Origin of the sequence: Streptomyces sp. AC550_RSS872, assembly GCF_019049285.1 — a bacterium.
Taxonomy (GTDB): Bacteria; Actinomycetota; Actinomycetes; order Streptomycetales; family Streptomycetaceae; genus Streptomyces.
This window is the reverse complement of the sequence record NZ_JAGMUL010000149.1, coordinates 1-43,842: the sequence shown is the minus strand read 5'-3', so window position 1 is coordinate 43,842 and position 43,842 is coordinate 1. Positions and strand designations below refer to the sequence as shown.

Genomic DNA, 43,842 nt, shown 5'->3' with positions numbered 1-43,842 from the left:
TGGTTGTAGGACTGGAAGGAGGACCAGGTGGAGTCGGCGAGGCCGGCGACCTGGCGGAAGGTGGCGTCCGCGGCGAACTGGGCGGTGCCGTCGTTGCGCACCAGCTGGAAGTCGTTGTTGGCGTGCCGCAGGAAGTAGCCGGGGTAGTTCACCGACTCGAAGGAGACGGTGCCGCTGCCGGCCAGGCCGGGCCGCAGCCGGAACTGGGCGTCCGGGCCGGTGATGTTCTGGTCGATGCGCACGTCGAAGTTGGCGTGCCGCACGTACCGGTCCTGGAAGTTGAACGACTGGAGCCGCTTGGCCGGGGTGCCGGCCCAGCGGGCGAGCACACGGGTCTCCTCGGCGGCCGTCAGGGGCAGGATCGAACCGTGGCGCTTCTTGTTGACGCCCAGGTTGTAGCTTCCCGATGCCGGGAGCTTGTAGCTGCCGGGGTTGGACGGGTTGGTCGTGGCGACCGGCATGTACCCGCCGCGGGAGGCGTACTGGTCGAGGTACAGGATCCACTCGTTGCGGTCGCGGAACTTCATCCACATCGGGCCCTCGACCTGGGCGCCGGTCAGGCCGATGCCGGAGAGGTTGCCGAGGTTGGTCCACGTCCCGAGGATCGAGTTGCTGCCTTCGAGGGTGATCTGGCCGTCGCCGGAGGCGCGTACGTAGCGGTAGTTACCTACTCCGGCCGGCACTTCGACGATCTGGGTGTCGATGAGTTCCTGGGTGCCGGGGCGGTCGATGTAGATCTGCGGGGTGGTGATGGAGCGGAAGTCCTTGGTCCGGGCGTAGAAGATGCGGTGCTTCGTCTTGCCGTCCTGGGGCACGTTCGTCGCCCAGTACAGGACGTAGTCGTTTGTCTCGGGGTTGAAGATCGCCTCCGGCGCCCAGGCGTTGCGTCCGTCGGGGATCTTGCCGGCGACGTTGAGCAGCCACGGCTCCGACCAGTTGACCAGGTCCGTCGACTCCCACACCACGATGCTGCGGCTGCCGTTGTTGATGGACCCGTCCACGGTCGACCCGCAGCCCCAGCACAGGTCGGTCGCGATGATCCAGTACTTGCTGCCGTCGGGGGATCTCACCAGTGCGGGGTCTCGCACCCCCTTCGTGCCGAGGTTGGAGCGCAGGATCGGCGCCCCGCCGTTGAGGTCGTTCCAGTGCAGGCCGTCCGCGCTGTGCGAGAGGTACATCTGCTGACCGGTAGACCCCTCCCCGGTGAAGTGCAGCATCAGGTAGCCCGGGTCGGCGGCGGCCGCCCGGTCCGGTGTGATCAAGGCTTGTGATGTGAGGAGCAGGCATACGGCGAGCAATACCGCCGACAGCCGGGCGCGAAGCGCGGACATATACGTCTCCTGTCGTTCTGCAAAGGCCATCACCGGGCGAAGAGTGCCCAAATCGGGGTGGCGCGGGGGGAAGTTCGGTCTCGGTGTTGGCGGGACAGGACCGGCTGCCGCACGACGCGGAAGGGGCCGGCTGGATCCGGGTAGCGGTGTGTCTCCTGTGTGCGGGTGCACTTCGCCGTGGTGGGCGCGCGTGGGCGCGCGGCGAGAGGTCTGGTGCTTCTTTCGGCTCCTGCGAGGCGGCTCCTCGCATGTGCCGCTGCGGCGTCCCGTTCTCGTGCGGCTCCTGTTTGCCTCCTGTGTTTCTCTCTTGCCCAAGCCCAACGGCCTTCGGGTACGGCGAAGTCAGCGGCGGTCGACCCGGTCTCCGCCTCCAGGTCCTGACCGCTGACGCGCCGTGCGGTGTGCCTCCCAGTGCCCGGTGGAAGGAAGCCTCCGTAGCCGACTCCCTGTCCGCCGAAGTGAGACGTTCGATAAATCGAACGATGTTCGTACGGTCGGGCAGACGTTAGGCGTGGGAGCCGGAACGCGTCAATACCTCCGACAGCAGTAGTCCGTGGGGTCTTCAAGGACACGCCAGACATGCGATGTATAGCGACGTGCCAATCGCAACATCACTGCCATTAACGGGCAGAACGACTTCCCGTAGACGGCAGTTCATCCCTGCACGCCCGTTGACATGGACGGGCTGCATGACCGAGCTTCATGCATAACACCGGTACCTGACACCCAGGAGTACCGCGCCACTCGTGTGTTCTCTCCGCCAAGGGATGCCCTCGTGCCCGCATCGTCGGGGCTTACGGCCTCCCTCCCGCGAACGGACGGGCGGTTTCCCGTAGATGCATACGCCGAATCCCCCTGGACGTAGGAGTAAGCCCCATGTCGTCAGGAAGACTGTCCCGACGCACGCTGCTGGGCGCCGCGGGCGCCGCTGTGGCCGCGACCGCGCTGCCCGTGACCCCCGCGTTGTCACGCCTGCTGGCGGAGGCGGCCGCCGCGGACCCCCAGACCAACCTGGAAAAGCTGGTGAACATGCGGTTCGGCATGTTCAACCACTTCAGCCTGGGCACGTTCACCAACGAGGAGTGGGCCGCCCCGAACCAGAACCCCGCTCGGTTCGCCCCCACGGCCGTGGACTGTGCCCAGTGGGCGGCCGCCGCCGCGGCGGCGAAGATGAGTTACGGCCTCCTGACGACCAAGCATCATGACGGCTTCGCCCTGTGGCCGAGCGCCTATGGAACCCAGAACGTCGCGAACAGCTCCTACAAGCAGGACGTGGTGAAGGCGTACTGCGACGCCTTCCGGGCGAAGGGGCTGAGGGTTGGTTTCTACTACTCGATATGGGACCGCACCTTCGGCGTCGAGGCGTGGGAGACCCGGCACGCGAAGGCAGGGCTCGAGCCCACCGATGCCATCCAGCCCAGCGACATGACCTTCATCCTCGGCCAGATCACCGAGCTGCTCACCAACTACGGCACCATCGACATGTTCGTCACCGACGGTTACGCGTGGCAGATGGGCCAGCAGGCGGTGTCCTACCAGCGGATCCGTGAGCACGTGAAGTCGCTCCAGCCGGACATCGTCATGATCGACCATGGTGCGCTGTCGGTGCCGTTCCTCGGCGACGCGATCTACTTCGAGGAGCCGATGGGCATCACCGCGCCGGCCGGGAACACCTACGCTGCCACGCAGGGACAGACGATCAGCAGGGGCTGGTTCTGGCATCCGCACACGGCGACCGAGGACCCGATGAGCAAGGACGCGATCCTGTCCCACCTGGCGGACCTGGAACCGAAGTACACGTCGTTCATCCTCAACTGCCCGCCCAACCGCAACGGCAAGCTGGACACCAACATCGTCAACCGACTCGCCGAAGTCGGGGCGGCCTGGAGCCCGAACACCTCCCGCCCGCGACTGCCCGCCCAGATGCCCCGCGCCGAACACCCCGTGACCCCCGTCAGCGCCTACGCCACCGGATTCCGCACCGGCGAGGGGCCGCTCAACGCCATCGACGGGCTGAGCGACAGGGGCTACGAGACCTGCTGGTCGACGTGGGGACTGTCCCCGGCCCTGCCCCACTCGATCACGATCGACCTGGGCGGGGTGTGGAGCAACGTCTCCACCCTTGAGTACCTGCCCAAGCAGTGGAACCGCAACAACTCGACCGACGGCGACATCACCTCGTACACCATCTCCACCAGCACCGACGGCACGAACTTCACCCAGGTCGCCACCGGCACCTGGGCCGGCGACCGCGCCACCAAGGTGGCCGAATGGCCCGCCCGGAACGTGGGCTTCGTACGGATCCAGGCCAAAGCGGCCACCGGCGGCTACGCCAACATCGGCGGCGTCAATATCGGCGGTCGGACGGCCAAGCCGGCCCTGGTGTCGAGAGTCCTGCCGGGCAACGGCACGGTCTACCGCATCGTCAACCGCAAGAGCGGCAAAGTCGCCGACGTGTTCAACTTCGGCACTGCCAACGGCACCAACATCCAGCAGTGGCCGTGGCTGAACAACACCGCCCAGAAGTGGACCTTCGCCTCCACGGGAGACGGCTACTACGAGATCAAGAACGTGAACAGCGGCAAGCTGATGGAGGTGGCCGGACTCTCGCGGGCGGAGGGCGGGAACGTCGCCATCTACAGCGACGACAACGTTCCCCAGCAGCACTGGGCGGTCACGCCGACCGGCGACGGCTACTACTACCTCACCAACCGGTTCAGCGGACTGTCGCTGAACGTCGACGGCGGCTCGACCGCCGACGGGGCCAACATCAACCAGTCCACGTACAACCGTGCGCCTGAGGAGCAGTGGCGGATCATCGCTGTCTGACGATCCCGGCGACGGGCGACGCCTTCGATGGTCCGGGTGCTTCGACGACCACGTCGCACCACGGGCGGCGCCGCCCGTCACTGCCGCGCTGTCGTCCCGGAGGGGAGAGGTTCGCTCGAACGCAGGTGTTCCCTCAGCCACTGCTCGGTGTTGCTCACATGGAGCAGCGCGGCGGCCTGGCTGAGGGCGGCATCCCGGGTGGACAGCGCGTTGAAGATCGCCTCGTGCTCGGCGAGGGTGCGGCCCGCGGCCTTGTCGTCGACCAGACCGCGCCAGATGCGGGCGCGCAGGGTGCGGCCGGAGATCCCTTCCAGGAGGGTGAGGAGGGTCTCGTTGCCTGTGGCCGAGACGACGGCGCGGTGGAAGGCGGCGTCGTGGATGTTGAGCTGTTCCACGTTGTCTCGGGCCTCGCGCATGGCGTCCAAGTGCCGCTTCACTTCGGCCAGTTGGGCATCGGAGATCCGCGTGGCGGCAAGAGCCGTGGCCATCGGTTCGAGGAGCCGCCGTACCTCCATGAGGTCCCGCAGGGCGACCGAGTCGCCCTGGAGCAGCTCCACCGCGCCGCCGAGACCCTCCAGGAGCAGGCTCGGCTGGAGGCTGGTCACATAGGTGCCGTCGCCGCGCCGGACCTCCAGAACCCGCGCGACGGCCAGTGCTTTGACCGCTTCCCGGGCGAGGTTGCGGGACAGGCCCAGCTGGGCGGCCAGGTCCGGCTCCGGCGGCAGCTTCGACCCCGGAGGCAGCGCACCGGTCCGGATCAACTCACGGATCTGATCGATTGCCTTGTCCGTCAGAGACATCGCTCATCCCTCCCCCCACCGTGCCCCGGGAGCACGTCCGACCTGATCAGCCCCTGAGTGCGGAGATCGTCCCAGAGGCTGTGGGGGACGCGCTGATCATGGAGTTCCACGTTTCGTCCGACCTGTTCGGAAGTCCGCATACCGAGGGTAACGTTGATGATACTGGGATGCGTGTACGGGAACGCGATCGCGGCGGCGGGCAGGGTGGTCCCGTGCGCCGCGCAGACCTCGGCGATCTCCCGGGCGCGGGCGACCAGAGCCGGCGGGGCGTCCTGGTAGTCGTACTTCATGCCCTCGGTGGGCCGGTCGCGGGAGAGCAGTCCCGAGTTGAACACGCCTACCGCCACCACGCTCTTGCCGAGTTCCCGCGCGGCGGGCAGGACGTCGTCCAGCGCCGACTGGTCCAGGAGCGTGTAGCGACCGGCCAGCATCACCACGTCGGCGGCCGTCTCGCGCAGGAAGCGGGTGAGCATCGCCGACTGGTTCATGCCGGCGCCGATCGCGCCGATCACGCCCTGGCCGCGCAACTCCGCGAGTGTCGGCATGGCCTCCTCGGCCGCCTGCCGCCAGTGTTCGTCCGGATCGTGCAGGTAGACGATGTCGAGGCGGTCCAGGCCGGTGCGCTCCAGCGTGTCCTCGATGGAGCGGAGCACGCCGTCCCGGCTGAAGTCCCACTGTCTGCGCAGGTCGTCCCGTACGACGAAACCCCAGGTGTCGACGCCGCGTGGCTCCTCGTTGGGCACCAGCAGCCTGCCCACCTTGGAGGAGATGACGTACTCGTCGCGCGGGCGGCCTCGTAGGGCGGCGCCCAGGCGGCGTTCGGAGAGGCCGAGGCCGTAGTGCGGTGCGGTGTCGAAATACCGTAGACCGGCCTCCCAGGCCGCATTGACGGCGGCTGTCGCGTCGTCGACCGGCGTGACTCGGTAGAGGTTGCCGATCACGGACGCCCCGAAGCCGAGCTCGGTGAGGGAGACGGACGTGTTCTGGATCTTCCGGTGGTGCAAGACGTGCTCCTGGGATACGGGCGATGGGGTGCCGGTCAGCGTCTGACGTGGGCCGAGCCGCCCGCGATGAGCGCCTCGACCTCGGCGAGCGAGGCCATGGAGACGTCTCCGGGCGTGGTCATGGTGAGCGCGCCGTGGGCGGTGCCGTAGGCCAGGGCGCGCTCCAGGCCGGCGTCGCCGATCAGTCCGTGGATCAGGCCGGCGGCGAATCCGTCGCCGGAGCCGATGCGGTCGAGCACCTGCAGACCGGGCATCCGTGGGCCGGTGACGAAGCCGGTTTCGGCGGACCAGGCGGCCGAGGACCAGTCGTTGACCCCGGCCGAGGGGACCTCGCGCAGGGTCGTCGCCAGTACCTTCGCGTCGGGCAGGAGGACAGCGACGGAGGCGAGTGCGTCGGGCACCTCGTCGGCACTGACCCGCACGTCGCCCGGGTACGTCCCGGCCAGACCCAGGGCGCCCACCACGACGTCGGCATGCCGCGCGAGCCGCAGGTCGACCTCGCGGGCGCGGTCGGCCCCACCCCGGCCGGCCCACAGGCTGGGGCGGTAGTTGGGGTCGTAGGAGACGGTGACACCGTGACGGCGGGCCGCAGCCATGGCCTCGTCCGCGACGTCGACCGTGGTGTCGGACAGGCCCGCGAAGATGCCGCCCGTGTGGAACCAGCGCACGCCGGCCTGGAACACGGTGTCCCACTCGACGTCCCCTTTGCGCAGCTGGGAGACGGCGGTGTGCGCGCGGTCGCTGACACCCAGCGCGCCGCGGATGCCGTAGCCGCGTTCGACGAAGTTGAGGCCGTTGCGGGCGGTGCGGCCGATGCCGTCGTCCGGCACCCAGCGGATCAGCGAGGTGTCGACGCCGCCCTGGAGGACCAGGTCCTCGACCAGCCGGCCCACCGCGTTGTCGGCGAGCGCGGTCACGACGGCTGTCCGCAGGCCGAAGCAGCGCCGCAGTCCGCGTACGACGTTGTACTCACCGCCGCCCTCCCAGACCTGGAAGGAGCGGGCGGTGCGGATCCGACCCTCGCCCGGGTCGAAGCGCAGCATCACCTCGCCGAGGGCCACCACGTCGATCACGTCACGCTCCTCTCCACCGCATCTGCGGTCAGCCTGCGGATCTCCTCGTACTCGCCCCGCCGAAGATGGTCGGTGGTGGCCATCCAGCTGCCGCCGACGGCGAGGACCGCCGGGTGGGCGAGGTAGGCCGCCAGCTGGTCGGCGCCGATCCCGCCGGTCGGCACGAACCGCATCCCAGGAAAGGGGGCCGCGAGCGCTCGCAGCATCCCCACACCGCCGAGCGGCTCGGCGGGGAAGAGCTTGACGGTGTCGAGGCCTGCCTTCAGGGCGCGCATCAGCTCGGTGGCGGTGGCGATGCCGGGCATCACGGGCACCCCCAGCTCGCGGCACTTCTCGACGACCTCCCCGTCGAAGCCGGGCGAGACCACGAAGCGGGCCCCGGCCGCCACGGCCCGCTCCGCCTGCTGGGGCGTGAGGACCGTGCCGGCGCCGACGGCCAGGCCACCATGGGCGGCCATCTCCTTGAGCACCAGCTCGGCGTCCGGTGTACGGAAGGTGACCTCGGCGCACCGGGCACCGCCCGCCGCAAGCGCGTCGGCCAGCGGGCCGGCGGTCGAGACGCGCCGCACCGTCAGCACCGGCAACACACGGGCTCCGGCCAGCACGGAGGCCAGGTCGGTGCCGGTCATCGGCCGAGCCATCCGCCGTCGACAGGCAGGACGACGCCGTGGACGTAGGCGGCGGCGTCCGAGGCCAGGAACACCGTGGCACCCGCCAGGTCGTCGGCGTCGCCCCAGCGGCCGGCCGGGATGCGGTCCAGGATCGCCTTGCTGCGCACCGGGTCGTCCCGCAGCGCCTGGGTGTTGTCGGTGGCGATGTAGCCGGGCGCGATGGCGTTGACGTTCACCCCACGTGGGGCCCACTCGTTGGCCAGCGCCTTGGTGAGTCCGGCGATGCCGTGCTTGGCGGCCGTGTAGCCGGGGACGGTGATGCCGCCCTGGAAGCTGAGCAGCGATGCCGTGAAGATGACCTTCCCCTGGCCACGGGCCACCATCGACGCGCCGACCGCCCGGGTCAGCGCGAACTGCGCGTTGAGGTTGACCTGGAGCACCAACTCCCAGTCAGAGTCGGTGTGTTCGGCCGCCGGAGCGCGGCGGATCGTGCCCGCGTTGTTGACCAGGATGTCCACCGGCCGCGCGCGCCCGGCAAGGTCTGCGCCCAGGGCCCGTACGGCGGCGGGGTCGGCGAAGTCGGTGCGGATCGCCTCGAAGGTACGGCCCGCTGCGAGAACGTCCTTCTCGACCGCGCTGCCGGACTCCTCCAGCGAGGCGCTGACGCCGATGACGTCCGCGCCGGCCTCGGCGAGCGCGCGGGCCATGGCCCGGCCGATGCCGCGCCGGGCTCCGGTGACGACGGCGAGCTTTCCGGTGAGGTCGAAGGCGGTCATACGGCGGCTCCCTGGGCGTCATCGGTGCAGTCCACGAGGATCTTCATCACGTCGCCGCCGCCCTCCAGGGCCTCGAAGGCGGCGGGTGCCTGTGTGAGCGGCACGACCTTGCTGATCAGCCGGTCCGCCGGGATGGTGCCGTCGCCGACCAGGGTCACCGCCTTCTCGAAGTCGGAGCGGTCGTACAACCGGGCGCCGATGAGGGTGAGTTCGCGCCAGAAGAAGCGGTGCAGGTTGACCTCGCGGGGGCGGGGGTGGATGGCGACGAGGCACAGACGGCCGCGTACACCCAGCACGTCGACCGCCGTGTTCACGCCGCCCGCGGCGCCGGACACCTCGAAGGCGACGTCCGCGCCCGCGTCCCCGGTCCACTGCCACGCCAGAGCCGGCACGTCGACCTCGGCCGGGTTCCACGCCGTCAGTCCCAACTCCTCGGCGAGCAGCCGACGGTGGGCGCTCAGCTCGACCACCCGGACCTCGGCGCCCGCGGCTCGCGCGACCAGCGCGATCAGGATGCCGACCGGGCCGCCACCGACCACAACCACCTTCTCGCCCTCGGCTACCTCGGCGCGGCCCACGTCGTGCACGGCGACCGCCGTCGGCTCGACGAGCGCGGCCCGGTCCAGGGGCAGCGAGTCGGGCAGCCGGATGAGGGTCGAGGCGGGCACGATCCAGCGCTGCTGCATCGCGCCCGGAGAGTCGATGCCGATGAAGTCGAGATGCTGGCAGATGTGTTGGTGGCCGGTGAGACAGGCCGGGCAGGTGTCGTCCCAGCGCAGCGGCATCACGGTGACCGCGTCGCCGGGTTGCCAGCCCTCCACGTCGGGGCCGACGCGTACGACGCGGCCGGACATCTCGTGTCCCAGGACGGCGGGCGTGGACACCCGGGCGTCCATGTCGCCGTGGAAGATGTGCAGGTCGGTGCCGCAGATGCCGACGTATGCGGGGGCCAGCTCCACCTCGCCGGGACCGGGAGGCGCACTGAGTGCGGGAGCCGTGTCCAGGGTGCGGGCGGCTGTGTAACGGACGGCGAGTGTCATCGTGTCGTCAGGGTCCCTTCATCGCGGACGCCGATGGTCAGCAGCAGGTTGGCGTAGGTACGGGTGTCGGCGGTGACGATCGCCAGCGCCAGGTCGGGCGAGCGGGCGGCGTCGTAGAACTCGAAGCGGCCGAGCGTGTCGACCGGGACGGGCGACAGCATCGAGCGGTACTCGGCGATGGCCGGCGGCTCCGGTTCGCCCTCGGGCGGCACCATCACCTGGGCCGCCTCGACGGGCAGGGCACGCAGCAGGACGTCCAGCACGGTGGTGACGTCCAGCAGGCCGGGGGCCAGGTTGAGGTGGACGGTCCTGGCGCGTTCGCCGGTGGCGGTGCTCGCCGGGTAGTGGCCGTCGGCGAGCAGCACGCGGGCGCCGTGGCCGGCTCCCGCCAGGGATTCGAGGATCCCGGGGTGCAGCAGTTCGGTCAGGAGCACGGCGTCCCCTCCTTCGTCGGGGCGGGGGTCAGGTGGTAGAAGGCGGTCGCGGTGCCGGCGAGCACCGCGTGGATCTCGGTGCCGGAGCAGCCGTCCAGGAGTTCCTCGACGGTGGCGGCCCAGCGGTTCCAGCCGCCGGCGAGGACGCAGACCGGCCAGTCGGAGCCGAACATCAGCCGGTCGGGACCGAAGGCGGAGAGCAGGACGTCCCACACCGGGCGGATGTCGTCGACGGTCCACTTCTCGTGGTCGGCCTCCGTGACCAGACCCGACACCTTGCAGCGGACCTGGGGATGCCGGGCCAGTGTCCGCAACTGCCGTGCCCAGTCGGCCAGGTCCCGCCGAGCGATGGGGGGCTTGCCGGCATGGTCCAGGACGAGCGGCAGCTCGGGGAGCCGTTCCGCGAGACGGATCGCCTGCGGGAGCTGGTGGCTGCGGACCAGCACGTCGTATCCGAGCCCGCGCTCCCCGACCGCTCGCAACCCGCGCTCCACGTCGGGCCGCCCGAGCCAGTGCGGTTCCGACTCGCCCTGCACGACGTGCCGTACGGCCCGCAGGTACCGGCCCCCGTGCCCGGTCCGCAGGTCGTCGAGTACGTCGCCGATCGCGGGGGACTTCAGATCCGCCCAGCCGACAACGGCGCCGATCAGCGGGTCGTTGTCGGCCAGGGCGAGGAGGTCCCGGGTCTCGGGCACGGAGGCGATGCACTGGACGACCACCGTGCTCGTCAGTCGCCGCCCGGCGATCCGCCGGGTCGCGGCCGAGCGCAGGGCGTGCGAGCTGAAGCTGCGGCGGATCGGCTCGTGGCCCGGCTCGTCCAGCCAGGGCTGCGGCCGGATGTCCAGGTCCCACACATGGTGGTGGGCGTCGACGAGGGGCTGGGCGTCAGACACGAGCGGTCCAGACGGGGCCGTCGGGGTAGGCGTACTCCTTGAGGGACTCGGGGTGCATCTGCGCGCTCAGCCCCGGCAATGTCGGCGCCAGGTAGTTGCCGTCGACGATGCGCACCGGGTCGACGAAGTGCTCGTGCAGGTGGTCGACGTACTCGATGACGCGGTCCTCGGTCGTGCCGGACACGGCGACGTAGTCGAACATCGACAGGTGCTGCACCATCTCGCACAGGCCGACGCCGCCCGCGTGCGGGCAGACCGGGACGCCGAACTTCGCGGCGAGCAGCAGGATCGCGATGTTCTCGCCCACGCCACCGACCCGCGCGGAGTCGATCTGCACGATGTCCACCGCGCCGGCCTGGAGGAGCTGCTTGAAGACGACCCGGTTGGCGATGTGTTCGCCGGTGGCGACCTTGATGGGGCTGACGGCCCGGCGGACGGCGGCGTGGCCGAGGATGTCGTCGGGTGAGGTGGGCTCCTCGATCCAGTACGGCTGGTAGGGGGCCAGGGCGCTCATCCAGTCGATCGCGGGCTGGACGTCCCATCTCTGGTTGGCGTCCACCGCGATGCGGATCCCGTCGCCGACGGTCTGGCGTGCGGTGCGCATGCGCCGTACGTCGTCCTCCAGATCCGCGCCGACCTTGAGCTTGATCTGGGTGAAGCCGTCGGCAACGGCCTCGCGGGCGAGGCGGGCCAGCTTCTCGTCGGAGTAGCCGAGCCAGCCGGGGGTGGTGGTGTAGGCGGGGTAGCCGTTGTCGAGCAGGTGGCCGATGCGCTGTTCGCGGCCGGGTTCGGCGCGGCGCAGGATCTCCAGGGCCTCCTCGGGGGTGAGGGCGTCGGACAGCCAGCGGAAGTCGACCTGGGCGACCAGGTCCTCCGGAGACATCTCGCCGAGAAAGCGCCACACGGGCTTTCCGGCCCGCTTGGCGGCGAGGTCCCAGGCGGCGTTGACGACCGCGCCCGTGGCCATGTGGATGGCGCCCTTCTCCGGTCCCAGCCAGCGCAGTTGGGGGTCGTGGACGAGGGAGCGGGAGAACGCGCCGAGGTCGGCGCAGACCTCGTCGACCGAGAGGCCCACCACGTACGGGGCGAGGGCCGCGATGGCGGCGGCCTGGACGTCGTTGCCGCGGCCGGTGGTGAAGGCCAGGGCGTGGCCTTCCAGACCGTCGCCGGCGTCGGTGCGCAGGACGACGTAGGCGGCGGAGTAGTCGGGTTCGGGGTTCATCGCGTCCGACCCGTCCAGGTGCTCGGACGTCGGGAAACGCACGTCCAGGACGTCCAGGGCGGTGATGCGGGCGGAGGCCGGGGAAGCGGACAGGGCGGATGACATGGCGGCAACTCCTGTGAGTGCAGGGGCGATACGGCCCCTTGCGACGAGATGTGGCGTGCGGCGGAGGGTGTCGGGCGGCCTGGACGGCCGCCCGCATCACTCCTGGACCTTGCCGCCCGTGATGCGTGAGATGGTCAGCGCGACCAGGATGATCAGGCCGTTGAGGGCGCCGATCCACTGGGCGGGGATGCCGGCGAGGGTGAGCACGTTCTGGATCATGAACAGCAGCAGGATGCCGCTGAACGCGCCGAACATGGTGCCCTTGCCGCCGTTGAGGCTGATCCCGCCGATGACGGCGGCGGCGAAGACGGTGAAGATGTAGCCGTTGCCCTGCGCCGAGGCGACCGAGGCCAGGCGTCCGGAGAGCATCAGTCCGGCGAGGGCGGCGAGCACGCTGCCGGTGACGATGACGATCCACAGCACCCGGTCGGTGCGGATGCCGGCCGCCTTCGCGGCGTCGACGTTGCCGCCGATGGCGTACAGCGAGCGGCCGAAGCTCGTCCAGCCGAGCACCACGATCGCGACGGCGAACAGCACCAGGCAGATCCAGATGGACGCGGGCATCCCGAACCACTGTGCGGTGCCGAGGTAGAGCATCGACGGCGGCAGCTGGAAGAAGGTCTGGCCGCCGGAGATACCGGTGAGGACACCACGCAGCACGATCAGCATGCCGAGGGTGACGATGAAGCCGTTGAGGCCGAAGCGGATGATCAGCAGGGCGTTGATCACGCCGACGAGGGCGCCCACGGCGAGGGTGACGGGGATGGCCCAGGCGCCGGAGAGCAGTCCGAGTCCGTGGCCCGCGCCGACCGGCACCACCAGCCAGGCGGCGACGCCGGGCGCGAGGCCCATGGTGGACTCCAGCGACAGGTCCATCTTCTTGACGATCAGGACCATCGTCTGGGCGAGGACCAGCAGGGCGATCTCGGACATGGTCTGCAGGACGTTGATGAGGTTGTCGGCCTGAAGGAAGACCGGGTTGACGATCTGTCCGACGATGGCGATGACCACGATGGCCGGGACGAGCGCCAGGTCGCGCAGCCGAGCCAGGGGTATCCGGCCGCCGAGCAGTGCGGTCCGCTTCGGCTGCCCAGGCTCGGGGGCCTTGGCGGCGGCGGTGTCCGCGAGGGCGGTTTCAGGCATTGAGGGCCACTCCTTCCATCGCGGCCACGAGGTCGTGGTCGTGCCAGCCGCGGGCGATCTCTGAGGTCACACGGCCCTGGAACATCACCAGGACCCGGTCGCACATGCGCAGGTCGTCGAGTTCGTCGGAGGCGATGAGCACTCCGGTGCCGGATTCCGCGGTCTCCTCGACCTTGCCGAGGAGGAACTCCTTGGAGCGCACGTCCACGCCCGCGGTCGGATTGATCAGAACCAGCAGCTTCGGATCGTCGGCCAGGGCACGGGCCATGACGACCTTCTGCTGGTTGCCGCCGGACAGGGCGGACACGGGCAGTTCGGGGCCGGGAGTCTTGATCGCGAGGTTGTCGATCAGGCCCTCCGCCAGCCGGTCCCGGCGGCTGCGGTTCAGGAACCCCTTGGGGCCCAGCCGCTTCGGGATGGACAGTGTGGCGTTGTCCGCGATCGACATGTCGGGAACGAAGCCCTGGTGGTGCCGGTCCTGGGGGACGAACCCGGCGCCGGCGGCGAGAGCGGCGGGCACGCTGCCCGGCCTGGGCCGTGTCCCGGCGATCTCCACGTCGCCGCCGCCCGCCGCCCGCAGCCCCACGACGGTCTCGGCGACTTCGGTGCGCCCGCTGCCGGCGGCGCCCGCGAGGCCGACGATCTCGCCGGCCCCGATCCGGAAGCTGACATCGTGATAGGCGTCGCCGCGCAGGGCGTGGACGTTCAGTGCGGCAGTGGCGTTGGCGTCGAGGGTGCTCGTCCGGTCCTCGCGCCGGTCGGCCGCCGCCTCGCCGGTCATGGCGGCGACGAGGTCGGCGCGGCCCAGTTCCGCGACCGGCGCGGTCACGATGTGCCGGGCGTCGCGGAACACCGTCACCATGTCGCAGATCTCGTAGACCTCCTGGAGATGGTGGCTGATGAACAGGAAGGTGACGCCCTGGCGTTGCAGGTCGCGGATGCGGTCGAAGAGACGGTTGATGGCAGCCGCGTCGAGCTGGGCGGTCGGCTCGTCGAGGATGATGAACCGCGCGCCGAAGGACAGCGCCCGGGCGATCTCGACGAACTGCCGCTGCTCGACGTTCAGATCACCGGCCTGGGTCTGCGGGTCGACGTCCACCGACCAGGTCGACAGCAGCTCTTGTGCGCGGCGACGGGTGGCCTGCCAGCTGATGAGCCGGCCTCGTCCGTGGTCGTGCCGGTTCAGGAAGAGGTTCTCGGCGACGGTCAGCGTGGGGATGATCGTCGACTTCTGGTAGACGCAGGCCACACGTTGCCGCCAGGCGTCGCGGTCGCTGGGCCGGGGGGCCGGCTCGCCACCGAAGGTCACCGTTCCCTCGTCGGGGGCATGCAGACCGGTGAGGACCGACACCAGGGTCGACTTGCCGGCTCCGTTGCGGCCGACGAGCGCGTGGGTCTCGCCTGGCCTGATGGTGATCCGGGCGCCGTTCAGGGCCACCGTCGGACCGAATCGTTTGACTATGCCCGTCGCCTCGACGACGGGCGGGTCCGAGGGGACCCGTCCGTCGTCCGCCGGGGCGGGCGCGGGGGTGACAGCTCGCTCCCCGTCGCTCATCTCAACCGCCTTGTTCTCGTGAGCTGTTGGATTCCGAGTGATCGGGTCAGGGGTCAGCCGAGGTTGTTGCCCCACAGCGACTTGTCGTCGCTCTTGACGCTGGGCACGCCGCCGTAGGTGCCGCCGTCGGCGGTGACGAGCGGGGCGGAGAGCTGGTCCTCGAGCAGGCCGTCGCGGACCTGGATGATGGTGCTGTCGTGGTCGGTCTTGCCCGGCTTGAACGTCTTTCCGTCGATCGCGGCCTTGAGGTAGTACAGGGCGTACTTGGCGTAGAGGTCGGCCGGCTGGGAGACGGTGGCGTCGATCCTGCCGTCGGCGATGGACTTGAGCTCCTCGGGGATGCCGTCGTTGGAGACGACGAACACGTGCTTCTTGTCCTCCGGGCCCACCAGCAGGCCCTTCTGCTTGAGCACTTGGAGGGTCCCGGACAGGGCGAAGCTGGACTGCATGTAGACGCCCTTGATGTCCGGGTGCTGGGTCAGCCGCGTCTGGAGCTTCTGCGCGGCGACCGCGCCGTCCCAGTTCGTGGCCTCGCCGAACACCTTGACGTCCGGGTAGTTCTTCTTCATGCACGCGTTGAACGCCTCGGTGCGGTCACGGCCGTTGATGGAGTCCAGACCGCCCTGGAGCATGACGACCTTGCCCTTGCCGCCGAGCTTGGTGCCCAGGTACTGGCAGGCCTTCTCGCCGTAGGCACGGTTGTCGGCGCGCACGACCATGAACACCTTGCCGGTGTCGGGGCGGGTGTCGACGGTGACGACGGGGATCTTCTTCGCCTCCATCTGCGCGAGGGTCGGGGCGATTGCGGCGGTGTCCTGCGGGGCCATCGCGAGGCCCTTGACGCCCTGGCTGATGAACGTCTGCGCGTTGGCGGTGAGTTTGGCGACGTCGTTCTGCGAGTTGGTGGTCTTCAGGTCAAGGCCCAGCTCCTTGGCGTACTGGGGCGTGTACTTGATGTAGGAGTTCCAGAAGTCGGTGTCGGAGCGCGGGTAGTCGACGCCGACCAGCGGCTTGCCGCCCGACGACGCAGCGGTGGTGGAGCCGCTGCCGCACGCACTGAGCAGCGCCAGTGCGGACAGGGCAGAGACGGCTGAACAGAGGGCGGTTCTGAGCCTCATCGATGCTTCCTCGCGCCAGTCCCGTAGCGGGAGATGTTCCGCCTCGACGACATCTGTTGATCGCCGTGCGGTAGAGATGGGATGTTTATAGGTGCCCTTCTGATGGGCTGTCCACCCCCTTGCGTGACTCGCTGCTAAATTCCAGCTCACAGCCCACCCTGCGGTAAGCGAGTGACGCCACACGGGCCAAGATCCATCCCATCAATTCTCGCCACTGGATGAGGTCGATCGGCCATGAGATCCTGGCAGACATGCCATGTTTGGCCAGTGTCAAATCGTACGAAACATGACGCAAAGCGGGTCAATAGCCTGGCCCAGCAGTGCTTTTCATCCCTGCACACCCGTTGACATCCCACGGTGACATGACGGACCTTCATGCGTAACAAGCGACGCCCTGCATTCCCCTGTCCCCTTCCGCACCAGGGATGTCTCCATGTCGAGTTCGATCAACAGACGCCACTTCCTGGCCGGCGCCACCAGTGTGGCCGCGGCGGCCATGGCCGGAGGTTTGTTCAGCGCCGGTTTCGCCCACGCGGCGCCCAGCACGTACACGCCCGACTGGAACTCGCTCGACCAGCACCCACCGGCCCCGGAGTGGTTCCAGGACGCGAAGTTCGGGATCTACTTCCACTGGGGCGTCTTCAGCGTCCCCGCCTTCGGCAACGAGTGGTACCCGCGCAACATGTACCGGGCCGACGACTCCGCCAACCAGCACCACATCGCGACCTACGGCCAGCCATCGGCCTGGCCTTACCACAACTTCATCAACGGGGCTCAGGACCTGGCGGGCAACTTCGTGAAGTTCGCGCCGAAGCTGAAGTCGGCCGGCGGGAAGTTCGACCCCGACGAGTGGGTGCAGCTGTTCGTCGACGCCGGCGCCAGGTTCGCCGGCCCGGTCGCCGAGCACCATGACGGCTTCTCCATGTGGGACAGCCAGGTCAACGAGTGGAACTCGGTGAAGAAGGGCCCGGGTCTCGACCTGCTGCGGCTCTTCTCCACGGCCGTCCGCGCCAAGGGCCTGAAGCTGCTGGTGGCCATGCACCACGCGTACAACTTCACCGGCTTCTACGAGTTCGCCCCCGCCCAGACGGACCCCAGCCTCAAGAAGCTCTACGGCCAACTGGGCCCGGCGGCGCAGAACCAGCTGTGGTTCGACAAGCTGAAGGAGGTCGTCGACCGCGCCCAGCCCGACATCCTGTGGCAGGACTTCAACCTGGACGCCGTCGACGAGCAACAGCGCCTGAACTTCCTGGCGTACTACTACAACCAGGCCAACAGCTGGGGCCGTGAGGTCGTCGCCACGTACAAGGACGGCATGAACGGCAAGGGCGAGGTCTTCGACTACGAGCGCGGCGGCCCGGCCGACCTCACCACCCCGTACTGGCTGACCGACGACAGCATCTCCAGCAGCAGCTGGTGCTACACGCAGGGCATCGGCTACTACACGTTCCAGCAGATGCTCCACTCGTTCATCGACCGGGTCAGCAAGAACGGCAATGTGCTGCTGAACATCGCGCCGATGGCCGACGGCACCATCCCCCAGGCGCAGAAGGACATCCTCCTCGGCATCGGGGACCACCTGAAGCGCTTCGGCGAGGCGATCTACGCGACGCGCGCTTGGACCGCGTACGGCGAGGGCCCGACGAAGATGGGCGGCGGATCGTTCACCACCCCGCACGCCGGCACACCGCAGGACATCCGGTTCACCCGCAACAAGGCGGGCACCGTCCTGTACGCCACCGTCCTGGGGTGGCCCGGCAGTTCGCTGACGATCAAGACCCTCGCCTCGGACCGGATCAACCTCTCCTCGCTGTCCTCGGTGAAGCTCCTCGGCACCACCGCCGGCACCTACATCGACCTGCCCACACCGACCCAGAACTCCTCCGGCCTCACCGTCACCCTGCCCTCCTCGGCGCCGTACAGCGCCGGCGCCTACGTGCTGAAGCTGACCTTCTCCGGCACGATCCCGGGCCTGCGGCCGCTCGCCGGCGCCGTCGCCTTCACGGACGTCAACTACACGGGCAACGCCGCCGTGTTCACCGTCGGCGACCACACCGCTGCCGACCTGGCCGCGGCCGGACTCGGCGCCGGCACGCTCTCCTCCCTGCGGCCGGCCCCCGGTTACCGTGTGATCGGCTACTCCGGCGACAACTTCACCGGCACCTCCTGGACGTTCAGCGCCGAGAACCCCGATCTGCGGGTCACCGGCAACAACGATCGGATCACCTCGCTGAGGGTCCAGTTCAACCCGGCGACGTACTTCCGGATCACCAACGCCACCAACGGCCTCGCCCTGGACAGCGGCGGCAACGTGGCCTCCGGGTCCAACCTCAAGCAGTGGACCTGGGACGGCAGTTCCAACCTCCAGTGGCAGGCGGAGGCGGTCGGAGGCGGCTACTACAGGCTGGTCAACCGCACCAACGGCATGGTCGCCGACGGCTGGGGCGCCACCGCCGACGGCTCTCCAGCCAGACAGGCCCCCTGGAACGGCGGCACCAACCAGCAGTGGACCATCACCCACCGGGGCGGCGACCGCTACACGATCGCCAACCGCACCACCGGCCTGGTCCTCGACGGCGGCGGCAGCGTCGACTCGGGCTCCGTCACCAAGCAGTGGACGTACGGCAGCAGCACCAACCTGCTGTGGACCTTCACGGCCGTCTGATTCGGAGCCCAGCGGGAGGGCCGCGCCTGAAGGGGGGCTCTCCCGCGCCGACGGCGGCAACGTCGAGCAGCAGCCGTACGCGTCGCTGACACGCCGGCAGTGGCAGATCATCGCCGGCTGAGATCCCGACGACGGGTGACGCCTTCACCGACGCCACGTCGGTCGGTTTTCGTATGGACCGTGTCGAATGACGCGGCTGAGCGTCCGGACACGCCTCGGAAAGGTGACCGCTGCCTTCTCCATCGGCGTGCGCTCACGCACCGGGACCGTGTCCGGGGAAGGCGGCACCTGTGCCGAGGCCGGAGAAGATCACGCCCGGATCGGAAGGTGCCTGGTTCAGCACCCACAGACCGATCAGCGTGGCCAGGGCGAACACGACGGCGATGAGCACGGCGAGGACGAGCCGGCGACGGCGTTCGCGGCGCAGCCACTCGCCGCGTGCCGTGCGGTAGGCGTCCGGTGCGGCCTGCACCCCCTGGGCGAGGGCGGCCAGGGCCTCGGTCAACTCCCGCTCCGTGCGGTCCGGGTCGGTGTGGTTCATCGCCGGGCCTCCATCGCCTGGGTCAGCGCGGCGAGGCCGCGTGCCGTGTGCGTCTTCACCGAACCGGAGGAGATGCCCATCGCGGAGGCGATCTCGCCCTCCTTCAGTCCGAGCCAGTGCCGCAGCACGAGCGCCTCGCGCTGCCGGGCCGGCAGTTGCTGCAACGCGTCGATCAGGACGCGCTGGTCGTCGCGGAGCAGGGCCGCGCTCTCCGCGGAGACGACGGTCTCCTCGGGTGGGTTCTCCACGTGTTTGCGGGCGACCTGGAGGTGCCGGATCCGCATCCGGGTCAGATTGCACACTGTGGAGCGCAGATACGCCTCCGCCGCCTCGGTGTCCCTCAGACGCCGCCACTTCCGGTAGATCTGGTAGTACGCCTCGGCCACCACGTTCTCCGGGTCGTCCGCGCCCAGCAGCACGGCCAGGCGCAGCATCGAGGCGTAGTGCAGCTCGAAGAGCCGGGCGAGTCCGGCCTCGCGCTCCAGGTCCTCCGGGTCGGGCGGCGCGGGCGTCAGCTCCTCGAGGGGCGGTTCCTGCACCGGTATCGGGTGTCTGCGTCTCACGGCTGGTTCGCTCCCGTCTCCGGGCGCCGCCTGAGGGTCAGGCGGGACGGCAGGTCGGTCAGATCAGCACCGCGCGGGACGCCGATACGTTCGAGTACGGCGGTGCCGGCCACCGCGACGGTCAGGTTGAGCAGCAGAGCGGCGAGGCCGGCGTAGACGTCGAGCGGACCGAAGCCGACGGTCACGATGGAGGAGAACCCCTCGTGGACGACGAGGTAGGTCCCGGCCAGCATGCCCACGCCCCACCCGGCGAGCAGCGCCCTCGGATGCAGCCGCCCGGTGTACAGACCGACGGCGACGGCCGGGAAGATCTGGAGGATCCAGACCCCGCCGAGCAGCTGGAGGTTGATCGCGTCCTGGTCGCGCAGCCCGAAGACGAACGCGACCGCCCCGGCCTTCGCGGTCAGCGAGACGGCCTTGGCGATACGGACCTGCCGCTTGGGCGTGGCCGTCGGGTGCACGTACTCGACGTACACATTGCGTACGAAGCTGGTCGCGGCAGCGATCGACATCACGGCCGCCGGGACCAGCGCCCCGACGATGATCGCGCCGAACACCAGCCCGGCCAGCGGCCCGGGCATCAGCCGGTCGACCAGCATCGGCACGGCCGCCTCGGCCCCGCCTTCCGGCGCCCGCACCCCGGCCGCGAGCGCCGCGACGCCGAGGAACCCGAAGAGGGCGAGCAGCCCGGTCCAGGCGGGCAGCGCCACCGAGACCTTGCGCAGGGTCCGTGGCCCGTCGGCGGCGAACCCGGCGGTCAGCACATGCGGATACATCAGCAGGGCGAGCGCGGAGCCGAGCGCGAGGGTGGCGTACGCGGGCTGTTGGGCCGGAGTCAGCAGCAGGGCGGGACTGCCGAGCCGTCGGGCCGCTCCGTCGAAGACGGCACCGGGGCCGCCGAGCCGCGCCAGCACCAGCCAGGTCACCGCGGTGAGCGACACGAAGACGGCCGCCGCCTTGAGCGCCGAGATGACGGCGGGTGCCCGCAGCCCGTGCCGGTACGTGGCCACCGCGAGCCCCGCGAACAGCGCCACCATCACCAGGTCCCCGGCAGCTCCGCGCGGATACACCCCGCCGGCCGTCAACACGGCTCGTATGCCGAGCAGTTGGAGGGCCAGATACGGCATCGTCGCCAGGATCCCGGTGAGCGCGACGACCAGCGCCAGCGACGGCGACCCGTACCGTCCGCGCACGAAGTCGGCGACGGTGACATAGCCGTGGGTGCGGGCCACGGCCCACAGGCGGCCGAGCAGCACGAAGGCCAGCGGACAGATGATCACCGTGTACGGCACGGCGAAGAAGGCGGCCGCGCCGTTGCCGTACGCCAGACCCGGTACGGCGGTGAAGGTGTACGCGGTGAAGATCGTGCCGCCCAGCAGGAACCAGGTCCACACCGGACCCAGGCCGCGGTCGGCCAGCGCCCAGCCCTCCAGGGACGGCAGCCGGTCGCTCGGACGCAGTCGCCGTGCGGTGACGGCGAGCAGCGAGGCTCCGCCGATCACGACGAGGAACGTCGCGGTCATGGTGCCGTCGGCCATGGGTCACCGTCCTTGGTGTGCCTGATCCCTCGCGCAAGAGTTGCGCGGGTGGCCGGAACGGAGGACACGGAACCGGCGGGAAAACTTCTGGAAACTCGGTGTCAACCGGTTCCGGGCGTCCGGCAACTCTTGCACAGACCGACAGTGAGCGGGAGAGGAGCGCAGGTCATGGCACGAACCGGGCATGACCGGCTACGGCGTGTCGCCGTCGCCGCACCGCTTCTCGCACCCGCGTCGGGACATCGCTGATCACGGTCCACGTTTCGCCGATTCACGATCCACGTTCATGTACACACCCGTAGAGGTGAGGAGCCGCCATGCCGGAAACCATCCCTGACGCGCCCGAAAAGCCACGAAAGTCCGCGAAGTCCATTCTGCTGTGGACCGCTGTCTCCCTGCTCGGCGCGGTCGCCTGGGGCGTGCTCGCGCTGGCCCGGGGCGAGCGGATCTCCGCGGTCTGGCTGGTGATCGCCGCGCTCGGCTCGTACGCCATCGCCTACCGCTTCTACGCGCGGTTCGTCGCCCGCCGGGTGCTCGAACCGGACGACCGCCGGGCCACCCCGGCCGAACGGCTGGAGGACGGCGTCGACTTCCAGCCGACCGACCGCCGGGTGCTGCTCGGCCATCACTTCGCCGCCATCGCCGGCGCCGGCCCGCTGGTCGGACCGGTCCTGGCCGCCCAGATGGGCTATCTGCCCGGCACGCTGTGGATCGTGGCCGGGGTGATCTTCGCCGGGGCGGTGCAGGACATGGTGGTGCTGTTCCTGTCGATGCGCCGGGACGGCAAGTCGCTGGGGCAGATGGCCCGGGAGGAGATCGGCCGGGCGGGCGGGGCTGCCGCCCTGGTCGCGGTGTTCGCCATCATGATCATCCTGCTCGGAGTGCTGGCCCTGGTCGTGGTCAACGCGCTCGCACACTCCCCGTGGGGCACTTTCTCGGTCGCCATGACCATCCCGATCGCCCTGTTCATGGGGTTCTGGATGCACCGCATCCGTCCCGGCCGGGTCGTCGAGGCCAGCGTCATCGGGGTGGCACTGCTGCTCCTCGCCATCGTCGGCGGGCGCTGGATCCAGGAGTCCTCGCTGGCCGACGCCTTCACGCTCAGCCCGACCGCACTCGTCTTCTGCCTGATCGGCTACGGCTTCGTCGCCTCCGTACTGCCCGTGTGGATGCTGCTGGCCCCGCGCGACTACCTCTCCACCTTCATGAAGATCGGCACCATCGCGATGCTCGCGATCGGCGTCGTGGTCGCCGCACCGGAGCTGAGGGCGGACGCGGTCACCGGGTTCGCGACCTCGGGCACCGGCCCGGTCTTCGCCGGCTCCCTCTTCCCCTTCCTGTTCATCACCATCGCCTGCGGCGCGCTGTCCGGCTTCCACGCCCTGGTCGCCTCCGGTACGACACCGAAGCTGATCCAGAAGGAGTCCCAGGTCCGGATGATCGGCTACGGCGCCATGCTGATGGAGTCGTTCGTCGCGATCATGGCCCTGATCGCCGCCGCCACCCTCGAACCCGGCCTCTACTACGCCATGAACGCACCCGCCGGCCTCCTCGGCACGACGGCCCAGTCGGCGTCCCAGGCCGTTGCCGGTCTCGGCTTCACCATCACCCCCGACCAACTGGCCCACGCCGCGCACGCCGTACAGGAACAGACCCTGATCGCCCGCTCCGGTGGCGCCCCGACCCTCGCGGTCGGCATGTCGGAGATCTTCTCCGACGTTCTCGGCGGCACCGCGATGAAGGCCTTCTGGTACCACTTCGCGATCATGTTCGAGGCACTGTTCATCCTGACCACGGTGGACGCCGGCACCCGGGTCGGCCGCTTCATGCTCCAGGACATGCTCGGCAACGTGTGGAAGCCGCTCGGCCGGGTCAACTGGACGCCCGGGATCTGGCTGTGCAGCGGCCTGGTCGTCGCCGCCTGGGGCTACTTCCTCCACACCGGGGCCACCGACCCGCTCGGTGGAATCAACCAGCTCTTTCCGCTCTTCGGCATCGCCAACCAACTGCTCGCCGCCATCGCCCTCACCGTCTGCACCACCGTCCTCGTCAAGTCCGGACGGCTGCGCTGGGCCTGGGTCACCGGCGTCCCCCTGGCCTGGGTCACCGCGATCACCTTCACCGCCGGCTGGCAGAAGATCTTCTCCGCCGACCCCAAGATCGGCTTCTTCGCCCAACGGGACCACTACGCCGACGCCCTGGAAGCCGGCCGCATCCTCGCCCCCGCCAAGACAGCCGCCGACATGCACACAGTGGTCACCAACTCCACCGTCGACGGCGTCCTCATCGCCCTCTTCCTGCTGCTGGTCGCCGTCGTGATCGGCAACGCGGCGGTGGTCTGCGTACGCGCCGTACGGTCCCCCGTTCCGCTGCCGACGACCGAGGCCCCGTACGTCGAGTCCCGCATCGACGCACCCGGCCACCCCGCCGAACCACTGGTCGGAGCCCGCTCGTGAACACCCGGCGCTGGATGCGCGCCGTGCGCTGGTATCTGCGCGAGCTGACCGGAGAGTCCGCGTACGACCGCTACTGCGAGCGGCACCGACGCCACCACCCCCTCGCCCCGGTACCGACCCGCCGGGAATTCCAGGTGCTGCGCACCTTCCACCAGGAGACCCGCTCGCACAGCCGCTGCTGTTGAGCGGACAGGACTGTCAGCGGCACCCCGGGGTGGCGGCCCCTGGTCCAGTAACCGGCGCGCCCGAACCGGACGGGGGAGCGGCGCCTGGGCTCCCATGCCCATGGATACGGGGGAGTCGGACCGCGGGAGTGGGGCACGGCGCGCGTGGGCGGCCGTGCGTCGCGCCCTCGCGGTCGTGCTGGCCGGAACAGTGGGGCCGGCCGCTCTGGGGGCGGTGCTGGTCGTCGTGCCGGGGGTGGCGGTCGACCATGATCTCGGTGGGGCGAGCGTGGCCGCTCAGGACCGGCTGAAAGCGGTCGCCGATGTCCGTACGGCCCTTCTCCGGTCGTGGGCGGCATGGTCGTGCTGTTCAACCTCGACCGGTCCTGCACGGAAGGAGCCGGCCTGTACCACGCCAACCTCGTACGGGGATCCGGCACCGAGGCCTGTGGCAGTATCGGCCTTGGAGGCAGGGCCACGTGCTGGGGTCGAGGGCAGAGGGACGAGTGAGATGAACCGGCCACCGGGAATGATGGACGTGGCGCGGGAGGCCGGCGTCTCGCACATCACCGTCTCCAGGGTGGTCAACGGACACCCGTCGGTGCGGCCGGAGACCCGGGCCCGCGTCGAGGCCGCTATCCAGAAGCTCGGCTACCGTCGCAACAGCGTGGCCAGGGCACTCAAGAGCCGTCGCTCCTCGACGATCGGTGTGGTGATCGTCGGGTCGGAGCTGTTCGAGCTGCCCCGCATCCTCCTCGGCGTGGAGACGGCCGCCAAGCAGGCCGGTTACTGGGTGAGTCTGGCGAGTCGGCAGGGTGAGAGCACCACCGGTGACCTCGTGGAGACGCTGCAACGGCTCACCGATCAGTCGGTCGAGGCGATCGCGGTCGTCGCCGACAATCCCGTCGCCGTGGAGGCGCTGTCCGGCCTCGTCCTCGAAGTGCCGGTGGCCGTGGTGATGTCCGGCAGCGTGCCCCACCCCGAGCTGAGCTTCGTCGAGGTCGACCAGGAACTCGGCGCCCGGCTCGCGGTCCGGCACCTCCTCGGCCTCGGGCACCGGCACATCGCCCATCTGACCGGTGCCTTGCGCACCTTCGACGCCCGGGCCCGCGTCGACGGCTGGCAGGCCGAACTCGCCACCGCGGGAGCGCAGGGCCCCTTGCTCGAAGGGAACTTCAGCGCGGAGAGCGGATTCCGCCTCGCCCACCAGCTCTGCACGGCCGACACCGGCTTGCCGACCGCCGTCTTCGCGGGCAACGACCAGATGGCGATGGGCGTACTGGCCGCCTTCGCGGAGCGAGGCGTGAAGGTGCCGCGGGACGTGTCCCTCGTCGGGTTCGACGACATGAAGGGCGCGGGCTACCTCGTGCCCGCCCTGACCACCGTCCGCCAGGACTTCGCCCACGTGGGCAGCAGCGCCATCGAGCTGCTCGTGCGGATGCTGGGCGGAGACGCCGCTGAACGCCAGAAGATCACACCGGAACTCGTCGTACGACGCAGCACCGCCGCGCCCCGCTTGGAGCCCTGAGGCGCGGCGCCGCTTCAAAGGCGCAGGAAGGTCAGCAGGCGGGGGCCGTGCGGCCCAGAGGCCGTCCGGACGTCCAGCCGCTCGATGACACCTGCGACGGCCGGTGCACCACGAGCCCCAGCGTCCGCCAGTTCACCAGGTCGCGGCAGTGGCGGACAGGGAGCCCGGGTCGGTACGCGAACGACGGGTGACCGAACGGGGTTGACGAACCTCGGCACGGGCGCACTCCGGGGCGGGGAGCGGGCGAGCGGACGGGCGAGGGCGAGGACGGTCGGGGAAGAGGTTCGTCCGGCGAGGACCTTGACAGTTGTTAACGTTAACATCACCGTAGTTCTGGGTGGGAGGGCCGACAAAGGGTTGAGCGACGGTCCCACGGCCGCCGACCCGTCCGGTCCGTCAGGACCCGGCCCGTCAGTCGAGACCTTCAGAGAGTCAGAGAGACCCGTATGCCGACTTTCCCGAACGACCCCGCCCAGCCCCTGTCGTTCCCCGCCCACTTCGTCCTGGGCTCCGCGACCGCCTCCTACCAGATCGAAGGCGCCGCCACCGAAGACGGGCGCGGCCCTTCGATCTGGGACACCTTCTCCCGGACCCCCGGCAAGACTTGGAACGGCGACACCGGCGACGTCGCCGCCGACCACTACCACCGGCTCGAAGACGACCTCGACCTCATGGCGTCCCTGGGCCTGCGGGCGTACCGCTTCTCCATCGCCTGGCCGCGCATCCAGCCGACCGGCCGTGGCCCGGCCAACCCCAAGGGGCTGGACTTCTACAGTCGCCTGGTCGACGGCCTACTCGACCGGGGCATCGCGCCGGTGGCGACCCTTTACCACTGGGACCTGCCCCAGGCCCTCGAAGACGCCGGCGGCTGGACGAACCGCGCCACCGCCCACGCCTTCGCCGACTACGCCCGTATCGTCGGCGAGGCGCTCGGCGACCGCGTCACGGTCTGGACGACCCTGAACGAACCGTGGTGCTCCGCCTACCTCGGCTACGGAGCCGGAGCACACGCCCCCGGCCGCACCGACGGCGCCGCGGCGCTGACCGCGGTCCACCACCTCAACCTCGCCCACGGCCTTGCGGTGCAGCAGCTCAGGGCGGTCACCAGCAACGATCCGCAGTACTCCATCACGCTCAACTTCCACGTCCTGCGGGGCCAGGGTGAGGGTGGGAAGGAGGCCGTGCGTCGCATCGACGCGCTGGCCAACCGCTCCTTCACCGACCCCTTGCTGCGCGGCCGCTATCCGGCGGACCTCATCGAGGACACCGCCGCGGTCACCGACTGGGCGTTCGTCCAGGACGGCGACCTCGCCCAGATCCACCAGCCCCTGGATCTGCTCGGTGTCAACTACTACGCCACCACCGCCGTCCGCCTCTGGGACGGTGCGACAGCGCGTCAGAACAACGACGGCCACAAGGACATGGGCGGCTCCCCCTGGCCCGGCTCGCCCCAGGTCGAGTTCGTCGAGCAGCCGGGCCCGCACACCGCCATGGGCTGGAACATCGACCCCGACGGTCTCGAGGAGCTCCTCCTGGACCTGCACACCCGGTTCCCGGGCCAGCCCCTGGTCATCACCGAGAACGGAGCGGCCTTCGACGACCATGTCACCGCCCGCGCCGACGGGACGTACGCCGTCCACGACCCCGAGCGGGTCGACTACCTCCGCCGCCACCTCGTCGCCGCCCACCGCGCCCTGACCTCCGGCGTCGATCTGCGCGGCTACTTCGTGTGGTCGCTGATGGACAACTTCGAGTGGGGTTACGGGTATTCGAAGCGCTTCGGCATCGTCCACGTCGACTACGAGACCCAGCGCCGTACGTTGAAGGACAGCGCCCTGTGGTACCGGGACCTCGCGGTGACGGGCACCATCCCGCCGTTGCCGGCACGGCACGTGGCCGATTCCGCGCGATAGAAGTTGTCACGTCAACTACCCTGTGTTTCAGTTGATGTGTCAACAGCCGTTGGCGTGTCTCACCCGGCACGGGAGCAGCTGTCATGAGTGACAAGCAGGTCATCGCGGTCGCCGGAGCCACGGGTGCGCAGGGCGGCGGTGCCGCACGGGCGATCCTGGCCGATCCGGAATCGGGCTTCACGGTGCGTGCGCTGACCCGGAATCCCGACTCCCCGGCGGCCAAGGAGCTGGCCGAGCTCGGTGCTGAGGTCGTGCGGGCGGACTTCTGCGACGAGCCGTCCGTGCGCGAGGCGTTCGGGGGCGCGTACGGCGCGTTCCTCGTCACCAACTTCTGGGCGCACGGCTCGGCAGCCAAGGAGACGCAGGAGATCGAGGTCCTGGTCCGGATCGCCAAGGCCGCCGGGTTGCGGCACGTCGTTTGGTCGACGCTGGAGGACCCCCGCGAGCTGCTGCCGCTGGAGGACGAGCGGATGCCCGTCCTTCAGGACAAGTGCAACGTGCCGCACTTCGATGCCAAGGGCGAGGCCAACGAGCTTTTCCGGCAGGCCGGAGTGCCGACCACCTTCCTGAACACCACGTTCTTCTTCCAGGGCTTTTTGTCCATGATGGGCCCCAAGCGCGCCGAGGGCGGCGTGCTCACGCTGACCCTGCCGCTGGAGGACGGCAAGCTACTGGCCGGCGTCGACGTCGACGACATCGGCCGCACGGCCCGCGCCATCCTCGAGAACGGAGAGCGGTTCATCGGTCACACCGTCAGCCTGGCGGCGACCACCTGACCGGCGCCCAGTACGCGGAGAAGCTCGGTGCGGCGATCGGCGAGCCGGTGCGCTTCCAGTCGGTGCCCTACGGCGTCTTCCGCGGCCTCGGCGTACCCGCGGGCGACGAGATCGCCAACATGTTCCAGTACTACGGCGACTTCGACCAGGAGTTCACCGGCGCCCGCGACCTGGACCGGCTCCGCGAGATCAACCCGGCGCTCAGGGGCTTCGACGCCTGGCTGGCAGAGAACGGCTCCCGCATCCAGGTGGGCTGACGTGATACCGGCGACGGGCAATTGGTGAACTGTCAACTATGTTTACACTGCCTCCATGGGAGAGCGAGAGGGCGTGCGGTGGCTGACGGCGGACGAGCAGCGCGCGTGGCGAGGCTTCGTCCGGTTGCATGAGCGGCTCGGTGGGCGCCTGGGGCGCATGCTCCAGTCGGACTCCAACCTGTCCGCTGCGGACTTCGCGGTGCTGGTCCATCTGACGGACGCCTCGGACGGGCGGCAGCGGTACCAGGATCTGGCACGGGCGCTGGAGTGGGAGAAGAGCCGGATGTCCCACCACATCGCCCGGATGGCCGGGCGGGGCATGGTGGTGCGGGAGGAGTGCCCTGAGGACGGGCGGGGTGCGTTCGTGGTGATCACGGATGCCGGGCGGGCCGCCATCGAGGCAGCCGCCCCGCGTCATGTCGAGGCGGTGCGTGAACTCTTCATCGATCATGTCACGCCGGCCGAGCTGCGAGTCCTGGCCGAGGTCTCCGAACGCGTCATCGGCAAGCTGGACGAGGCACAGTCCTGAGTGGGCGGTCGAGCGGCTCACCTCGGTGCGTGCTGTGGCCGGCCTGATCTCTGGCATGGCAGTTGATCACCGCGCCGGTGACTCCCGCGCCGCGTGGAATAGCGGGGTGCGGGGGCGCGTTGCAGCGGCATAGTTGATGTATCAACACGGGAGGAAGTGGAGGCGATGCAGTTCGGCATCTTCACCAGCTCCAGCACCTGGCCGACGGCCGGGTCGACCTGATGACGGGACGCGGCAACACCGGCCCCGTCCACCCCGACATCCGGCAATCCCCTGGCCGAAGGAACACACGAAATCGCTGATCGACCTGTACCGGCAGCGGTACGCGCACTACGGACACGGCACGCCCGAGCAGGCCATCGTGGGACTCGGTGGCCATGTATACATGCGCCGCAACTCCCAGGACGCCATCCGGGAGTTCCGCCCGGTCTTCGACCACTCGCCGGTGATGGGCGGCGGGATGTCCCTGGAGGAGTACATGGAGCAGACCCCGCTGACCGTCGGCAGGCCCGAGCAGGTCATCGAGAAGACGCTCACCTTCCGCGAGCACTTCGGCGACTACCAGCGCCAGCTGTTCACGGTGGACGGCGGCGGGATCCCGCCGAGGACCGCGCTGGAGCAGCTCGAGATGCTCGGCCAGGAGGTCGTACCCGTGCTGCGCGAGGAGTTCGCGAGGAACCGGCCGGCCGACGCCCCGGACGCACCCACCCACACCTCCCTGCTCGCCGCCCGTGACGCGCAGCGCGCACGGACGACCGGACCGGTGGCGTGACACCCACGAGAGGAACCGAAAGACGATGACCGACAACTTCAACGCGTACGCGGCGACCGGCGGGGTGGCGCCCGACCGCTGGGCCAGTGCGCTGCACCTGTTCGACGACGGGGCCGGGGTGCCGCACGAGGAGAGCACCATCGAGCGCTGGGAGCGGGCCCTGCTGCTGTTCGAGGCGCGGGACTACATCGGTGCGGCGAAGCTGCTCGCGGTCGTGGTCGAGGAGGCGCCGGAGCTGACGGGACCCCGGCTGCTGCTGGCCCGTGCCTACTACCACTCCGCGCAACTGGGGCGCGCGGAGGAACAGCTGCGCGAGATCGTCGAGCGCGATCCGGTGGAGCACTACGCCCACCTGTTGCTGGGTCGCACCCTGCAACGCCAGGGGCGCCAGGCCGAGGCGGAGCCCTGGCTGCGCATGGCCGGCGCGTTCGCGGGTGAGTTCCCGGAGGACGCGTGAGCGGCGCGGGCGGCGCACAGCGCGCTGCGTCGCCGGAGGGTCCGGCGCGGGCGGGGCACCGTAGAAGGAGAGGGCGGGAAGGGCCCTATCCACTTCTCGCGGATCCTGATTGCGCGGTGCGCGGCCGTCATCCGCTTCCCCGCGCCGTTCCGGGTCCTTCCCGTCACCTCCAGCACACCATGCGGACGGCTGATGCGCCAGGGCCACCCGGCCCTCGCCGGGCACGGACGGCGGACCGCCGACGGCTTCCGGAGCGGAGCCGGAGGTGACAAGGCGGGCCTGGCGGGTACCCATGAGCGGATCCCGCCGGACGCGGGCGAGCCGTCGAGCGGAGGTGAGAGGGCCGTGCGGTGCGCGTTCCCTGCTGCCGACCTGCACCGACATCCCCTGGATGCCGTACCCGCGGGGCACTGCCGCGCGTACTGGCCCAGTGCCGTCCCGCCGCGGCGAGCGTGACCATGCGTCCGCCCGGCACGCCCGGGACGCCCGACCGGTCCGAGGGCGTACTCGCCCCCGTCCTGCGTGATGTGCGTGCCGTCGTCTTCGACACCGACGGAGTGATCACCGACTCGGCCAAGGTGCACGCCGCCGCCTGGAAGGTGGCCTTCGACGGCTTCCTGCGCGCCCACCCGCCCGAGGACCCCGACCGGCGCCGCCCCTTCGACGTGCGGGACGACTATCTGCGCCACGTGGACGGCAAGTCCCGCCTCGACGGAGCTGCGGCCTTCCTCGCTGCCCGAGGCATCGAGGCGTCGGCCGAGACGGTGCGGTCCGTCGCCGAGGTCAAGGAGCGCCTCTTCACGCAGCGGCTGCGCGAGCACGGCGTCGACGCCTACCCGGGGACCGTACGGCTGGTGAAGGCCCTGCGCGCGGCGGGAGTGCCCCGTGCGGCGGCGTCCGCGTCCCGGCACGCCGGTGAGCTGCTGAGCCGGGCCGGGGTGCTCGACCTGTTCGACGCCCTCGTGGACGGCGTCGAGTCGGCCCGGCTGGGCCTCGCGGGCAAGCCCGAGCCCGACCTCTTCCTGGAGGCGACCCGCCGGCTCGGTGTCCCCGCCGACCGGGCCGCCGTGGTCGAGGACGCCCTGGCAGGGGTGGAGGCGGGGCGGCGCGGCGGGTTCGCCCTGGTGGTCGGCGTGGACCGGGCCGCCGGCGCGGACACCGGGGCGCGGCTGCTGCGGCACGGCGCCGACATCGTCGTACACGACCTCGGAGAACTCTGCGTGGGAGGAGCGCCGACGTGACGGACCGGAGCCTGGCGGCCGAAGATACGGGCTGGAGCTGGGAGTACGAGGGCTACAAGCCCGCCGACGAACGCCTCCGGGAGTCGCTGTGCACGCTCGGCAACGGCTACTTCGCCACCCGGGGTGCGCTGCCCGAGTGCGCCGCCGACGACATCCACTACCCGGGGACGTATGTGGCCGGCATCTACAACCGGCTCACTTCCCAGGTGGCCGGCCGCCGTGTGGAGAACGAGGACATGGTCAATGTCCCGAACTGGCTGCCCCTACGGTTCCGCCTCCCCGACGGGGACTGGATCACGCCCGACACCGCGCACGTCCTCGATCACCGGCAGATGCTGCATCTGGCCGCAGGTCTGCTGGAGCGCCGGTCGCGGTACGACCTGGGCGGGGACCGCGTACTGACCGTGCGTCAGCATCGGATGGTGCACATGGCCGATCCCCATCTCGCGGCCCTGCGCACCGAGTTCACCACCGAGGGACTCTCCGGCCCGCTCGAGGTGGAGGCGGCCCTGGACGGTGGTGTCACCAACTCCGGCGTGGCGCGCTACCGGGACCTCGACGGCCGCCATCTGACCCACGTCCACACCGGCACCGCCGCCCCGGACACCGTCTGGCTGCGCTGCCGCACCCGTACCTCCGACATCCGGATCGGCATCGCCTCCCGGCTGACAGCCGACGTGCCCGTCGTGGTGCGTCATGAACGGCCGTACGCCGTCCAGAAGTTGACGGTCGACCTGGCCCCCGGCCGGACCGTCACCGTCGACAAGACCGTGGCCCTGCACACCTCCCGCGACCCGGCCATCAGCGACCCGCTGCACGCCGCCGTCGACCGGGTGGGCCGGGCCCCCGGCTTCGACGCGCTGGTCGCGTCGCATCTCACGGCATGGGACCAGCTCTGGCGACGCGCCGCACTCGAGGTGCCCGGCGAGTCGGGCCGCATCCTGCGGCTGCACCTCTTCCACGTCTTGCAGACCCTCTCCCCGCACACCGCAGACCTGGACGTCGGCGTACCGGCCCGGGGTCTGCACGGCGAGGCCTACCGCGGCCATGTCTTCTGGGACGAGCTGTTCGTCCTGCCGTTCATCAACCTGCACTTCCCGGAGGTCTCCCGAGCCCTGCTCCGCCACCGCCACCGACGCCTCGAACAGGCCTGCACCTCGGCCCGGGCGGCGGGCCGCCGGGGCGCGATGTACCCCTGGCAGAGCGGCAGCGACGGACGCGAGGAGACCCAACAGCTCCATCTGAACCCGCGCTCGGGGCGCTGGCTGCCCGACCACTCCCGGCTCCAGCACCACGTCGGCTCGGCGATCGCGTACAACGTGTGGCAGTACTGCGAGGCGAGCGGCGACATGGAGTTCCTGCACACCAAGGGCGCCGAGATGTTGTTGCAGATCGCCCGCTTCTGGGCCGACAAGGCCGTCCACGACGGAAGCCTGGGCCGGTATCGCATCAAGGGCGTGGTGGGGCCGGACGAGTACCACGAGGCGTACCCGGACGCGGCGGCGCCCGGGCTGGACGACAACGCGTACACCAACGTCACCGCGGCCTGGGTGCTCGCCCGCGCCCTGGAACTGCTCGACACCCTGCCCGAGCCCCGCCGCCGCGAACTCGCCGAGCGCACCGGCCTCGACGGGGGCGAGCTCGAACTGTGGGAGGACGTGTCGCGCACGCTCCACGTCCCCTTCCACGACGACGTCATCAGCCAGTTCGCGGGCTACGGCGACCTCGCCGAGCTCGACTGGAACGGCTACCGCGGCCGGTACGGCGACATCCGGCGGCTGGACCGGATCCTGGAGGCGGAGGGCGACACCGTCAACCGCTACAAGGCGTCCAAGCAGGCCGACGTCCTGATGCTCGGCTACCTCTTCGCCCCGGCCGAACTGGGGGGCCTGTTCCACCGGTTGGGGGTGCGGCTGGACGAGGACACCTGGCGGCGCACCGTCGAGTACTACATGCACCGCACCAGTCACGGGTCCACCCTCAGCGGCCTGGTCCACGGCTGGGTGCTGGCCCGGTGCCGACGCAGCGAGGCGTGGAAGTTCTGCCAGGAGGCCCTCCAGGGCGACATCGCCGACGTACAGGGCGGCACCACCGGCGAAGGCATCCACCTGGGCGCCATGGCCGGCACTCTCGACCTCGTCCAGCGCGGCCTGACCGGCCTGGAGACCCGGGGCGGCGCCCTGTGGCTGGACCCTGTGCCCCTGCCCGAGCTGTCCTCCTACGGCTTCCCCCTGCGCTACCAGGGCCACTGGGGCGTACGGCTGCGCCTGGAACGCGGCCTGCTGGAGATCGAGGTCCCGTCCTCCGACGCCTCCCCCATCGACGTACGCCTCCCTGGCCGCGGTCTGTCGCTGGAACCGGGCCAGACAGGCCGTCTGGTCCTCCACGACTGACGGCCGGGCCGGTGCGGAATGCCGTCGGCGGGGCGAGGCTGGAAGGTGCAACGGCCGCCGGCCGGCCAGGGGCCGTCGTGGAGAGCCAGGCGGCCCCGGCACGCGAGCGCACGGGCCTTCGGCCGCCGCTCGTGGACGCGCCCGGGAAGGGGCGGGTGGCATCCGTGGGTCCGTCCGGGATGGGCTGGGTGGCCTCTGCGGGTCCGCCCGGAAGGTGGCACGGCGTTCGTGGGCGCCGCCGGGAAAGGGGAGTGTGATGAATGGCCCGATAGTCGTCGGGGTGGACGGTTCGGCGTCGAGTCTGGAGGCTGTGCAGGTCGCGGCGCGTGAGGCCGGGCTGCACGGGGTGGGGCTGCGGCTGGTGCATGCCTTCGGGTGGCCGGCCGCACACATTCCGCCCGGTGGCCGGCCGTGGGAGCCGAGCGGTGCCGGGGTGCGCGAGCTGATCGACGGCACGCTCGCCAAGGCCGAGCGGCGCGCCCACGAGACTGCGCCGGGCATCGACGTCATGCGCGAGATCGTCGTCGGCGAACCGGTGACGGTACTGGAGATCGAGTCGCGCACGGCGAGTCTGGTCGTGGTCGGCAGCCGCGGCCTGAGCCGGTTCGGTGCCCTGCTGCTCGGCTCCACCGCGGGTCATCTGGCCGCGCATGCCGCCTGCCCGGTGTTGGTGGTGCGAGGCCGGCCGAACCCGGCCGGGCCCGTCCTCCTGGCCGTCGACGGCTCACCCGCGGCCCGCGGAGCCGTCGAGTTCGCCTTCTCCCGGGCCTCCCTGCACGGCACGGACCTGGTGGCGCTGCACGCCTGGAGCACCCGGACCGAGCGCGCCTACGACAGCCCGGCCGACCCGCCCTTCGTGACGTACGACGAGGAGCGGCTGCACCACGAGGAGGAACGCGTGCTCGCCGAGGCGCTGGGCGGGCTGCGCGAACGGTATCCCGACGTCGCCGTGGACCGCAGGCTGGTGCGTGGCAGGGTCCGGCACACCCTGATCGAGGCCAGCGCCGGCGCCGCACTGGTCGTGGTCGGGGCGCGCGGGCGAGGCGGATTCGCCGGGATGCTGCTGGGCTCGGTCAGCCAGGCCCTGCTCCACCACGCGTACTGCCCGGTCGCCGTCGTGCGGTCCGGGCAGGAGTGAACGGGCCGAGCGGGAGGCGGGTCCGGCTCAGAGGTTCGCCGCGTGGTCCGGGACGTAGTTCTGAAGGTCGCGCGGCGGTCGCTGATAGCCCGTCGACTCCGGCCGTTCGGGCAGGTCCAGCACGGGCGGGAGGACGTCCTGGTACGGCACCGAGTCCAGCAGATGGGCGATCATGTTCACCCGCGCCCGGCGCTTGTCGTCGCTCTCGACGACGTACCAGGGCGCCTCGGCGATGTCGGTGTGGACCATCATCTCGTCCTTGGCCCGGGAGTACACCTCCCAGCGGGTGATCGACTCCAGGTCCATGGGGGAGAGCTTCCAGCGGCGCAGGGGGTCCTCCAGACGGCGCCGGAACCGGTCCTGCTGCTCCTCGTCGCTCACCGAGAACCAGTACTTGCGCAGCAGGATCCCGTCCTCCACCAGCATCCGCTCGAAGAGCGGGCACTGACGCAGGAAGCGCTGGTACTCCTCCTGCGTGCAGAAGCCCATGACGTGCTCGACACCGGCCCGGTTGTACCAGCTGCGGTCGAACAGCACGATCTCCCCGGCGGCGGGCAGATGCTGGATGTACCGCTGGAAGTACCACTGGGTGCGCTCACGTTCGGTCGGCGTCGGCAACGCCGTGATCCGTGCGATCCGCGGGTTGAGATGTTCGGTGACCCGTTTGATGGTGCCGCCCTTGCCCGCCGCGTCCCGCCCTTCGAAGATCACGACCAGCCGGGCGCCCTCCGTCCGCACCCACTCCTGAAGTTTCGCCAACTCCGTCTGTAGGCGCAGCAGTTCCTTCTCATACGTCTTGCGCGGCAGCTTCTCCGCCTTGTCGCCGGCCATGCGGCCTCCCACAGCCGAACTCGAACACCAGAACAGCACCGTACTGACCGCCGACGAGCCGCGCACCCCGTACGCCGGTACCTTCGGGCTGGTCGGTGATCTGCCGGAGACGGCCGCCACCGGCTGTGGGCTACGGGTTCCGCACGCTGGCCTCCTCGCGGCCCGGGAGTGTCACCTGCCTGGCCTGCCGTGAGCACGCCCGCGCGGAGCACCTCCGCCTTGCCGGGGAGATCGAACGGCTGGGCGGCATGCCGGGCGCCGTCATCACCGGGGCCCGGGCGAGGCAGGTCGCGCAACACCACCGCGACCTCGCCCGGAGGTTCAGCTGCGGCCGGGGGAGCGGCCCCGACGGCGTGTGAGGCGCATGGGTGAATGCCGGGGGCCGCAGGACTGGCGCCCGCGCCGCCCGGGTACCCAGCGGCCCATGGCGGTGCACAGCAGGACCGACCCGGCGCGTGAGACCCCGTCCCGGCCGCGCGGGCGCATCGGCCGGGCGTTGCTGCGGTGGGCGACGACGACCGACCACAAGGTGATCGGCAACCTCTATCTGACGACCAGCTTCGGCTTCTTCCTCCTCGGCGGCGTTCTCGCGCTGCTGATGCGGGCCGAACTCGCGCGCCCCGGGCTCCAGTTGTTCAGCAACGACCAGTACAACCAGCTGTTCACCGTGCACGGCACGATCATGATGCTGCTGTTCGCGACCCCGCTGTTCGCCGGGTTCGCCAACGCGATCATGCCGCTTCAGATCGGCTCCCCGGACGTGGCGTTCCCACGGCTGAACGCCCTGTCGTACTGGCTCTACCTCTTCGGCGGCCTGATGGTGGTCGGCGGCTTCCTCGTGCCCGGGGGAGCGGCGAGCTTCGGCTGGTTCGCCTACGCCCCGCTCAACAGCGCGGTCCGCAGCCCCGGCTCCGGCGGTGACCTGTGGACCATGGGCCTGGTGGTGACCGGCGTGTCCACCACGCTCGGCGCGGTCAACTTCATCACCACCATCCTGTGCCTGCGCGCCCCCGGCATGACGATGTTCCGGATGCCGATCTTCACCTGGAACGTGCTGTTCACGTCGATCCTGATCCTGCCCGCGTTCCCCGTGCTCACCGCCGCCCTGTTCGCCCTGGAGGCGGACCGCAGGTTCGGGGCGCACATCTACGACGCGGCGAGCGGCGGGGCACTGCTGTGGCAGCACCTGTTCTGGTTCTTCGGCCACCCCGAGGTCTACATCGTCGCGCTGCCGTTCTTCGGCATCATCTCCGAGATCATCCCCGTCTTCAGCCGCAAACCGGTCTTCGGCTACGTCAGCCTCATCGGCGCCACCATCGCCATCACCATGTTGTCCGCAGTGGTGTGGGCCCACCACATGTTCGCGACCGGTGCCGTGTTGCTGCCGTTCTTCTCCCTGATGTCGTTCCTCATCGCGGTGCCGACCGGGGTGAAGTTCTTCAACTGGATCGGCACGATGATCAAGGGCTCCCTGTCGTTCGAGACCCCCATGCTGTGGGCGTGCGGCTTCCTGGTGACGTTCCTGCTGGGCGGCATGAGCGGCGTCCTCATCGCCTCCCCGCCGCTGGACTTCCACCTCACCGACTCGTACTTCATCGTCGCCCATCTGCACTACGTGCTGTTCGGTACGGTCGTCTTCGCGATGTTCGGCGGCTTCTACTTCTGGTGGCCGAAGCTCACCGGCAGGATGCTCGACGAACGCCTCGGCCGGATCCACTTCTGGACCCTCTTCGTCGGCTTCCAGACGACCTTCCTGGTCCAGCACTGGCTCGGCGAACAGGGCATGCCCCGCCGCTACGCCGACTACCTCGCCACGGACGGCTTCACACTGCTGAACACCATCAGCTCCATCGGCGCGTTCCTGCTCGGCCTGTCCACCCTGCCGTTCCTCTACAACGTCTGGCGCACCACCCACCACGGCACGCCGGCCACCCGCAACGACCCCTGGGGATACGGCCGCTCCCTCGAATGGGCCACCACCTGCCCGCCCCCGCGCCACAACTTCACGGCGCTGCCCCGGATCCGCTCCGAGTCCCCGGCGTTCGACCTGCACCATCCCGACCTCGCCCGCCTCGACCAAAGGCATGTGCAGTGAAGACCGAGTCCCGTCTGTTCATGGGCGTGGCGGGGTTCTTCCTCGTCACCGCCGTCGGCTACGGCTGGCGGTCCAAGGAGCCGGCCGGCACCGCCGTCCTGGTCGTCGCGTTCCTGATGGCCGCCCTCGTCGCGTTCTTCCTGCACATGCAGTACCGCAGGCGAGGCCCGCGGGCCCAGGACCGCACCGACGCCGAGGTCATCGACACCGCCGGCCCGCTGGCCTTCTTCCCGCCGCACAGCCCCTGGCCGATCACGACCGCCCTGGGCTCCGTCCTGGCCGCGCTCGGCGTGGTCTACGGCCTGTGGCTGTTCCTGCTGGGTCTCGGGGTGCTCGGGCACGGTGTGTTCGGGATGGTCTTCCAGTACGCGGACCGGGACGGTCAGCGCTCCAACCCGTCCGCCGAGGACTCCGGTTCCTCGACGCGATAGCCGTAGCTGCGCAGCACATACCGCTGCTCCTCGTCGAGCGGCTCATGGCTCTCGACATAGCCGCCCGCGATGGTCTGCCGCACCTCGCCGGTCTCCTCACCCTCCGCCAGCCGCCTCTGGTCCGCCTCCCGCAGCGCCACACACACCCGTGTGGTCACCATGAACGCGAGCGGCGGCAGCAGCACGAAGGCGATGCGGAACACCCAGGTCAGCGCGTTCACCGAGATACTGAAGGTGTCGGCGATGACGTCGTTGCCGCCGGCCGCCAGCAGGACGCCGTAACAGCTGAGCGCCGCGACACCGAGCCCGGTCCGCACGGGCCTGTCGCGCGGCCGGTCGCACAGATGGTGCTCCGCCGTGTCCCTGGTCGCCCACCGTTCGGCGAACGGATAGGCATAGAGCACCGCGAACAGGAGCCCCGGCAGGACGACCGCCGGCAGCAGTACGTTCCACATGACCGTGTGTCCGGCCACCGAGGTCTCCCAGGGCGGTACCAGACGCAGCGAGCCCTCCAGGAAGCCGACGTACCAGTCCGGTTGTGAGCCCGTCGAGACGACGTCCGCGCGGTAGGGGCCGTACGCCCAGATCGGGTTGATCTGAGCGACCCCCGACAGCAGCGTCAGCACACCGAAGACCATGAAGGTCAGGCCGCCTGACGACGCTGTGAAGTGCGGAACCATGGGCTTGCCCACCGCGTTGCGGTTGGTGCGCCCCCGGCCCGCCCAGTGGGTGTGCTTCAGGTAGAAGACCAGGATCAGGTGCACGGAGATGAGCGCGAGCAACAGCCCGGGGATCAGCAGGATGTGCAGCGCGTACAGCCGTGGGATCAGCTCCTCGCCCGGGAACTCGCCGCCGAACGCGAAGAAGCTCACATACGTCCCCACCAGCGGGATCGACAGCATGATGCCCTGCGCGATCCTCAGGCCGGTGCCCGACAGCAGGTCGTCCGGCAGCGAGTAGCCGGCGAAGCCCTCCGCCAGCGCCAGCAGGAACAGGGTCACACCGATCAGCCAGTTGACCTCGCGGGGCCGGCGGAACGCGCCGGTGAAGAAGATCCGCAACAAATGCAGCCCGATCGCGGCGAGGAAGACCAGCGCCGCCCAGTGGTGCAGTTGCCGGATCAGCAGACCGCCGCGTACGTCGAAGCTGATGTCCAGCGTCGACTCGTACGCCTCCGACATGCGCACACCGTTCAGCGGACGGTACGAGCCGTGGTAGACGACCTCCGTCATCGACGGGTGGAAGAAGAGGGTCAGCCAGATGCCGGTCAGCAACAGGACGACGAAGCTGTAGAGGGCGATCTCGCCCAGCAGGAACGACCAGTGGTCGGGGAACGCCTTGCGCAGGAGCCCCCCGCTCTCGTACAGCGGAAGCCGCTCGTCGATGTGGTCCGCGGCGCGTTCGGTCGCACGGCGGGCCCGCGCGGCGGCACGGGCCCTGCTCCTCCTCCACAGCACGGATCACGAGTGCCCTCGCGCCCGCGACCGGAAACGGACCGTTACGAACGATCACCCTTCGGCTTCCCCCGCTGATCGGGGGTGCCGTGCGGCGGCGGGCTGAACGGCGGCGACGACGTCGCGGGCGACACCGCCGAGCCCGCGTGGCGGCCGCCGCTCTCGGGCCGCAGGGCGCCCGGGTCACCGGACGTCGGCTCGGCGCCGCCGTGGAGCTGCTCCAGACGGGTGGCGAGCAGTTCGGTCACCGGCAGCCGGTCGGCGTGCGACCGCTCGTACGCCAGCAGATCCTCGACATCCTCGGAGGTCAGCGACCGTACGCGGCTCTCCAGCCCACCGATCGGCAGATGGTCGTAGTCGGGCAGCGGCAGGTTGTCACGGGCGTGGTCGGCCATGGTTCTCACTTCCTCGGTACGACTGGTGCGACGCGCGGGGACGCCTCGGACAGGGCCGACGGCGTCACGTACCGCCGCTGCCGAACGATCCGCTGCCGCCCTCGGTCCAGCGGGGGCGTTCCTGCGACGGGCTGGGCCGGGACGGGATGTTGCCGTGGCCGGGCAGGTCGTGCGCAGTGAGCCGGTTCTCGCTCTTCGATACCTCGGCCGGCTCCCTGTTCTCCCGGACCTCGCGGACCGGGCCCTCGGCGGGCAGCCTGGGCTGCTCGTCGGGGCGCGGCGGACGCGGTTCCCGGCGCCTGACGCGGACGCCCAGGACGAAGGCGCCGATCAGCAGCGCGACGACGACCACACCAACGACGAGCAGCCCGACGGCCAGCGCGCCGTGTGCTGCGGCGATGTCCATCCAAGTGGTGTCCATGGCCCGCGAGTACCCCTGGACCTCTCATGAACACGGGGTTTGGTGGGCCCGCCTCCGGCTACCCGCCCTGTGTGACATCGACAACGTCCCAGCAAGAACTCGTCCAGTTCCTGGAGGACCGTTTCGCCTGTGCGCAGGCCTGCACCGAGTGCGCCCGCGCCTGTGCCCTGCGGGCCAGTTTCGTGGAGCCGGACGGCGCCGAGGAACAGGAACTGGTGCGCCGCAAGGGCATCCTGTGCGCGGAGGTGTGCGACGCGACCTGCCGTGTGCTGTCGGAGCAGGGCCCCATGGACGAGAACGCCGAGAGCGCGCTCCGTATGCAGCTGGAGTGGACCTGCACGGTCTGCCTGGAGTGCGCCCACGTCTTCGACAAGCACCCGGGCGCCGAAGAGGCGGCGCAGGCCTGCCGCGACTGCGCACGGGCCTGCACGGACTTCATGGCCACGCTCGACTGAGAGCGCGCACCAGATCGCGTGAGCGCTCGTATCGGGTCGCGGCGGTACCGGCCCGCTCCTCGCCATTCCCAATTTCTGGAACACGTTCTACGGTGTGCGCCGTCAGGACCGGCCTTGGGGAGCCTGGAGGCGCCGTGCATCTCGAATACACGCCCGAGCAGCAACGGCTGCGCAGCGAACTGTGCGACTACTTCGCCGAGTTGGTGCCGGACCTCGCCGGCACCCGGTTCACCGACCCGGCCGCCCAGAAGCGCTACTACCGAACCGTCATCCGGCGGCTCGGCGCGGACGGCTGGCTCGGCGTGGGCTGGCCCGAGGAGTACGGCGGCCGGGGCCTGACCGCGATCGAGCAGTTCATCTTCTTCGACGAGGCCGCCCAGGCGGGCGTACCGCTGCCCCTGATGGCGCTCAACACCGTCGGTCCGACGATCATGCAGTACGGCACGGACGAGCAGAAGGCCCACTTCCTGCCGAAGATCCTCTCCGGCGAGATCGACTTCGCGATCGGCTACAGCGAGCCCGACGCCGGCACGGACCTGGCCTCGCTCAGGACGCGCGCGGTGCGGGACGGCGACGAGTACGTCGTCAACGGGCAGAAGATCTGGACGACCAACGGCGACACGGCCGACTGGGTCTGGCTGGCCACCCGCACCGACCCCGAGGCCCCGCCGCACAAGGGCATCACCATGCTCCTCGTCCCGACCACCGACCCCGGCTACTCCTGCACCCTCATCAACACCCTCGCCTCGCACGACACCACGGCCAGCTACTACGAGAACGTCCGCGTCCCCGTTTCCCGCCGAGTCGGCGCCGAGAACCAGGGCTGGCGCCTGATCACCAACCAGCTCAACCACGAGCGCGTCACCCTCGCCGCGCACGGCACGATGGCCATCCGTGCCCTGCACGACGTCCAGCGCTGGGCCATGGAGACCAAGCTCGCCGACGGCCGCCGGGTCATCGACCTCCCCTGGGTACGCCGCCGCCTGGCCCAGACCCACACCAAGCTCGACGCCCTCAAGCTCCTGAACTGGAAGATGGTGAGCGCCGTGCAGGAGGGCACGCTCACCCCGCAGGACGCCTCCGCCGTGAAGGTCTACGGCTCCGAGGCGCGCCGCGACGCATACGCCTGGCTGATGGAGATCGTCGCCGCACCAGGGGCGCTGAAGGAGGGCTCGGCGGGCGCGGTGCTGCACGGCGAGCTGGAGCGCGGCTACCGCTCGGCCGTCATCTTCACCTTCGGCGGCGGCAACAACGAGATCCAGCGGGAGATCATCTCGTGGATCGGTCTGGGGATGCCGAGGGTGCGGCGATAGCCTGCGTTGCGACGAGGATTCTTAGTCGGCACAGAAGAGGGGTAGCCGGCACCAGGATGCAGGTGGCTCCGGCCCCGTTCGATCGGTCCCGGAGGCACGGGATTCCGAGGTTCATGCCGCTGTCGGTGGTGACCGGTGGTTGCTGCCGGGCGAGGCTCATCTGCGCGCCGGTTTCCGCTCGTGCCGTGGCTGCGAGGGTTGCGTAGGGGCGGCCCGCAACAGTTGTGGCCTCGAACTGCACCATGCCTGGCTGGGCGTCAGGGGCGGGGCAGGTCGAAGAGGACCGGCAGGTCGGCGATGTCGGTGATCCGCTTGTAGTCGAGCCAGTGTTCGTCGTGCTCGAAGCCGCGGTCGACCTAGACCTTGTCCTTGACGCCCATGATGGCGGCGGAGCGATGGTCGTACATCGGGCTTGCGGAGACGTGCACGAGCTCGTCGGGTGTCACGCCGAGCTTGTCGGACAGGCTGACGCAACTTGACGAATGCCTCTTGCTGAGGGTCAGCGCAGCCGGCCCTTGGCCTTGTAGTACGCCCCGGCGAAGGGCAGGAACCAGGCGGTGCCGTTGTAGAACGGCACCGGAACCTTGGGGAAGCCGAAGCCGCGCACGGGGTTGGCCTCCGGGTGGCCGTCCATGACCTCGGCCATGGCGCGCCATGTAGGTGGCTATCTGGACGCCGTGGCCGCAGTAACCCATGGAGTAGGCCCCGGAGTCCTAGCTCAGACACCAGGGAGCAAGTAACCCGCTCGTATCTTTCAAGGCTTCGCGGCGGCTGTCTTCTTCGGCTGACGGGGCACGGTCTTCTCTCGGTCGAGGTGCCCGTACACCGTCGACCGGGGCACGCCGAACATATCGGCGATCTGCTGGACGGTCTTTTCCCGCTCGTCGTAGAGCCGTTGGGCGAGCGCGGCTTGGTCCTCGGTGAGCTTCGGCCGGCGTCCGCCGACCCGCCCGCGGGCGCGCGCGGAGGCGAGCCCGTCGTTCGTGTTCGCCACGATCAGTTCGCGCTGGAGTTCGGCGAGCACGGACAACATCCCGAACATCGCGCGGCCCTCCATGGTGGCGGTGTCGATGCCCTGTTCGATGACGTGCAGCCCGATGCTGCGCTCGCGCAGCTCCGTGCCGAGGGTCACCCGGTGGAGCACGGAGCGGGAGAGCCGGTCAAGCCGGGTGACCTTCAGAGTGTCGCCCTCGCGCAGCAGCTGCATGACGAGGTCGAGCTTCGGGCGCGACGCCTTCGCACCGCTGGCGACGTCGACATGGATGTTGCCGCGGCCCACGCCGTGGCGGAGAAGTGCGTCAATCTGATGATCGGGGTTCTGGTCGGCCGTCGAGGTGCGGCAGTAGCCGATGAGCATTGTCGGAAACTGCCCGAAGGACCGTTCTTCGACGTTGATTTCCGGCGCGAGTTGCCGACACTGCCCACCTGCGGGTTCGTGATCACGGGAGTGAGTGTCGGCGACGTTCGTTTGCCGACACTTCTCAGCCCGCCCGGGAGTTCTCACGTCGGGTGCCGCTGCTTCATGTCGGCCGGTCAGCTGGTGCTCGGCGTGGGTCCGGCCAGGCCGTGCAGTAGCAGGGCG

At 69.9% G+C, this 43,842-nt stretch carries 39 protein-coding genes and 2 pseudogenes; 19 read left to right on the top strand and 22 right to left on the bottom strand.

Annotated elements, in window-relative coordinates:
• A pseudogene (locus KUM44_RS37255) lies at positions 1–1,331 on the bottom strand (glycoside hydrolase family 43 protein); the annotation flags it as partial.
• An 876-nt stretch (positions 1,332–2,207) separates the two neighbouring features.
• On the opposite strand from KUM44_RS37255, the gene KUM44_RS37250 reads away from it, so the two are divergent.
• Positions 2,208–4,160 (top strand): alpha-L-fucosidase, encoded by a 1,953-nt coding sequence (locus tag KUM44_RS37250; protein ID WP_254390675.1) that lies wholly within the window; start codon positions 2,208–2,210, stop codon positions 4,158–4,160.
• 77 nt (positions 4,161–4,237) lie between these two features.
• Here the strand turns inward: KUM44_RS37250 and KUM44_RS37245 are convergent, their stop codons facing one another.
• The 12 genes from KUM44_RS37245 to KUM44_RS37190 form a co-directional block, all read right to left on the bottom strand.
• On the bottom strand, positions 4,238–4,960 hold the full coding sequence (locus KUM44_RS37245; RefSeq protein ID WP_217214193.1) for a FadR/GntR family transcriptional regulator: 723 nt from the start codon (positions 4,958–4,960) through the stop codon (positions 4,238–4,240).
• Complete coding sequence (locus KUM44_RS37240) at positions 4,951–5,964, bottom strand: aldo/keto reductase (RefSeq protein ID WP_217214192.1); 1,014 nt, start codon at positions 5,962–5,964, stop codon at positions 4,951–4,953. Before KUM44_RS37240 ends, KUM44_RS37245 begins: the two co-directional genes overlap by 10 nt.
• A 35-nt stretch (positions 5,965–5,999) precedes the next feature.
• Complete coding sequence (locus KUM44_RS37235; protein ID WP_217214191.1) at positions 6,000–7,037, bottom strand: sugar kinase; 1,038 nt, start codon at positions 7,035–7,037, stop codon at positions 6,000–6,002.
• Entirely contained in the window at positions 7,034–7,666 is a 633-nt protein-coding gene (locus KUM44_RS37230) for a bifunctional 4-hydroxy-2-oxoglutarate aldolase/2-dehydro-3-deoxy-phosphogluconate aldolase (protein ID WP_217214190.1), read from the bottom strand. The genes KUM44_RS37235 and KUM44_RS37230 overlap by 4 nt, the downstream gene beginning before the upstream one ends.
• Complete coding sequence (locus KUM44_RS37225; protein ID WP_217214189.1) at positions 7,663–8,424, bottom strand: SDR family oxidoreductase; 762 nt, start codon at positions 8,422–8,424, stop codon at positions 7,663–7,665. The genes KUM44_RS37230 and KUM44_RS37225 overlap by 4 nt, the downstream gene beginning before the upstream one ends.
• Positions 8,421–9,464 (bottom strand): zinc-binding dehydrogenase, encoded by a 1,044-nt coding sequence (locus KUM44_RS37220; protein WP_217214188.1) that lies wholly within the window; start codon positions 9,462–9,464, stop codon positions 8,421–8,423. Before KUM44_RS37220 ends, KUM44_RS37225 begins: the two co-directional genes overlap by 4 nt.
• A complete protein-coding gene (locus KUM44_RS37215; protein ID WP_217214187.1) occupies positions 9,461–9,898 on the bottom strand; it encodes an RbsD/FucU family protein in 438 nt (145 codons plus the stop codon). The genes KUM44_RS37220 and KUM44_RS37215 overlap by 4 nt, the downstream gene beginning before the upstream one ends.
• Positions 9,889–10,791 (bottom strand): amidohydrolase, encoded by a 903-nt coding sequence (locus KUM44_RS37210; protein ID WP_217214186.1) that lies wholly within the window; start codon positions 10,789–10,791, stop codon positions 9,889–9,891. Before KUM44_RS37210 ends, KUM44_RS37215 begins: the two co-directional genes overlap by 10 nt.
• Complete coding sequence (locus KUM44_RS37205; protein WP_217214185.1) at positions 10,784–12,118, bottom strand: L-fuconate dehydratase; 1,335 nt, start codon at positions 12,116–12,118, stop codon at positions 10,784–10,786. The genes KUM44_RS37210 and KUM44_RS37205 overlap by 8 nt, the downstream gene beginning before the upstream one ends.
• Positions 12,119–12,214: 96 nt before the next feature.
• Positions 12,215–13,261, bottom strand: coding sequence for an ABC transporter permease (locus KUM44_RS37200; protein WP_217214184.1), 1,047 nt, complete (start codon positions 13,259–13,261; stop codon positions 12,215–12,217).
• The gene (locus tag KUM44_RS37195; RefSeq protein ID WP_217214183.1) at positions 13,254–14,816 is read right to left on the bottom strand and encodes a sugar ABC transporter ATP-binding protein; all 1,563 of its coding nucleotides are present in this window, start codon (positions 14,814–14,816) and stop codon (positions 13,254–13,256) included. The genes KUM44_RS37200 and KUM44_RS37195 overlap by 8 nt, the downstream gene beginning before the upstream one ends.
• Before the next feature lie 53 nt (positions 14,817–14,869).
• On the bottom strand, positions 14,870–15,934 hold the full coding sequence (locus tag KUM44_RS37190; RefSeq protein WP_217214182.1) for a sugar ABC transporter substrate-binding protein: 1,065 nt from the start codon (positions 15,932–15,934) through the stop codon (positions 14,870–14,872).
• Positions 15,935–16,367: 433 nt separating this feature from the next.
• Between KUM44_RS37190 and KUM44_RS37185 the strand changes: the two genes are divergently transcribed.
• On the top strand, positions 16,368–18,599 hold the full coding sequence (locus KUM44_RS37185; RefSeq protein ID WP_217214181.1) for an alpha-L-fucosidase: 2,232 nt from the start codon (positions 16,368–16,370) through the stop codon (positions 18,597–18,599).
• A 253-nt stretch (positions 18,600–18,852) separates the two neighbouring features.
• On the opposite strand, the gene KUM44_RS37180 is transcribed toward KUM44_RS37185, so the two are convergent.
• The 3 genes from KUM44_RS37180 to KUM44_RS37170 are packed head-to-tail and all read right to left on the bottom strand — an operon-like array spanning position 18,853 to position 21,241.
• Positions 18,853–19,140 carry a hypothetical protein gene (locus KUM44_RS37180; protein WP_217214180.1) on the bottom strand — a complete coding sequence of 96 codons (288 nt, stop codon included), beginning with the start codon at positions 19,138–19,140 and terminating at the stop codon, positions 18,853–18,855.
• Positions 19,137–19,703: a SigE family RNA polymerase sigma factor gene (locus tag KUM44_RS37175; RefSeq protein ID WP_374202115.1), complete on the bottom strand. Its 567-nt coding sequence runs from the start codon at positions 19,701–19,703 to the stop codon at positions 19,137–19,139. The genes KUM44_RS37180 and KUM44_RS37175 overlap by 4 nt, the downstream gene beginning before the upstream one ends.
• Positions 19,700–21,241 carry a sodium:solute symporter gene (locus KUM44_RS37170; RefSeq protein ID WP_217214179.1) on the bottom strand — a complete coding sequence of 514 codons (1,542 nt, stop codon included), beginning with the start codon at positions 21,239–21,241 and terminating at the stop codon, positions 19,700–19,702. Before KUM44_RS37170 ends, KUM44_RS37175 begins: the two co-directional genes overlap by 4 nt.
• A 317-nt stretch (positions 21,242–21,558) precedes the next feature.
• Between KUM44_RS37170 and KUM44_RS37165 the strand changes: the two genes are divergently transcribed.
• From KUM44_RS37165 to KUM44_RS37115, 12 genes and pseudogenes are all read left to right on the top strand, one after another.
• Positions 21,559–23,697 carry a carbon starvation CstA family protein gene (locus KUM44_RS37165; RefSeq protein WP_217214178.1) on the top strand — a complete coding sequence of 713 codons (2,139 nt, stop codon included), beginning with the start codon at positions 21,559–21,561 and terminating at the stop codon, positions 23,695–23,697.
• Positions 23,694–23,882, top strand: coding sequence for a YbdD/YjiX family protein (locus tag KUM44_RS37160; RefSeq protein WP_374202114.1), 189 nt, complete (start codon positions 23,694–23,696; stop codon positions 23,880–23,882). The genes KUM44_RS37165 and KUM44_RS37160 overlap by 4 nt, the downstream gene beginning before the upstream one ends.
• Before the next feature lie 490 nt (positions 23,883–24,372).
• Positions 24,373–25,389, top strand: a complete 1,017-nt coding sequence (locus tag KUM44_RS37155; protein WP_217214177.1) for a LacI family DNA-binding transcriptional regulator — start codon at positions 24,373–24,375, stop codon at positions 25,387–25,389.
• A 446-nt stretch (positions 25,390–25,835) separates the two neighbouring features.
• Entirely contained in the window at positions 25,836–27,302 is a 1,467-nt protein-coding gene (locus tag KUM44_RS37150; protein ID WP_217214176.1) for a GH1 family beta-glucosidase, read from the top strand.
• A gap of 83 nt (positions 27,303–27,385) precedes the next feature.
• The gene (locus KUM44_RS37145; protein WP_254390674.1) at positions 27,386–28,078 is read left to right on the top strand and encodes an NmrA family NAD(P)-binding protein; all 693 of its coding nucleotides are present in this window, start codon (positions 27,386–27,388) and stop codon (positions 28,076–28,078) included.
• 47 nt (positions 28,079–28,125) lie between these two features.
• A complete protein-coding gene (locus KUM44_RS46275; RefSeq protein WP_254390673.1) occupies positions 28,126–28,335 on the top strand; it encodes a hypothetical protein in 210 nt (69 codons plus the stop codon).
• 55 nt (positions 28,336–28,390) lie between these two features.
• On the top strand, positions 28,391–28,864 hold the full coding sequence (locus KUM44_RS37140) for a MarR family winged helix-turn-helix transcriptional regulator (protein ID WP_217214175.1): 474 nt from the start codon (positions 28,391–28,393) through the stop codon (positions 28,862–28,864).
• A 188-nt stretch (positions 28,865–29,052) separates the two neighbouring features.
• Positions 29,053–29,636, top strand: a pseudogene (locus KUM44_RS37135) (LLM class flavin-dependent oxidoreductase); the annotation flags it as partial.
• A gap of 25 nt (positions 29,637–29,661) precedes the next feature.
• Positions 29,662–30,093, top strand: coding sequence for a tetratricopeptide repeat protein (locus KUM44_RS37130; protein ID WP_217214174.1), 432 nt, complete (start codon positions 29,662–29,664; stop codon positions 30,091–30,093).
• A gap of 458 nt (positions 30,094–30,551) precedes the next feature.
• Positions 30,552–31,334, top strand: coding sequence for an HAD family phosphatase (locus tag KUM44_RS37125; RefSeq protein WP_217214201.1), 783 nt, complete (start codon positions 30,552–30,554; stop codon positions 31,332–31,334).
• On the top strand, positions 31,331–33,727 hold the full coding sequence (locus KUM44_RS37120) for a glycosyl hydrolase family 65 protein (protein ID WP_308402814.1): 2,397 nt from the start codon (positions 31,331–31,333) through the stop codon (positions 33,725–33,727). The genes KUM44_RS37125 and KUM44_RS37120 overlap by 4 nt, the downstream gene beginning before the upstream one ends.
• Positions 33,728–33,983: 256 nt before the next feature.
• The gene (locus tag KUM44_RS37115; RefSeq protein WP_217214173.1) at positions 33,984–34,865 is read left to right on the top strand and encodes a universal stress protein; all 882 of its coding nucleotides are present in this window, start codon (positions 33,984–33,986) and stop codon (positions 34,863–34,865) included.
• 27 nt (positions 34,866–34,892) lie between these two features.
• Here KUM44_RS37115 and ppk2 read toward each other — a convergent pair whose 3' ends face one another.
• Complete coding sequence (gene ppk2, locus KUM44_RS37110; protein WP_217214172.1) at positions 34,893–35,696, bottom strand: polyphosphate kinase 2; 804 nt, start codon at positions 35,694–35,696, stop codon at positions 34,893–34,895.
• On the opposite strand from ppk2, the gene KUM44_RS46270 reads away from it, so the two are divergent.
• The 3 genes from KUM44_RS46270 to KUM44_RS37095 all read left to right on the top strand — a co-directional run bounded on the left by KUM44_RS46270 (position 35,695) and on the right by KUM44_RS37095 (position 38,222).
• On the top strand, positions 35,695–35,889 hold the full coding sequence (locus KUM44_RS46270) for a hypothetical protein (RefSeq protein WP_254390672.1): 195 nt from the start codon (positions 35,695–35,697) through the stop codon (positions 35,887–35,889). The two genes, ppk2 and KUM44_RS46270, sit on opposite strands and share 2 nt — an antisense overlap.
• A gap of 231 nt (positions 35,890–36,120) precedes the next feature.
• Positions 36,121–37,791 (top strand): cytochrome c oxidase subunit I, encoded by a 1,671-nt coding sequence (gene ctaD / locus KUM44_RS37100; protein ID WP_217214171.1) that lies wholly within the window; start codon positions 36,121–36,123, stop codon positions 37,789–37,791.
• The gene (locus KUM44_RS37095; RefSeq protein WP_217214170.1) at positions 37,788–38,222 is read left to right on the top strand and encodes a cytochrome c oxidase subunit 4; all 435 of its coding nucleotides are present in this window, start codon (positions 37,788–37,790) and stop codon (positions 38,220–38,222) included. The genes ctaD and KUM44_RS37095 overlap by 4 nt, the downstream gene beginning before the upstream one ends.
• Here the strand turns inward: KUM44_RS37095 and KUM44_RS37090 are convergent.
• From KUM44_RS37090 to KUM44_RS37080, 3 genes are all read right to left on the bottom strand, one after another.
• A complete protein-coding gene (locus tag KUM44_RS37090) occupies positions 38,174–39,679 on the bottom strand; it encodes a ubiquinol-cytochrome c reductase cytochrome b subunit (protein ID WP_217214169.1) in 1,506 nt (501 codons plus the stop codon). The genes KUM44_RS37095 and KUM44_RS37090 overlap by 49 nt on opposite strands.
• A gap of 41 nt (positions 39,680–39,720) precedes the next feature.
• Complete coding sequence (locus tag KUM44_RS37085) at positions 39,721–40,071, bottom strand: hypothetical protein (protein WP_217214168.1); 351 nt, start codon at positions 40,069–40,071, stop codon at positions 39,721–39,723.
• 64 nt (positions 40,072–40,135) lie between these two features.
• A complete protein-coding gene (locus tag KUM44_RS37080) occupies positions 40,136–40,492 on the bottom strand; it encodes a DUF6479 family protein (RefSeq protein WP_217214167.1) in 357 nt (118 codons plus the stop codon).
• Positions 40,493–40,563: 71 nt separating this feature from the next.
• Here KUM44_RS37080 and KUM44_RS37075 point away from each other — a divergent pair, with 71 nt between their 5' ends.
• Both KUM44_RS37075 and KUM44_RS37070 read left to right on the top strand, forming a co-directional pair.
• On the top strand, positions 40,564–40,947 hold the full coding sequence (locus tag KUM44_RS37075) for a ferredoxin (RefSeq protein ID WP_217214166.1): 384 nt from the start codon (positions 40,564–40,566) through the stop codon (positions 40,945–40,947).
• Positions 40,948–41,081: 134 nt separating this feature from the next.
• The gene (locus KUM44_RS37070) at positions 41,082–42,260 is read left to right on the top strand and encodes an acyl-CoA dehydrogenase family protein (RefSeq protein WP_217214165.1); all 1,179 of its coding nucleotides are present in this window, start codon (positions 41,082–41,084) and stop codon (positions 42,258–42,260) included.
• Between the two features lie 499 nt (positions 42,261–42,759).
• Here the strand turns inward: KUM44_RS37070 and KUM44_RS37060 are convergent, their stop codons facing one another.
• Positions 42,760–42,906 carry a hypothetical protein gene (locus KUM44_RS37060; RefSeq protein WP_254390670.1) on the bottom strand — a complete coding sequence of 49 codons (147 nt, stop codon included), beginning with the start codon at positions 42,904–42,906 and terminating at the stop codon, positions 42,760–42,762.
• Between the two features lie 108 nt (positions 42,907–43,014).
• Positions 43,015–43,842, bottom strand: an 828-nt coding sequence (locus KUM44_RS37055; protein ID WP_254390669.1) for a recombinase family protein, incomplete at its 5' end; no start/stop codon positions are given.

What these genes read in the sequence shown, in the direction of transcription:
- KUM44_RS37250 (WP_254390675.1), top strand. Translation starts at nt 2,208, where the DNA reads ATGTCGTCAGGAAGACTGTCCCGACGCACGCTGCTGGGCGCCGCGGGC.
- KUM44_RS37245 (WP_217214193.1), bottom strand. Translation starts at nt 4,960, where the DNA reads ATGTCTCTGACGGACAAGGCAATCGATCAGATCCGTGAGTTGATCCGG.
- KUM44_RS37230 (WP_217214190.1), bottom strand. Translation starts at nt 7,666, where the DNA reads ATGACCGGCACCGACCTGGCCTCCGTGCTGGCCGGAGCCCGTGTGTTG.
- KUM44_RS37225 (WP_217214189.1), bottom strand. Translation starts at nt 8,424, where the DNA reads ATGACCGCCTTCGACCTCACCGGAAAGCTCGCCGTCGTCACCGGAGCC.
- KUM44_RS37220 (WP_217214188.1), bottom strand. Translation starts at nt 9,464, where the DNA reads ATGACACTCGCCGTCCGTTACACAGCCGCCCGCACCCTGGACACGGCT.
- KUM44_RS37205 (WP_217214185.1), bottom strand. Translation starts at nt 12,118, where the DNA reads ATGTCATCCGCCCTGTCCGCTTCCCCGGCCTCCGCCCGCATCACCGCC.
- KUM44_RS37200 (WP_217214184.1), bottom strand. Translation starts at nt 13,261, where the DNA reads ATGCCTGAAACCGCCCTCGCGGACACCGCCGCCGCCAAGGCCCCCGAG.
- KUM44_RS37195 (WP_217214183.1), bottom strand. Translation starts at nt 14,816, where the DNA reads ATGAGCGACGGGGAGCGAGCTGTCACCCCCGCGCCCGCCCCGGCGGAC.
- KUM44_RS37190 (WP_217214182.1), bottom strand. Translation starts at nt 15,934, where the DNA reads ATGAGGCTCAGAACCGCCCTCTGTTCAGCCGTCTCTGCCCTGTCCGCA.
- KUM44_RS37185 (WP_217214181.1), top strand. Translation starts at nt 16,368, where the DNA reads ATGTCGAGTTCGATCAACAGACGCCACTTCCTGGCCGGCGCCACCAGT.
- KUM44_RS37180 (WP_217214180.1), bottom strand. Translation starts at nt 19,140, where the DNA reads ATGAACCACACCGACCCGGACCGCACGGAGCGGGAGTTGACCGAGGCC.
- KUM44_RS37170 (WP_217214179.1), bottom strand. Translation starts at nt 21,241, where the DNA reads ATGGCCGACGGCACCATGACCGCGACGTTCCTCGTCGTGATCGGCGGA.
- KUM44_RS37165 (WP_217214178.1), top strand. Translation starts at nt 21,559, where the DNA reads ATGCCGGAAACCATCCCTGACGCGCCCGAAAAGCCACGAAAGTCCGCG.
- KUM44_RS37155 (WP_217214177.1), top strand. Translation starts at nt 24,373, where the DNA reads ATGAACCGGCCACCGGGAATGATGGACGTGGCGCGGGAGGCCGGCGTC.
- KUM44_RS37150 (WP_217214176.1), top strand. Translation starts at nt 25,836, where the DNA reads ATGCCGACTTTCCCGAACGACCCCGCCCAGCCCCTGTCGTTCCCCGCC.
- KUM44_RS37145 (WP_254390674.1), top strand. Translation starts at nt 27,386, where the DNA reads ATGAGTGACAAGCAGGTCATCGCGGTCGCCGGAGCCACGGGTGCGCAG.
- KUM44_RS37140 (WP_217214175.1), top strand. Translation starts at nt 28,391, where the DNA reads ATGGGAGAGCGAGAGGGCGTGCGGTGGCTGACGGCGGACGAGCAGCGC.
- KUM44_RS37130 (WP_217214174.1), top strand. Translation starts at nt 29,662, where the DNA reads ATGACCGACAACTTCAACGCGTACGCGGCGACCGGCGGGGTGGCGCCC.
- KUM44_RS37125 (WP_217214201.1), top strand. Translation starts at nt 30,552, where the DNA reads ATGCGTCCGCCCGGCACGCCCGGGACGCCCGACCGGTCCGAGGGCGTA.
- KUM44_RS37115 (WP_217214173.1), top strand. Translation starts at nt 33,984, where the DNA reads ATGAATGGCCCGATAGTCGTCGGGGTGGACGGTTCGGCGTCGAGTCTG.
- KUM44_RS46270 (WP_254390672.1), top strand. Translation starts at nt 35,695, where the DNA reads ATGCGGCCTCCCACAGCCGAACTCGAACACCAGAACAGCACCGTACTG.
- ppk2 (WP_217214172.1), bottom strand. Translation starts at nt 35,696, where the DNA reads ATGGCCGGCGACAAGGCGGAGAAGCTGCCGCGCAAGACGTATGAGAAG.
- ctaD (WP_217214171.1), top strand. Translation starts at nt 36,121, where the DNA reads ATGGCGGTGCACAGCAGGACCGACCCGGCGCGTGAGACCCCGTCCCGG.
- KUM44_RS37085 (WP_217214168.1), bottom strand. Translation starts at nt 40,071, where the DNA reads ATGGCCGACCACGCCCGTGACAACCTGCCGCTGCCCGACTACGACCAT.
- KUM44_RS37080 (WP_217214167.1), bottom strand. Translation starts at nt 40,492, where the DNA reads ATGGACACCACTTGGATGGACATCGCCGCAGCACACGGCGCGCTGGCC.
- KUM44_RS37060 (WP_254390670.1), bottom strand. Translation starts at nt 42,906, where the DNA reads ATGGCCGAGGTCATGGACGGCCACCCGGAGGCCAACCCCGTGCGCGGC.